This window comes from Veillonella sp. S13053-19 (assembly GCF_002959835.1).
In the GTDB taxonomy this organism is placed as follows: Bacteria; Bacillota; Negativicutes; order Veillonellales; family Veillonellaceae; genus Veillonella; species Veillonella rogosae.
In genome coordinates this window covers 173015-230685 of sequence record NZ_PPDA01000008.1, presented here as the reverse complement: position 1 = coordinate 230685, position 57671 = coordinate 173015, and the positions used below count along the sequence as shown (strand labels likewise).

At 34.8% G+C, this 57671-nt stretch carries 50 protein-coding genes and 2 pseudogenes (2 of these 52 running past the window's edge); 3 read left to right on the top strand and 49 right to left on the bottom strand.

Features of this window, described 5'->3' with window-relative positions:
- The 6 genes from secA to VEHSUH06_RS04480 form a co-directional block, all read right to left on the bottom strand.
- Nucleotides 1-2038, bottom strand: partial view of a preprotein translocase subunit SecA gene (secA, locus tag VEHSUH06_RS04505; protein ID WP_009351801.1) — the 5' portion only. The gene continues 398 nt to the left of window position 1, outside the view; the window shows 2038 of its 2436 coding nt (coding positions 1-2038); the start codon lies at nucleotides 2036-2038; the stop codon falls past the left edge of the window.
- 218 nt (nucleotides 2039-2256) lie between these two features.
- Nucleotides 2257-2784 (bottom strand): ribosome hibernation-promoting factor, HPF/YfiA family, encoded by a 528-nt coding sequence (gene hpf / locus VEHSUH06_RS04500; protein WP_105097928.1) that lies wholly within the window; start codon nucleotides 2782-2784, stop codon nucleotides 2257-2259.
- A gap of 243 nt (nucleotides 2785-3027) precedes the next feature.
- Entirely contained in the window at nucleotides 3028-3225 is a 198-nt protein-coding gene (locus tag VEHSUH06_RS04495; RefSeq protein WP_005386847.1) for a cold shock domain-containing protein, read from the bottom strand.
- 519 nt (nucleotides 3226-3744) lie between these two features.
- On the bottom strand, nucleotides 3745-4470 hold the full coding sequence (locus VEHSUH06_RS04490) for an amino acid ABC transporter ATP-binding protein (RefSeq protein ID WP_009351795.1): 726 nt from the start codon (nucleotides 4468-4470) through the stop codon (nucleotides 3745-3747).
- Nucleotides 4467-5123 carry an amino acid ABC transporter permease gene (locus VEHSUH06_RS04485; protein ID WP_009351786.1) on the bottom strand — a complete coding sequence of 219 codons (657 nt, stop codon included), beginning with the start codon at nucleotides 5121-5123 and terminating at the stop codon, nucleotides 4467-4469. Before VEHSUH06_RS04485 ends, VEHSUH06_RS04490 begins: the two co-directional genes overlap by 4 nt.
- An 11-nt stretch (nucleotides 5124-5134) precedes the next feature.
- The gene (locus VEHSUH06_RS04480; RefSeq protein ID WP_105097927.1) at nucleotides 5135-5941 is read right to left on the bottom strand and encodes a basic amino acid ABC transporter substrate-binding protein; all 807 of its coding nucleotides are present in this window, start codon (nucleotides 5939-5941) and stop codon (nucleotides 5135-5137) included.
- A 940-nt stretch (nucleotides 5942-6881) separates the two neighbouring features.
- On the opposite strand from VEHSUH06_RS04480, the gene VEHSUH06_RS04475 reads away from it, so the two are divergent.
- Nucleotides 6882-7484: an HD-GYP domain-containing protein gene (locus VEHSUH06_RS04475; RefSeq protein WP_004693025.1), complete on the top strand. Its 603-nt coding sequence runs from the start codon at nucleotides 6882-6884 to the stop codon at nucleotides 7482-7484.
- Nucleotides 7485-7533: 49 nt separating this feature from the next.
- On the opposite strand, the gene VEHSUH06_RS04470 is transcribed toward VEHSUH06_RS04475, so the two are convergent.
- From VEHSUH06_RS04470 to polA, 16 genes are all read right to left on the bottom strand, one after another.
- Nucleotides 7534-8229, bottom strand: coding sequence for a ComF family protein (locus tag VEHSUH06_RS04470; RefSeq protein ID WP_105097926.1), 696 nt, complete (start codon nucleotides 8227-8229; stop codon nucleotides 7534-7536).
- Nucleotides 8230-10383 carry an ATP-dependent RecD-like DNA helicase gene (locus VEHSUH06_RS04465; RefSeq protein ID WP_105097925.1) on the bottom strand — a complete coding sequence of 718 codons (2154 nt, stop codon included), beginning with the start codon at nucleotides 10381-10383 and terminating at the stop codon, nucleotides 8230-8232. It lies immediately after the preceding gene.
- Nucleotides 10383-11147 (bottom strand): shikimate kinase, encoded by a 765-nt coding sequence (locus VEHSUH06_RS04460; protein ID WP_105097924.1) that lies wholly within the window; start codon nucleotides 11145-11147, stop codon nucleotides 10383-10385. Before VEHSUH06_RS04460 ends, VEHSUH06_RS04465 begins: the two co-directional genes overlap by 1 nt.
- A gap of 10 nt (nucleotides 11148-11157) precedes the next feature.
- On the bottom strand, nucleotides 11158-12093 hold the full coding sequence (gene ribF, locus VEHSUH06_RS04455) for a riboflavin biosynthesis protein RibF (protein ID WP_105097923.1): 936 nt from the start codon (nucleotides 12091-12093) through the stop codon (nucleotides 11158-11160).
- 2 nt (nucleotides 12094-12095) lie between these two features.
- Nucleotides 12096-13037 carry a tRNA pseudouridine(55) synthase TruB gene (gene truB, locus VEHSUH06_RS04450; protein ID WP_105097922.1) on the bottom strand — a complete coding sequence of 314 codons (942 nt, stop codon included), beginning with the start codon at nucleotides 13035-13037 and terminating at the stop codon, nucleotides 12096-12098.
- Complete coding sequence (locus VEHSUH06_RS04445; protein ID WP_105097921.1) at nucleotides 13037-13981, bottom strand: bifunctional oligoribonuclease/PAP phosphatase NrnA; 945 nt, start codon at nucleotides 13979-13981, stop codon at nucleotides 13037-13039. Before VEHSUH06_RS04445 ends, truB begins: the two co-directional genes overlap by 1 nt.
- A 17-nt stretch (nucleotides 13982-13998) precedes the next feature.
- Entirely contained in the window at nucleotides 13999-14355 is a 357-nt protein-coding gene (gene rbfA / locus VEHSUH06_RS04440; protein WP_012864260.1) for a 30S ribosome-binding factor RbfA, read from the bottom strand.
- A 9-nt stretch (nucleotides 14356-14364) separates the two neighbouring features.
- Complete coding sequence (gene infB, locus VEHSUH06_RS04435; protein ID WP_105097920.1) at nucleotides 14365-16860, bottom strand: translation initiation factor IF-2; 2496 nt, start codon at nucleotides 16858-16860, stop codon at nucleotides 14365-14367.
- A 15-nt stretch (nucleotides 16861-16875) separates the two neighbouring features.
- Nucleotides 16876-17181, bottom strand: coding sequence for a ribosomal L7Ae/L30e/S12e/Gadd45 family protein (locus tag VEHSUH06_RS04430; RefSeq protein WP_009351819.1), 306 nt, complete (start codon nucleotides 17179-17181; stop codon nucleotides 16876-16878).
- Between the two features lie 12 nt (nucleotides 17182-17193).
- Nucleotides 17194-17463, bottom strand: a complete 270-nt coding sequence (rnpM, locus tag VEHSUH06_RS04425; RefSeq protein WP_009351781.1) for an RNase P modulator RnpM — start codon at nucleotides 17461-17463, stop codon at nucleotides 17194-17196.
- A gap of 2 nt (nucleotides 17464-17465) precedes the next feature.
- On the bottom strand, nucleotides 17466-18542 hold the full coding sequence (gene nusA, locus VEHSUH06_RS04420; RefSeq protein WP_009351820.1) for a transcription termination factor NusA: 1077 nt from the start codon (nucleotides 18540-18542) through the stop codon (nucleotides 17466-17468).
- Between the two features lie 17 nt (nucleotides 18543-18559).
- Complete coding sequence (rimP, locus tag VEHSUH06_RS04415) at nucleotides 18560-19018, bottom strand: ribosome maturation factor RimP (RefSeq protein ID WP_009351782.1); 459 nt, start codon at nucleotides 19016-19018, stop codon at nucleotides 18560-18562.
- Between the two features lie 262 nt (nucleotides 19019-19280).
- A complete protein-coding gene (locus tag VEHSUH06_RS04410) occupies nucleotides 19281-19976 on the bottom strand; it encodes a hypothetical protein (RefSeq protein WP_105097919.1) in 696 nt (231 codons plus the stop codon).
- Nucleotides 19960-20514: a lytic transglycosylase domain-containing protein gene (locus VEHSUH06_RS04405; RefSeq protein ID WP_105097918.1), complete on the bottom strand. Its 555-nt coding sequence runs from the start codon at nucleotides 20512-20514 to the stop codon at nucleotides 19960-19962. Before VEHSUH06_RS04405 ends, VEHSUH06_RS04410 begins: the two co-directional genes overlap by 17 nt.
- Before the next feature lie 148 nt (nucleotides 20515-20662).
- A complete protein-coding gene (gene coaE / locus VEHSUH06_RS04400) occupies nucleotides 20663-21277 on the bottom strand; it encodes a dephospho-CoA kinase (RefSeq protein WP_105097917.1) in 615 nt (204 codons plus the stop codon).
- 40 nt (nucleotides 21278-21317) lie between these two features.
- Nucleotides 21318-23939, bottom strand: a complete 2622-nt coding sequence (gene polA, locus VEHSUH06_RS04395; protein WP_105097916.1) for a DNA polymerase I — start codon at nucleotides 23937-23939, stop codon at nucleotides 21318-21320.
- A gap of 273 nt (nucleotides 23940-24212) precedes the next feature.
- Between polA and rpsT the strand changes: the two genes are divergently transcribed.
- Together rpsT and VEHSUH06_RS04385 are read left to right on the top strand one after the other, a co-directional pair.
- Complete coding sequence (gene rpsT, locus VEHSUH06_RS04390) at nucleotides 24213-24473, top strand: 30S ribosomal protein S20 (RefSeq protein WP_009351773.1); 261 nt, start codon at nucleotides 24213-24215, stop codon at nucleotides 24471-24473.
- A 144-nt stretch (nucleotides 24474-24617) separates the two neighbouring features.
- The gene (locus tag VEHSUH06_RS04385) at nucleotides 24618-26822 is read left to right on the top strand and encodes an RNA ligase (RefSeq protein WP_105097915.1); all 2205 of its coding nucleotides are present in this window, start codon (nucleotides 24618-24620) and stop codon (nucleotides 26820-26822) included.
- Nucleotides 26823-27071: 249 nt separating this feature from the next.
- Here the strand turns inward: VEHSUH06_RS04385 and VEHSUH06_RS04380 are convergent, their stop codons facing one another.
- From VEHSUH06_RS04380 to VEHSUH06_RS04250, 27 genes and pseudogenes are all read right to left on the bottom strand, one after another.
- Complete coding sequence (locus tag VEHSUH06_RS04380) at nucleotides 27072-28244, bottom strand: phosphopentomutase (RefSeq protein ID WP_105097914.1); 1173 nt, start codon at nucleotides 28242-28244, stop codon at nucleotides 27072-27074.
- 200 nt (nucleotides 28245-28444) lie between these two features.
- Entirely contained in the window at nucleotides 28445-28978 is a 534-nt protein-coding gene (locus tag VEHSUH06_RS04375) for an NUDIX hydrolase (RefSeq protein ID WP_105097913.1), read from the bottom strand.
- Nucleotides 28979-29118: 140 nt separating this feature from the next.
- Nucleotides 29119-30735: a DUF2828 family protein gene (locus VEHSUH06_RS04370; RefSeq protein ID WP_105097912.1), complete on the bottom strand. Its 1617-nt coding sequence runs from the start codon at nucleotides 30733-30735 to the stop codon at nucleotides 29119-29121.
- A 492-nt stretch (nucleotides 30736-31227) separates the two neighbouring features.
- The gene (locus VEHSUH06_RS04365; protein ID WP_105097911.1) at nucleotides 31228-31710 is read right to left on the bottom strand and encodes a lecithin retinol acyltransferase family protein; all 483 of its coding nucleotides are present in this window, start codon (nucleotides 31708-31710) and stop codon (nucleotides 31228-31230) included.
- Nucleotides 31711-31732: 22 nt separating this feature from the next.
- On the bottom strand, nucleotides 31733-32053 hold the full coding sequence (locus VEHSUH06_RS04360; protein WP_105097910.1) for a hypothetical protein: 321 nt from the start codon (nucleotides 32051-32053) through the stop codon (nucleotides 31733-31735).
- Nucleotides 32054-32151: 98 nt separating this feature from the next.
- Nucleotides 32152-33870, bottom strand: a complete 1719-nt coding sequence (locus VEHSUH06_RS04355; RefSeq protein ID WP_105097909.1) for a nuclease-related domain-containing DEAD/DEAH box helicase — start codon at nucleotides 33868-33870, stop codon at nucleotides 32152-32154.
- A gap of 9 nt (nucleotides 33871-33879) precedes the next feature.
- The gene (locus VEHSUH06_RS04350; protein WP_105097908.1) at nucleotides 33880-34059 is read right to left on the bottom strand and encodes a hypothetical protein; all 180 of its coding nucleotides are present in this window, start codon (nucleotides 34057-34059) and stop codon (nucleotides 33880-33882) included.
- Between the two features lie 688 nt (nucleotides 34060-34747).
- A pseudogene (locus tag VEHSUH06_RS10930) lies at nucleotides 34748-34840 on the bottom strand (hypothetical protein); the annotation flags it as partial.
- A gap of 29 nt (nucleotides 34841-34869) precedes the next feature.
- Nucleotides 34870-35259: pseudogene (locus VEHSUH06_RS10885) on the bottom strand (transposase).
- 52 nt (nucleotides 35260-35311) lie between these two features.
- Nucleotides 35312-35878, bottom strand: coding sequence for a 4Fe-4S single cluster domain-containing protein (locus VEHSUH06_RS04335; protein ID WP_105097905.1), 567 nt, complete (start codon nucleotides 35876-35878; stop codon nucleotides 35312-35314).
- Nucleotides 35879-35886: 8 nt separating this feature from the next.
- Nucleotides 35887-37737 (bottom strand): AAA family ATPase, encoded by a 1851-nt coding sequence (locus tag VEHSUH06_RS04330; RefSeq protein WP_105097904.1) that lies wholly within the window; start codon nucleotides 37735-37737, stop codon nucleotides 35887-35889.
- Nucleotides 37737-38867 (bottom strand): hypothetical protein, encoded by a 1131-nt coding sequence (locus VEHSUH06_RS04325; protein WP_105097903.1) that lies wholly within the window; start codon nucleotides 38865-38867, stop codon nucleotides 37737-37739. Before VEHSUH06_RS04325 ends, VEHSUH06_RS04330 begins: the two co-directional genes overlap by 1 nt.
- Nucleotides 38868-38875: 8 nt before the next feature.
- Nucleotides 38876-41332 (bottom strand): PIN domain-containing protein, encoded by a 2457-nt coding sequence (locus tag VEHSUH06_RS04320; protein ID WP_105097902.1) that lies wholly within the window; start codon nucleotides 41330-41332, stop codon nucleotides 38876-38878.
- Nucleotides 41332-45531 carry a DEAD/DEAH box helicase gene (locus VEHSUH06_RS04315; protein ID WP_199179725.1) on the bottom strand — a complete coding sequence of 1400 codons (4200 nt, stop codon included), beginning with the start codon at nucleotides 45529-45531 and terminating at the stop codon, nucleotides 41332-41334. Before VEHSUH06_RS04315 ends, VEHSUH06_RS04320 begins: the two co-directional genes overlap by 1 nt.
- A gap of 28 nt (nucleotides 45532-45559) precedes the next feature.
- On the bottom strand, nucleotides 45560-46465 hold the full coding sequence (locus VEHSUH06_RS10705) for an NADAR domain-containing protein (protein WP_158251714.1): 906 nt from the start codon (nucleotides 46463-46465) through the stop codon (nucleotides 45560-45562).
- Nucleotides 46466-46473: 8 nt separating this feature from the next.
- Nucleotides 46474-48120, bottom strand: a complete 1647-nt coding sequence (locus VEHSUH06_RS04305) for a hypothetical protein (protein WP_105097901.1) — start codon at nucleotides 48118-48120, stop codon at nucleotides 46474-46476.
- The gene (locus VEHSUH06_RS04300; protein ID WP_105097900.1) at nucleotides 48121-48693 is read right to left on the bottom strand and encodes an AAA family ATPase; all 573 of its coding nucleotides are present in this window, start codon (nucleotides 48691-48693) and stop codon (nucleotides 48121-48123) included.
- Nucleotides 48694-48927: 234 nt separating this feature from the next.
- The gene (locus tag VEHSUH06_RS04295) at nucleotides 48928-49749 is read right to left on the bottom strand and encodes a hypothetical protein (RefSeq protein ID WP_105097899.1); all 822 of its coding nucleotides are present in this window, start codon (nucleotides 49747-49749) and stop codon (nucleotides 48928-48930) included.
- Nucleotides 49750-49895: 146 nt separating this feature from the next.
- A complete protein-coding gene (gene dut / locus VEHSUH06_RS04290) occupies nucleotides 49896-50345 on the bottom strand; it encodes a dUTP diphosphatase (RefSeq protein WP_054747232.1) in 450 nt (149 codons plus the stop codon).
- A gap of 10 nt (nucleotides 50346-50355) precedes the next feature.
- Nucleotides 50356-52425, bottom strand: a complete 2070-nt coding sequence (locus tag VEHSUH06_RS04285) for a polyribonucleotide nucleotidyltransferase (protein WP_105097898.1) — start codon at nucleotides 52423-52425, stop codon at nucleotides 50356-50358.
- A 242-nt stretch (nucleotides 52426-52667) separates the two neighbouring features.
- Nucleotides 52668-52934: a 30S ribosomal protein S15 gene (gene rpsO / locus VEHSUH06_RS04280; RefSeq protein ID WP_009372127.1), complete on the bottom strand. Its 267-nt coding sequence runs from the start codon at nucleotides 52932-52934 to the stop codon at nucleotides 52668-52670.
- A gap of 170 nt (nucleotides 52935-53104) precedes the next feature.
- The gene (locus VEHSUH06_RS04275; protein WP_105097897.1) at nucleotides 53105-53902 is read right to left on the bottom strand and encodes an ABC transporter ATP-binding protein; all 798 of its coding nucleotides are present in this window, start codon (nucleotides 53900-53902) and stop codon (nucleotides 53105-53107) included.
- 10 nt (nucleotides 53903-53912) lie between these two features.
- Entirely contained in the window at nucleotides 53913-54785 is an 873-nt protein-coding gene (locus VEHSUH06_RS04270; protein WP_105097896.1) for an ABC transporter permease, read from the bottom strand.
- A gap of 11 nt (nucleotides 54786-54796) precedes the next feature.
- Complete coding sequence (locus VEHSUH06_RS04265) at nucleotides 54797-55777, bottom strand: ABC transporter substrate-binding protein (RefSeq protein ID WP_105097895.1); 981 nt, start codon at nucleotides 55775-55777, stop codon at nucleotides 54797-54799.
- A gap of 24 nt (nucleotides 55778-55801) precedes the next feature.
- The gene (locus VEHSUH06_RS04260; protein WP_054747238.1) at nucleotides 55802-56779 is read right to left on the bottom strand and encodes an ABC transporter substrate-binding protein; all 978 of its coding nucleotides are present in this window, start codon (nucleotides 56777-56779) and stop codon (nucleotides 55802-55804) included.
- Nucleotides 56780-56912: 133 nt separating this feature from the next.
- Nucleotides 56913-57290: a hypothetical protein gene (locus VEHSUH06_RS04255; protein WP_105097894.1), complete on the bottom strand. Its 378-nt coding sequence runs from the start codon at nucleotides 57288-57290 to the stop codon at nucleotides 56913-56915.
- A 50-nt stretch (nucleotides 57291-57340) separates the two neighbouring features.
- Nucleotides 57341-57671: the 3' end of an aminopeptidase gene (locus VEHSUH06_RS04250; RefSeq protein ID WP_105097893.1), read on the bottom strand. 1061 nt of this gene lie beyond the right edge of the window; 331 of the gene's 1392 nt are visible here — the last part of the coding sequence; the start codon falls outside the window, past its right edge — the gene reads right to left on this strand; its stop codon occupies nucleotides 57341-57343.

The following is a 57671-nucleotide window of genomic DNA, read 5'->3' as shown; positions in this document are numbered from 1 at the left end:
ATTCCTCCATATCTTGAGGAGTCATAATCTCTTCGGTTAAGAAATATTGACTCAAGTGCTTGTAGAGACCTTCGTAATCCCATTCTTCTGGATAAAGCTTTTCATCAGCATAAGCATCTACAGAATCAGTAACAAGCTTATCAATCATTTCATTAATCGTTTCACGCAAAGATTCGTTGCGCAAAATACGACGACGTTGTTCATATAACACTTCACGTTGTTGATTCATAACATCATCATATTCGAGGACATATTTACGAATATTGTAGTTATGATCTTCAACTTTCTTTTGAGCTCGTTCAATAGATTTTGTAATCAAAGAATGCTCAATAGGTTCATCCTCTTCCATACCAAGTTTATCCATGATGCCTGTAATATTATCAGCACCAAAGATACGCATTAAATCGTCTTCTAAGGATAAGAAGAATTGAGAAGAACCAGGGTCACCTTGACGCCCAGAACGACCGCGTAACTGATTATCAATACGACGACTTTCATGGCGTTCCGTACCCAAAATAGCTAAACCACCTAATTCAGGCACACCTTCACCAAGGGTAATGTCTGTACCACGACCAGCCATGTTTGTAGCAATAGTTACCATGCCCATTTGACCAGCATTAGCAACGATTTCAGCTTCTTTTTCATGGTGTTTAGCATTCAATACACTATGAGGAACTCCAGCACGTAACAACATGTCTGAAAGTTCTTCAGATTGTGTAATAGATGTAGTACCGATTAAAAGCGGCTGACCTACTTTATGACGTTCTACAGCATTACGAACTACAGCACGATATTTAGCAGCTTTAGTTTTGAAAATTTGATCCGGTAAATCTATACGAATCAATGGTTTATTTGGAGGAATTGGAATTACTTCTAAACCATAGATGTCGATAAACTCTTTTTCCTCTGTTTTAGCTGTACCAGTCATACCAGCTAATTTTTCATACATACGGAAGTAGTTCTGGAATGTAACAGATGCCAAAGTTTGGCTTTCACGTTCAACTTTCAAGCCTTCCTTAGCCTCAATAGCTTGATGTAAGCCATCAGAATAACGACGACCAAACATTAAACGACCTGTAAATTCATCGACGATAACAACTTCACCGTCTTTAACCACGTAATCAGTATCGCGGTGCATCATTGCATAGGCACGTAAAGAAGCACCAAGCAAATGATTCAACTCGATATTTTCGGCATCATATAAGTTTTCAACGCCAAGCATTTTCTCTACCTTTTCGATACCAGAATCTGTAGGCGCAATAGTTTTTTGTTTCTCATCGATGATATAGTCTTCATCTCTTACAAGGTGAGGAACAATTTTAGCAAGTTTATAATAATTATCTGTGGAACGTTGACCTGGACCAGAAATGATTAACGGAGTTCTTGCTTCATCGATCAAGATGGAGTCAACTTCATCGACAATAGCATAATTTAATGGACGTTGTACCATTTGAAGTACATCAGATACCATATTATCGCGCAAATAGTCAAAACCAAATTCGTTATTTGTACCATACGTAATATCACATGCATATGCTTCTCTACGTTGGTTAAAATCTAGATTAGCTACAATAAGACCTGTGGAAAGGCCTAAGAAATTATATAAACGACCCATTTGCTCGCTGTCACGAGTAGCCAAATAATCATTTACTGTAACTACGTGCACGCCTTTACCTGTCAACGCATTAAGATATACTGGCAATGTAGCAACTAATGTTTTACCTTCACCAGTACGCATTTCAGCGATATTACCATTATGCAGGCAAATACCACCCATTAACTGTACGTCAAAATGACGCATACCCAATACGCGTTTAGATGCTTCACGAACGACAGCAAATGCTTCTGGCAATAGGTCGTCTAACGTTTCCCCTTTTTGCAAACGACGTTTAAACTCATCGGTTTTAGCCACTAAATTAGCATCACTTAATTTAACATAATTTGGTTCGATTTCATTAATATGATCAGCAATAGCACGCATTTTTTTGATTTCTTTAGCGTTGTTATTGCCTAATAGCCTTTGTAAAAAGCCTAACAAACAAATCACTCCTCTACAGGACATCTTACATTATTTTATCTAATTTATTATAACGAAAATGCCTTGAATAGTCAAAGAATTCAAGGCATTTCACGATTATTTATAGTATTTTTTTTACAAAAAAGATGGATGACTCAAAACGGTCATCCACCTTAGTATAATAATCGGCTGATTAAAAGTAGAAAGGAGTTAGGATTAAGTTCAGCCGACATTATAGGTTATTGAAGTTCTGGCTCAATTAAACCATAGAAACCATCATGTCTACGATATACAACGTTCATTGCTTCAGTTTCAGCATTGAAGAACATAAAGAAGTCGTGACCAATAAGGTTCATTTGCAAGATTGCTTCTTCTACATCCATTGGGCGCACTGCAAAGTGTTTGCGTTTTACAACTTCGATAGTTTCTTCTTCCACAGGAGCTGCCAATACTTCTGGATGGAAAGCTTCTTGTTTTTTGAAACGTTTAGCTAAACGAGTTTTATGTTTATGAATTTGGCGAACGATTTTATCTACTACTAAATCAATAGCAGCATACATATCATCGTTAGTTTCTACACCGCGAAGAACAATTTTATCAACGAAGCATGTAAGCTCAATTGTGGACTTATCTTTAACAACGGATAGAACCGCTTGTGCATCTAACTCATCATCGAAGTAACGAGTTAATTTGCTCAATCTTTTCTCGATGTATGCTCTTAAAGCATCTGTCACTTCAATGTTTTTTCCTCTGATTGCTACTTTCATAAGTCAACACCCTTTCTAAAAATCATCCACGAGATACGAGTGTGTGGTATCATGTAACCTTATCTCTCGTGTTATATTTAGTATTTCTACATCTACCTATAAAACTCCTCTTTTTTTCTATAAAAATTTTATATTTTTTTGTAGAAATATGTATATTTTTTACCACAAAAAATCAAAAACCCCGACATAATACTATGTCGAGGTTTTATTATATGTTGTTTTTATGAATAATTTTGTATGTGATTACGCTTTAACAACGTTAGCAGCTTGAGGTCCACGGTTACCATCAACGATATCGAATTCAACATTTTGACCTTCTGTCAAAGATTTGAAGCCTTCGTCTTGGATCGCAGAGTAGTGTACGAATACATCGCTACCGTCTTCACGTTCAATAAAACCATAACCTTTTTCTGCGCTGAACCATTTTACTTTACCTAACATGGTAATTTCCTCCTAAAAATATATTTATTGTCTTACTGTCTTGCTCTATATCTGTATCATAACACAGCATGTATAAAATATCAAACAATAATATCAACATTTTTAATGAATATACAAATATTAATACTTGAGAATACGTCTTTCCTAACCATCGAAAAACCCTTTATTTATCAGTATTATAAATAATTACGAACAACCTATAAATTTATTACATAATTTTATAATCATAAAAATATATGAATTAAAAATTATCACTTCACAAAAAGGCTGTATAAATTATTGTTATATCACAAATATTTATAGCCATAATCGCATTTTTTAGATTAATATTTGTGCGAAAACCTTATACATATTCTTAATAGTCAATTCATTTCACACCGTGCTATAAAATATATTAATAGATATATAGCAATACATATATTATGAAATTTAATATGAACAAAAAAAGTTCACTTTAAAAATATAAAAAAATAGGAAGCAAGCTCTATTTCTAGAGTTTACTTCCTATAATTTTATAAATTAATCTAATAGAATTTTATCCAAGAAAGATTTTGTTCTTTCATTTGTTGGTGAGTCAAATACACGTTCTGGTGTATCATCTTCTAAGATCAAACCACCATCAACAAATAATACTCTATCCGCTACTTTTTTGGCAAAGCCCATTTCATGAGTAACAATAACCATCGTCATGCCATCTTCTGCAAGAGACTTCATTACATCCAGAACTTCACTTACCATTTCAGGATCAAGAGCAGATGTTGGTTCATCAAATAGCATTACTTTAGGTTTCATAGCCAAAGCACGAGCAATAGCAACACGCTGCTTTTGACCTCCAGATAAAGAATCAGGATATGCATTAGCTTTATCACCTAAGCCAACTCGATCAAGTAAAGCTTGACCAATTTTTTTAGCCTCATCAGTAGATGTTTTACGAACCTTAGTTTGTGCCAAGGTTAAGTTGTCCATCACGGTCATATGTGGAAATAAATTAAAGTTTTGGAAAACCATACCCACTTCAGCACGTACTTCATTTAATTTTTTCTTATCAGATAGATCCATGCCATCAACGATAACTTTACCAGATGTAGGTTCTTCTAAATAATTCATAGTACGTAGTACAGTACTTTTACCAGAACCAGATGGCCCTATAATTACCACCACTTGACCTTGTTTAATATGTAGGTTGATACCTTTTAGTACTTCATTTTTACCAAAGGATTTATGTACATTTTCTAATTTAATCATTTAATGCTATATTTCCTTTCAAGATATCCAACTAATTGTGAGATTGTCACCGTCATAATAAGATAAATAACGGCAACCGTACCCCAGATTTCAAAGGATGCATAGGTTTTAGCAATAATTAATTGACCACGACGTGTCAACTCTTCGAAGCCGATAACAGAAACCAAAGAGGAATCTTTCAACATGGCAATAAATTCATTACCCAATGGTGGAATAATTGCCTTGAAAGCTTGAGGCATAATGATATAACGCATTGTTTGACCCCAAGTTAAACCAAGAGATCTACCAGCCTCCATTTGACCTTTATCAATAGACTGAATACCAGCACGGAAAATTTCAGACACATATGCACCAGAGTTAATACTACATGCCGTAACAGCTGCAATAAACGGATCGATACGTTGACCTGTAATCATTGGTAAAGCAAAATAAATCAAGAAAATTTGTACCAAAAGTGGTGTACCACGAATGATATCTACATAACATTTGGCTAGTAATCTAACTAAACTAAATTTAGACAAATTAGCTAAAGATACTAACAAACCGATAAAGAAACCACAGCCTACAGACATAGCTGTAATTTCTACGGTCACAAGTGCACCTTGTAATAAGAGCGGCAAATTATCCGCAATTAACCCCCAATTAAAACTCATAATCTCTCCTATTATTTAAATTCTAAAACTACTGGCATATCAGCAGGTGCATCTACATTAAACCATTTTTTATATAATGTATTAAATTCACCGTCTGCCTTCATATCGGCAATTGCTTTATTAATTTGTTCTTGCAACGCTTTATTATCTTTATTCATTGCTAAGCCCAAATATTCTTTTGTATTTGGATATGCCATAAATTTGATGTGTTGGTCAGGATGCTTAGTGCTGTAATATTGTGCAACAGGTAAATCAATTACAGTTGCATCAACACCACCATTTTGTAATTCTAACAAAGCTTCATTACTATGGTCAAATTCTTTTACTGCAGAACCTTCAATTTTATGTGCAAGATCTGCTCCAGTAGTCCCCAATTGAGCGGCAATTTTTTTACCTTTCAAATCATCTAGAGAGTTCACAGTTGTACCATCTTTATAAACTACTGCTAATGCATTTTCATAATAAGGAGAAGAGAATAATACCTTTTCACTTCTAGCTTTTGTAATAGTCATACCAGATGCAGCAACATCGATATCACGAGTATTCAAAGCTGGAATCAAAGCATCAAAAGCTATATTTTTAAGCTCTACATCTTTATTAATACGTTTACCAATAGCGCGGATTAATTCAATGTCAAAACCTGTATAGTCTTGAGATTTTTCATCCTTAAATTCAAACGGAACAAATGTTGCATTAGTACCTACAACAAGTTTATTGGATGTTGTTTGACTAGAAGAACCACAACCACCAACTAAAGAACCTGCCATAACTAACATACAACTGCCAACAATTAATTTTTTTAACTTGCTATTTAACATATTATCAACCTCATCATTCTAACTTACTACTACTTTATAACAGTATATATAGTTAGTATAATTATGTCAATAATTTTGTATAAAAAATTCCGAAATATCGCAAAATTCCTATATCTATATTTTTACTTTATACATGTGATGTATAAATATTACAACTATGTATGGAAACTTTCCCATAGGTAGTGGATTTCTATAGATTCTTGAATATACAAATGTATAAAAAGAAAAAGCACATGAGAAAAGCCTCATGTGCCCGTATACGGCTGACCTGGTCTTTGCCCCCACACTCGCCTGCTGGAGGGTTCGCTCATAAGTCTGAGACTCCCCACTACTACCTCTCTCGGTTTAACCGGCAGGACTTACACCTAAGCCGCACCATGCTCACAGTCTCTTAGACTGCTTATGTGGATCGTTTTGCCTGCGACTGGCATCGACTTTCAACCACAGACCCGTATAGACGTATTATAAAGAATAAGAGTATTCATGTCTAGGTTAAAGATAATTATATAGGTAGTATATAATATATAAACCTACAATAGTATAATAGCAACTCTAGTAATGAAAATAGATGGTATAAATCAAAAGCCAAACATAATAACGATGAGTTCTCAGACCAATGAGAATATTTTTTGCAACCCCTATTTCTTGATGTATAGAAAATTGGAATAGAAAACCTAAAAAATTCTTCATATTATTTTAATAATTCTAAAATTATTTTTTCAAGGTACTATATCTAGTGTATTCTCAAAAAGTCAATTCATTTTAGTATGCCAAATATGAATACAACATGTATGCAAGAACATACGTGTCATACACAAAACATAATTTATGGTGTATAATTTGTATACTGTTAAATTAGAACGGCCTAAAGTTGTACGATATGAACATAAGTACGAGGGGTTGTACCAAATGTTCTGTACGTTAGTTAGAGGGGTTTATTATGTTTATGTTATCATTGATGCAACCATCTGGGTTGTATGAACTGGAAAAGGACAGTTTAGAAGCAATAAGCGCTCAGCTTTTGCAGATGATACAAATGAAAAGCTATCATCTCTATACTCATTCTATCCAAGTTTCAAACTATGCAGTTAGTATTGCTGCTAAAATGGGCTTACCATTAAATGAAATTGAACAAATACGTCACGCAGCTTTACTTCATGATGTAGGGCTATTAATGGTACCTAATGCATTAATTCAAAAATCTCCATATCTAAATAAGCAAGAAATGTCCAAGTATAAGCAACATGCTGCAAGTGGTGCCAATATGATCGAAAACTACCCTTGCTGCCAACAAATCTTGCCTTATATTCGTTACCACCACGAAAAATGGGATGGCTCTGGTTATCCAAAACATCTACGAGGTGCTAACATTCCATTAGGAGCTCGAATCATTGCTGTTGCCGATTACTATGATACAACAGTTAATCCTTCTACCGAGTTTTGGGCAAAAACTAAAGCTAAAGCAAAAGAAGAACTCTTCAGTGCATCAGGTTCCCTTTTCGATCCAGATGTAGTAAAAGCTTTTATTGATGTTCTTGGCTAATAGACTTACTAAGCGTTCACCATAAGGTGGACGCTTTTTTGGTGGAAATTTAAAAACTACCACTAGCTAATGTTAAAGCATCAATTTTTAGAGGTTTATATGACCTCAACACCTTTGTTACAGCTTCAATTGTTGCGCCTGTCGTATAAATATCGTCAACAATTAAAATTTTTTTATCAGCTAATTCCATATGCTTATACTCAGCTTTTACGACAAAGGCATCATCAATATTTCGATGGCGCTCCTTATTTGTTAAGGCCCACATATCATTTGAAGTATCAAATTTATATATACAATCTAACCAAATAAAATGATTATGATCGATGTTTTGTAAGGACTTGGCCCAATGACTGAAAAATAAATCAACTTGATTATATCCCCTCTTATTTATTTTTTTTGGACTAGACGGTACAGGTACAATATAGTCATATACGGTTTTACAATTATGACTAACTATATTAAATATATCGTATTTCATGTAAAAGTTGTACGATGCTAAAAAAGGAGCAGCCCCTTTGGACTGCTCCTTTTTTTCATTAAATTTTACATCGTAAATCATAGACTTTAGACCACCACGATATTCAGCTAACACACATACATCATCTACATGATGTAAAAATTTATGTGGCACATGACGAATATGTAATAGATCTGTAAAACAAGTTTTACACCAATCACCTTGTGTTGCTACAGGAGCCCCACAGTGGGGACAAACAGGTGGAAATAGGAAATCCAAAAGACTCATTTAAGAATCACATCTCCCTTGTAGTCGTTCTTTAAACAATGTATATCGTTCATCACCATTAACGGTACGTACGGCACGTTCAACAGCACTAGTAGTACCAATTATAATAACTTTTCGTTTTGCTCGGGTAACAGCAGTATACAACAAGTTGCGTTGTAACATACCACCATATCTAGGGACAAATGGAATAATAACTACGCCATACTCACTACCTTGGCTTTTATGAACCGTAATAGCATAGGCTGGCATAATCATATGTGCTTCATCGATAGGTAGACGAACCTCTTTATGGATAAATCGGATACAAATGTCCGTTCGTGTAATGGCGTAAATTACACCAATTTCACCATTGAAAACCTCTAACTCATAGTCATTTAGGATTTGAATAACCTTATCACCAACGCGATAAGTAATACCATTTACACGTGCTTCCCCTTTATAGCTATCCGGTGGATTAACAGCTTGTTGTACATATTGAGATATCAAGGTACTACCGGCTTCACCACGACGCATAGGAGAAATGATCTGAATATCTAATTCATCCTCTACATATTCCTGTTCTCGTTTATATACATCGATGATGGCTTTCATCATCATGTCATAGGATTTAACGGGAATAAAAGAAAACTCTTCACTCACACCATCTAGGTTCGGCATTTCCCCACGATTGATAGCATAAGCGCTTTCAACGATAGTATTACCCGAACTTTGACGATAAATCTGATTGAGTCGTGTATAAGGTACACAATCACTATCAAGCAAATCTTTTAATACAAAACCAGCCCCAATAGGTGGCAATTGATCCACGTCGCCTACAATAATAACATGGGCCTCTTTAGGAATCGCGGCCATTAATGAATAGAATAGACGAACATTGAGCATAGATGCTTCATCAATGATAATAACATCTATATCTAATGGATCATCCTCGTTCTTAGTAAAATCATAGGAATCACTACCTTGAACAGGTACCAATAATCTATGTATCGTAGTAGCTTCAAACTCCGTTGCCTCTGTAAGGCGTTTCGCAGCACGCCCCGTAGGAGCACATAAGATAATACGACCTAATCCACCAAGTTGGAACCCTTTTACTAAAGCCTTAATAATCGTTGTTTTGCCCGTACCAGGACCACCAGTTATGAGGGAAAACTTCTCAAAGAAAGAAAGCTGAATAGCCTCTTTTTGAGCATCGCCAAAGGTAATATGGTTATCTTGTTCAAACCTTTCTATAAAGCTAGGAATATCTAAAGCAATTGGATCTGCTTCTAATAAAAATTCCCGAGTATAGTGCACACCTTCCACTTCAGAAACATACATTTCTGGCGGATAGATATATAAAATATCTTCGTAATACGTGCTATACAGTGCACCTTGCTCTAAAAGACTTTCAATAAAATTAGCAATATCATCTACATCAGTTTGTAAAAGATCATCTAACCGACCTATTAGTTGATCTACAGGCAGGCATGTATGACCTTGATTATCTAAACTGCGTAAAATCCATTCTAAACCAGCCTCTAAACGGCGAGAATCACTGCCAGTAATACCTAAATGTTCCGCCAGTGTATCAGCCGTACCAAAGAGCATGTCTGGTGCAACACGCAACAAAGTATAAGGGTTATCCTCTATAACAGCTACCGACTGAACACCGTAATAAGTATATACAGTTCGACTCCATTTAGAAGAAATATGGTGACTTTCAAAAAAGTGATTTAAATCGGATAAAATCCCTTCACCAAGTAAAGTATTAAATAGTTCATCCTTAACACTTTTTCGAAGACCAGGAACATCCTTAATTTCTTCAGGACGTTCCTGTCGTAAAATCTCTAAAATACGAATGCCAAAATAGTCGAGAACCTTCTCTACAGACTTCTCACCAAATCCCTTTATACCTAGGTTTAGTAAATACGTTTTAGCAGCACCCATATTATCGGGCTTTAATTTTTCCACACTGTTCGCATCGAATTGGCGACCATACTTTTCATGCTCTACATAGCGGCCTCGTACTTCAATATCTTCCCCTTCTTTAGGAGACTCGAATTTGCCGGTACAAGTAATGTATTCCTCATTATAATCTTTGAGGATAAACACGCAATATGTACGCTGTGTATTCTCATATATAGTTCGGTATACAAATCCTCGTATGGCGTCCATTATTTCTCCGTATTAGGCAAGGCTTCTATAATTTCTTGCACTGCATCGGTAATGCTACCTTCGTTACCAATTTTGATATGCGCCACTTCTTCGTATAATGGGTATCGTTCTTCGTATACATTAAATATATACTCAATACTTTCTTTTACAAGTGGGCGAATTTCAAGATCCAAATCATCTAGAATATGATTTACATCGCGATTAACGAATACAACAAGACCGTTATTGCGCATTAAGTTTACAGTTTTATCATAAGTAACTGTACCACCACCTGTAGCAATAACAGATGGTTTATTGTGAATCAATTCTTTGATTGTAGTATATTCGTATTCAGTGAAAGCATCTTTACCATCGTGAATATAAATATTTTGTACTGATTTACCAACCTTATTTTGGATTGTTTGATCTAAATCGAAGAAGTCTCTACCTAATTCTTTAGCAAGAACCTTACCTACCGTAGTCTTACCTGCACCAGGCATCCCAATGAGGAAAATATGTTTATGCATATTTTCTTTTAAGAAATCGTTACTCATGGAAACAATTGTTTTCATATAGTTTTCCACATAGTTCGCTAAAGACTCATCTTTGCAGTTAGAACGATGCATAGCAATGATACTTGCATCCCGTTCTTCATCGACGAGTGGCAAATGATGTTCATCTTTATATTTGCCAATTTCTTTAATTAAGGATAGTCTTTTTTCAAATTCACCGACTAAAACAGTATCAATACTGTCAATTTGTTTGCGAGCTTCTTTAATATCCATGAGAACCCCCTTATTGTGCATTAGCTAAAATAGCTAACGCCTGTTCTTCATCTACCTTCATTTGATCGATAAGATCTTGTAAGTTATTAAATTTAACTTCTCCTCTAAGATAGGAAATAAATTGTACGATTACTTCTTTTCCATATATATCTTGGTCAAAGTCAAACACGTGTACTTCACATCTATGGTACTGGTTTTTAAATGTAGGATTGTCTCCAACATTACCTACCCCATCATACCAAATGCCATCAATGCATACACGATTAGCATATACTCCATCAGGAGGTGTAGCCATTTCATTAGGAAGCAATAAATTTAATGTAGGGAATCCTAATGTACGTCCCCGTTGATCACCTTTTATTACAGTACCTTTAAACTGGAATGGTCGACCAAGCCAATGAGTGGCATCTTCTAGACGGCCTTCTCGAATAGCTTTTCTAATTTCAGTACTCGAAATAGGAGTACTAAGTCCATCACAAGGCAATAAAGGCTGAACTAAAACTTGTATCGCCTTATCTGCCAATACTTGTTTCATATATTCAGGATTACCTAGCCCTTTAGCACCGAATGTGAAATTTTCACCAACGACGATAGCTTCCACATTAGTATCTTTGCAAAGAGCATCTAAAAACTCATCAGCACGCATGTTAAGTAATGCTTCAGTCATCGGTAATCGCAAAATATAATCCACCTGGAGGCTTTCAATGACTGTATTCAAAAGGTCTTCTTGAATCAACCGTTTAGGAACTCGTTCTGGATGTAGTATCGTCAACGGATGATGTTCAAAGGTTATGATGATACTAACACCATTAACTGATGCAGCCTCCTCAACAGCCTTACGTATAACTCGTTGATGACCTCGATGAATGCCATCAAAGGTACCAAGGGCATATACTTTTGTATCTTTGATTTGACGTAGTTCATCAAACGAATGAATTTGTTTCATACTTATCCTTCAATAAAAATATTTTTTTCCACCTTTAAGGAGTGGTTTGTTCGTTTCATAATACCAATAAAACCATGCGGTCCATAGGCTCTATACAAATTATCTGGCTCAGTGAAAGAAAATTCACTGTTAATAGGCAACTCCTTGCCTTGCACCATCATCTTTAATTGTACACTATTTACAGTCACTTGTGAAAGATGAGATACCGCCGCTTCTGTTGGTAGTAAAAGGCTTTCACCATGTAACATTAACTCTTCCGCTATTTTTGCGGAATCGATAGCAAAAGGTCCCACTTGAGTACGTGCTAAAGATGTCATAGTTCCTGGTATGCCTAGAGAAATACAAATATCGCGTAATAACGAACGAATATAAGTCCCGCCTGAGCAAGTAACGCGAACCGTAAAGTATGGGAATCCATAGGCTATTAATTCAATGTGTTTAATATGAATTTGACGTAATGGCAACTCTACAGGGATCCCTTTTCGTGCATATTCATAAGCTCGAATACCATTTACTTTAATCGCAGAATACTTAGATGGCCTCTGATTTTGAATGCCTACAAAGGTATTCAAGGTATTAACCAATTCATCAAATGTTGGCTTAAGCATAGACCCGGAGAGCTCAGAAGACTGAGTAGATTCATTCACTACGACACCGTCACGCAACACCATATCTGTATCAGGTAATACAGGTTTTCCAGAGCTATCTTCAGTATCTGTAAAAGTTCCAAATTTACATTCAGCTACATAGGTTTTATCAAAACCTTCAGTATACTCTATGAGGCGCGTAGCCTTACCTAGAAATATTGGTAATACACCATAAGCCATCGGATCAAGTGTACCACTATGACCTATGCGCTTTTCTTTTAAAATACGGCGACAAATGGCTACAGCATCATGACTCGTAATACCAGGCGGTTTTAAAAATGGTAAAATGCCATCCATTACTTAATTACCTCAATAAGAGCTTGTTTTGCCTCTTCTAACGGTAGATTAATAGTGCAACCAGAAGCGCGAATATGACCGCCTCCACCAAAGTGACTGGCTACTGCGTTTACATCAATACCTTTAGAACGTAAACTAACACGAGTTCTATCATCGGCTTCTGCTTTTAATAAAATGGCTACATCAACAGTATCGACGTTTCTAATAATATCTACAAAACCATCTGTATCATCTCCAAGAATATTCATAGCTTCTCGATTCAAATCAATGGTCGCTACCGTATTATTCTTGTGGAACTCAATAGTTTGCATAACTTGTTTAGTTAATTCAAGACGACTAGCAGATACGGCCTCAATCGTTTCAGAAATAACATTTGGTCTAGCCCCTGCAGCTACACATTTAGCAGCCATTTCAAGGGTATTCGCTGTGGTGTTACTAAATTTAAAAAAACCACAATCTGTAGCAATCGCCATATATAATGCGGTGCCCATCGACTCGGTGATAGGCCAATTCCATTTCGTACATAAGTCCGTAACAATTTCACCTGTAGCAGCAAATTCTGGCTTCAAATATAGATGATCAGCAAATTCCGTATTGGAAATATGATGGTCCATATTAAAAATAGGTGCACTCCAGAGTGCACCTACTTTGCCAATTCGCTCATACGTGCTAGCATCCAAAACCATAAGCATATCAATGTCAACTGGATTAGTTTCAAAGTACGCTACATCATGGATGTGGTCCGTATATCGTAAGAATGAGTATTTCTCAGGAACTACATCATCCACTACCATATATACAGTTTTACCTTGTCCTATAAGGGCTTCGTAAAAGGCCACCATGGACCCAATAGCATCGCCATCAGGTCTAACATGGACGGTTAGCATAATAGAATTAGCTTCACACAGAGCCATATGTAATTGATTAATAGTAATCTTACTCATGTTCTGTATCCTTTGTGTTAATTTGTTTCTTCGTCCTTTTTGATTTCATTCAAAAGGGATTCGATATGCATGCTATAGTCTAAAGACGTATCCTTATCAAAAGTGATAGAAGGAATATGGCGCAATTTAAGTACTTTGCCAAGCTCAGTACGAATATGGCCAGCTGCATGCTTTAATGCGATAAGGGTATCTTGTTTTTCCTTATCAGAACCAAACAAGGAAACATAAATCGTAGCTTCCCGTAAATCACCTGTTACATGAACATCAGTGATCGTAGTAAAGCCGATGCGAGGATCCTTCAACCCGCGCATCAACATTTGACTTACCTCTTGTTTGATAAATTCTTGTAATTTTCTGACACGAACGTCACTCATATAAACCTCCTAGAATTGAGGTGCAATTTCTTCCATTAAGTATGCTTCGATAACGTCGCCTTCCTTCACATCGCGGTAACCTTCCAAGGAAATACCACATTCGAAGGATGTTTTAACCTCTTTCACTTCGTCTTTGAAGCGGCGTAAGGAGTCAACCTTACCTTCAAATACGACGATGCCATCACGGATCAAACGTACTTCAGAGTCGTTAGTAATACGACCTTCAGTTACATAAGAACCACCAACAATTGCTTTAGGTGTAGAGATTACTTGACGTACTTCAGCACGACCAACGATAACCTCTTTGAATTGAGGTGCTAACATACCACGCATAGCAGACTCAACATCGTTGATAGCATCATAGATTACGCGATATGTACGAAGGTCAACTTTTTCATTTTCCGCAGCGCGGCGAACATTAGCATCAGGACGTACGTTGAAACCCATTACGATTGCATTAGATGCAGAAGCCAACATGATATCGGATTCGTTGATAGCACCTACTGCAGCATGGACGATAACAATACGAACTTCAGGGTTTTTAATACCTTCTAAAGATTGACGCAATGCTTCTACAGAACCTTGAACGTCAGCTTTGATGATGATGTTAAGGTCTTTTAACTCACCTTGTTGAATTTGGTTGAAAATATCATCCAATGTAACTTTGTGAGTTGCTTGTAATTCTTGAACGCGTTGTTTTGCAATACGCTTTTCAGCGATTGCACGTGCTTCGTTATCATCCATACCATTGATGATTTCACCAGCTTGTGGAACTTCGGAGAAGCCCAAAATTTCTACTGGCATAGATGGACGAGCTACTTTTACTTTTTCGCCACGTTCATTTGTCATAGCACGAACTTTACCATATGCAGTACCAGCAAGTACTGTGTCACCTACACGAAGGGAGCCCTTTTGTACTAATACGGTACATACAGCACCACGGCCTTTATCAAGTTGCGCCTCAATAACTACACCGAATGCTTTACGGTTAGGGTTAGCTTTCAATTCCATAACTTCTGCTACGAGCAAGATATTTTCGAGCAAGTCGTCGATACCTTGTTTTTGTTTAGCAGATACAGGAACCATGATTACATCGCCGCCCCATTCCTCTGGTAAAAGGCCATGTTCAGACAATTGTTGTTTAACATGGTCTGGATTAGCACCTGGTTTATCCATTTTATTAATAGCTACGATAATAGGTACGTCTGCAGATTTTGCATGGTTAATAGCCTCGATAGTTTGCGGCATTACACCGTCGTCAGCAGCTACAACGAGAACTGCGATATCTGTAGATTTAGCACCGCGAAGACGCATAGCTGTAAACGCTTCATGGCCAGGAGTATCAAGGAATGTGATTTTATTGTCGTTATAACGAACTTGGTAAGCACCGATATGTTGAGTAATACCGCCAGCTTCGCCAGCTGTTACGTTAGTTTGACGAATTACGTCCAATAAGGATGTTTTACCATGGTCAACGTGACCCATGATAGTAACTACTGGTGGACGAGGTTTTAATGTTTCTGGTGCATCTTCAATTTCGATAATATCAGTAGGATCCTCTTCAGGTTCTACTTCAGTTACAGTTACACCAAATTCTTCTGCTACGATTGTAGCTGTATCAACATCAACCTCTTGGTTAATACTTGCCATTACACCTAAAAGCATCAATTTTTTGATAATTTCAGATACTTCTCGGCCCATTTTTTCAGCTAGTTCTTTAACAGTTAAAGAACCAGACAATTCAATTTCTGTGGCAATCGCTGCTTCAGCCTTACGTTCAGCTTCAGCTTTTTGTTGTAAGTACTGTTCATTACGATGTTTTACGCGATTCTTTTTCTTTTGCATAGATGTAGATAACAAGGATTGAGGGCGATTGTTGCCACCTTTTTTATTTTTCTTGTTACGGCGATCATTGTTATTAGAATTGCGATTATCGTTGTTGCGATTATCGTTGTTGCGGTTGTCGCTATTACGGTTATCGTTATTGCGACTGTCATTATTACGCGCATCATTAGGACGACCGTTATTATTACGGTTGTCATTATTGCGGTTATTATTGTTATTAGGGCGGTTATTAGCGCGGTCACCACCATGTTGGTTACCATCGGATTTACGTGTAGGCTCAGAAATTTGTACGTGACGTACATTGCCTTTTTTGTGGTCGTTTTGTTTAGATTGATCGTCTTGTTTTTGACCACCTTGTTTACGATTATCCTTTTTCTGTTCATTAGAACGATTTGGATGTTGTTGTTTATGTGGCGCAGCTTCTTGTTTATGAGCTGCAGTTGGAGCAGATTTTTGTTCTACTTTTTGTTCTGTTTTTTGTGCTACTTTAGGTGCTTCAGATTTCTTACTCAATTGTTTTTTTACAATTTCATAACCGGAATCATCTACAGAATTAACTGCTTTCGTAACATTTACATTATGTTGTTGCAAAATAGAAATAACCTGCTTACTTTCTACGCCGAACTCTTTGGCGATTTCATGGACGCGCTTTTTGGACATCTACATACCCCCTTATTATCGATCAATCTCTTTTAATATTGCCTTTGCAAATCCATCATCTAGTACGGCAACTACTACCCTAACTTCTTTACCAATAGCCGTTCCTAACGCCTCTTTATTGGCAATACTATGAAGTGGAATCTGATGTGTCTCTGCTAATTGAGTATATTTCTTTTCATTGTTGGCTGCACAGTCACCAGCGAGAAGTACCAATTTCGGTTCCTTTCTCTTTATAGCCTTTTCTACGATGAAATCACCAGAAATAACTTTACCTGCTCGTTGTGCTAGACCTAAGAGATTCAAAATTTTATCTTCATTCATGTATATCAGTGATTACTCATTCTCTTGTAAATCACGTTGTAACGCTTCGTATATCTCTTTCGATACACCATGCTTTAATGACCGTTCTAATCGTTTTGCCTTATAGGCTTGCTCAAAGCACGACATGGATTCACATAGATAGGCTCCACGTCCTGGTGCTTTACCAGTGCGATCAATACTGATGTTACCATCTGGGCTCAAAGCTACGCGAATCAATTCACGTTTAGCCTTAGGCTCACCACATCCTACACACGTGCGCATAGGTTGGGATTTCGGTTTCATGATTATTCACCATCCTCAGCATTGCCAAAACCTGTGAAAGGTTCTTCAGCAGCTTGAGTTTCGCTTTTAATATCGATTTTCCAGTTTGTTAACTTTGCAGCTAAGCGAGCATTTTGACCAGCTTTACCAATTGCTAAAGATAATTGGTAGTCAGGTACTACTACGTAAGAAGATTTTTCTTCTTCGCTTACATCTACAGATATAACCTTCGCAGGGCTTAAGGAGTTAGCAATGTAAATTGCTGGATCTTCATCCCATTTAACAATGTCAATTTTTTCATCGTGTAATTCATCAACGATATGTTGTACACGTTGACCTTTAGGACCTACGCAAGCACCTACAGGATCAACATTTTCATCACGGCTATATACGGCGATTTTAGAGCGCATACCTGGCTCACGAGCTACAGATTTAAGCTCTACTACGCCTTCAAAGATTTCTGGCACTTCTAATTCAAAGAGACGTTTTAATAAGCCTGGATGTGTACGGGAAATCATGATTTGTGGGCCTTTCGTAGTTTTCTTAACTTCTACGATATAGCACTTAATGCGATCCCCTTCACGATATGTTTCAGTAGCAATTTGCTCTGTTGGCGGTAAGATTGCTTCTGTTTTACCAAGATCAATAAATACGTTTTTACCTTCTACGCGAGTAATGACGCCAGTGATGATATCACCTTCGCGGCTATAGTATTCTTCGTATACTACGCTGCGCTCAGCCTCTTTCAAACGTTGAATGAGCATTTGTTTTGCAGTATGGGCAGCGCTACGACCAAAGTTGGCAGGAGTTACATCTACTTCTACTACGTCACCAATCTCAAAACGTTTATCTTTTTTGCGGGCATCAAGCAAGCTGATTTCTGTTTCAGGTAATTCCACAGTTTCTACTACTTGTTTTTTTGCCATTACTTTATAAACGCCTGTTTCGCGGTCAATCACAACGTACGCATCTGGGTTAGATGTTGGTTCTTTGCGATATGCTTGCAATAATGCAGCCTCTAAGGATTCAAAGATAACCTCAGGAGCAAAACCTTTTTGCTTTGTAAGTACCATTACCGCTTGAATTAATTCTTGACTCACTCGTATGCCTCCATATATTAAAAATCAAGATGTAATCGAATTTGTGCAATAGCAGAACGTTCAAATGTCATGCTTTCACCATTAATAGTAAAGTCGATAGTTGTATCCGTAAAACCTTGTAAGGCACCAGTAAATTGCTTACTGCCATTAACAGGTTTAAATAACTGAATATCTACGTCTCGGCCATTATAGCGAATCAAATCCTTATCCTTCTTAAGAACTCGATCTAAGCCTGGAGAAGATACTTCCAATAAATAGTTTTCCGTAATTGGATCCTTTTCGTCGAGGACAGCACTTAATTTTTCGCTCACCAACTGACAATCATCCAAATCTACACCACCTGGTTTGTCGAGATAGACGCGCAAATACCAATCGCGTTCGCGCACATAGTCTACATCAACGAGTTCCATATCGGTGCCGGCTATTATACCTTCAACTACAGAGGATACAAATTCCTCCACTGCTTCTCTCTTCATAGCCATCGCCTCCTTCATTACAACATCTTGTATATATCTCTTGATTCATTAACCTTAAAATTAGGCTAATCATAAATGAAAGAGTGGACATAAGCCCACTCTTTTAAAAGATTTATATAAAAGTCATATATAGTATATCACATTTACGGTGTATATACAAATTCTACGCTTTCTAATGGGCATTTAAGAAATCAATACCACATAAGTCATTTTATAAAACTCGAAAATGACTACGATAACAGCATAGTCAAATCTATCCTAATTAATCAACACGGTCATTTAAGCCTTTTAATATAGGGCCTAAGTGTTCACGCAACACGTCAGCTAAATCATCTAGATTTTTAGCGTCTAAATGATGATCGATTTCTGGATAGCTTTTATAGCGGAGTTCTGCAAAATATTCGTCGCGCAACTCATTATAATACAATAATAAACCTGTACATTCATCCATTTTACGGTATTCACCAATGATAAAAGAACCATTAATCATGCGAATCCCGTGCGCAGGATCAATATCTCGAACAAAGCCTTCTAACTCTTCAGGCATTATCTCGGAGAAGTCCCACGTAGGAATCCCTCTGCGACGATAAGTAAAGGTAAAATTATTAGATGGTTCGATTAACATATTCGTTAAGCCCTTCACACATCGTTCCTTAAGACCGTTCCAAAAGGATTCTAAATCAGCTCTTACAAAGGAAATATCCACAAAGGAAAACAAAGGCATCTCAATATGTACTGTATAATCCTCTACCTCTTTATCATATAATGCACACCAACGCCAGCCTAAGTCATTTTGATAATGGAAAATAGGTACTCTTAAAACCTCTTCTCCACTTTTAATACGATTAGATAACTCTGTATAGTCACTATCACTAGATGTAACTAAAGTAAAACCTTCAACACTTTGAGGCAACCATGAATAGTCTAAGCCTTTACAAGCTTCAATGATCGTTTCCATACAATGCCTCATATCTTTCTTGATACTGTAAAACAGCCTTTACATAGCTACGCGTCTCAGGAAACGGAATTGTATCAACCATACCATTCCACTTATTCTCCTGAAGCCAAGATTCCACATGGCCACGACCTGCATTATAAGCAGCTAATGCTTGTACTTCGTCACCATTAAATTCCTTTAATAAGTGACCTAAGTACCAAGTGCCTAACTCAATATTAGTGGTAGGTTCTTTTAATTGGCGATCTGTATAATTGCCATGGCCAACTTGTTGCGCTACCCAACGAGCCGTATCAGGCATGAGTTGCATCAACCCAAGAGCACCCGTTTCAGACTCGGCAGTGTTCTTGTATTTACTTTCAGCCAAGATTACACTAGCCACCAAGGATGGAGGCACTTGCTCTTTCTCAGCGGCAGCCATGACTACATCTCTATAGTTAAAGGGATACGCGGTTTGACGCGCCAAAGGATCATCTAGATGTGTAAAATAAAACCATCCAAGTACGACGCAAGACAGCGCCGTTGCCGTTGCACGTTTCATATATCCCCCTTTCTACATATAATTACTATAACATTTACTATTATCTAGCATATAAGAAAATGATAGACAATATGATATTAAATTACATGGGCTTATTATACCATTTAATACTATTTTTTATATACCAATTTTGACACATGTACTGTTATTATTGAGATTTTTGTAAAAGCAGCTCTAAACGCTCACTCCAAATAGTATCTAGTTGTGCGGTCAAAGCCTGCGGCGTATCACTATTATTAATGATTACATCTGCAAAAGATCGTTTATCGTCGAGTCGCATTTGACTGTTAATACGAGCTAGAGCATCCTTTTTAGAAAAGCCATTACGACTCATCAAACGTTCTATTTGAGTTGATTCGTTTACATAAACGAGCCACACCTCATCCATCATGGTATACCATTCACCTTCTATGAGTAAGGGAATGTCATAGATTAAAACAGCTGTACGATTCGACTCATAATAAGCTGTAAGTTCCATAATCCGATTTCTAATGTGTTCTTTCAAACAGTCATTTAGTTGTCGGCGCTTTTCTTCATTATGAAAGACAATAGCTCCCAGTGCTTCACGATTTAATGTACCATCATCATGCAATACATTAGAACCAAAGGCATCTACAATTGCTTCTAAACCTTCAGTACCAGGCTCTACTACCTCACGAGCGACGATATCTGCATCGATATAAGGTATTCCTTTGTCCTTAAAATAGGTAAGGACTGTACTCTTGCCCGATGCAATACCACCAGTTAATCCTATTTTAAACATATATACCTTCTATTTTTAATAAACTAATATTAAAAAACTATTATTTAACTAACGCCCAATTTTCCGCATGATGTACATCTACAATAAGAGGTACTTGTAACTCCACAACAGATTGCATAGTAGTACGTAATAATTCTTCTACTGCTTCTAATTCAGAATTCACCACTTCTAATACAAGTTCGTCATGTACCTGTAATAAAAGACGAGATCTGAAGTTTCCTTCTTCTAGCTTTTTCTCGACTTGGTTCATAGCCAACTTAATAATATCTGCCGCAGTACCTTGAATTGGTGTGTTCATTGCCGTACGTTCTGCAAAGGAGCGACGGTTAAAGTTACGGCTGTTAATATCAGGTAATTCACGTTGACGGCCGAACATAGTGCGAACCTTACCAGTTTCATGAGCCTCTTGCACCATGCGATCCATATATTCTTTAACCTTAGGATAACGACTAAAGTATAGATCAATATAGTTTTTAGCTTCACCCCGTGTAATACCGAGGTCGCGAGACAAGCCAAAGTCAGAAATACCGTAAATGATACCGAAGTTAATCGCCTTCGCATGGGAACGCTCTTCACTCGTAACGTCCTCTTGAGATTTTCCTAGTACCTCCGCCGCAGTAAAACGGTGAATATCCTTGCCTTCTACGAAGGCTTTAATCAATGCTTCATCGCCAGACAAGTGAGCTAAGATGCGCAACTCAATTTGAGAGTAATCGGCACTCACCAAGGTATCGTAACCTGCACCTGGGTAGAATAAAGCACGAATTTCTCTACCCTTTTCAGTACGGACAGGAATATTTTGTAAGTTTGGATCAGAGGAGCTGAGACGTCCTGTAGCCGTAACCATTTGATTAAAGGTAGTGTGAATGCGCTTAGTCTTATCATTAATAAGAACGGCCAATCCTTCACAATACGTAGATACTAGCTTAGCTACAGAACGGTAAGCCAAGATTTTCTCTACAATCGGACTTTCATGACGAAGCATATCAAGTACTTCTGCATCTGTAGAATAGCCAGTCTTAGTTTTCTTAATGATTGGCAAGTTCATCTTTTCAAACAAGATAACACCCAATTGTTTAGGCGAGTTAATGTTGAAAGTTTCCCCTGCGATATCGTAAATCTCTTGCTGTACTTGCGCAAGTTCCTCTTTAAAACGAGCCGTAGTTTCAGCTAATTTTTCTGTATCAATGTAAATACCATTTTTCTCCATTACTACTAAAGTATGAATCAATGGCAACTCAATTGTTTCATATAGAGACCAAAGCTCTTCACGGCGTGCAGATTCACAAGCTACTTCGTTCATAGAGAGTAAAGCTTTCACCATGGACACGCATTCTACATCTACACTACCACTAGCAATGCTTGGCACGGAGAAACGTTCCGTTAAATATAGATAACCATAGTTAGTACGCGTAGGATCTAATAAGTACGCAAGAAGAGACATATCATGGACACGAGCGGATTTATCATCGTTAAATAGAGAAATCTCAGCTGGTGCATCTTCACCAAAGGCTTCAATAATATCTTTAGTTTGAGTAGTAACGATAGCATTTGCACCTTGTAAAACAGCTAATACAGCTTTAGTATCATCTGTTTTTACAATAGTATCACCATTAGATAAATACGCATTCGTAACTGTTCTAAATGGAGTTTTACCATCTAATACAACATGTACTGCCACCGTTTTATCTGTATAGAACTCAGAAGTTAAAGCCTTAGCATCTGCTAAATCATCTAGAGAAATTTCCTCTTGTGGAGCAAATAAAGAACCAGGATCACCAAAATCGGCTTCCTCTCCGCCCATCACTTGAACAATACGAGGCGTTAATTTTGTAAAACCTAATGTTTCAAATAAAGGCTGTACCTCAGAGGCATGGAAATTTTGTACAAAATCTTCAACCTTGTAAGATAAATCCATATCTGTCTTAATGGTTGCTAATTCACGAGATAAAAACGCTAAGTCTTTATTTTCTACGAGTCGCTCTTTTAATTTCTTACCGGAAATATCTTCAATATGGTCATATACGGACTCAAGATCACCGTATTCTGTAATTAATTTAAGAGCCGTTTTTTCACCTACACCTGGTACGCCCGGAATATTATCAGAGGAGTCACCCATAAGGGCTTTCATTTCGATAACCTTATCAGGACCATAGCCATAAAGTTCTTCCATGTTATCAAGAGTAACCTCTAACATGTCAGAAATACCTTTTTTAGTTAAGAACACGTGACTATGCTCTGTAACGAGCTGCAGATTATCGCGGTCACCAGTAATGATTTGAACAGCCATCTCTGGTGTACCAAATTTCTTACTTAAAGAGCCTAGAATATCGTCCCCTTCAAAGCCTTCTTCTTCAATAACACAAATACCTAAAGCTTTTAATACATCTTGAATAAGACTAAATTGAGGGCGTAAATCCTCTGGTGCATCTGGACGATTACCTTTATATTCGCTGTACATTTCAGTACGGAACGTCTGACGACCTTTATCAAAAGCTACTGCAATATAATCAGGGTTAATTTCTTCATACAATTTGATGAGCATTGTTAAGAAACCATACACCGCATTCGTTGGAGTGCCCAAAGCGGACTTCAACGGTGGTAACGCAAAAAATGCACGGAATAACAAACTACTGCCATCTATAATCATTAATTTTTTCATAATACACCTCGCTTAATTCTATCCTTTATTATAACATAATGGAGGTAACTAACTTTTAAAATCAAAATAAATAACTAATTAAAATGCTAGCAAATATATTAATAATCTTGATTTCATAAAACAGACTTATATGCTATAGTTAAAGAACAGTAGAAAATGTTTTATACTTCATACTAACAAGGAAAATATTGGGCTGAAAAGTCCTTGCGTATCAATATGTGGTATGATATAATCATTCAGGTATAAGAAACGATTTTTAAGGAGGTGACTCAATTGCCAAACATTAAATCCAGTATTAGAAGCGTAAAAACGGATGCTGAACGTCGTGCGAAAAACGCCGCTGTAAAATCTCAAATCCGTACAGCAAGTCGTAAAACCGTAGAAGCTGTTCAAGCAGGCGCAGTAGAAGAAGCAAAACAAGCACTTGTTCATGCTACTAGCGTAATTGATAAAGCAGCCTCCAAAGGTGTACTTCATAAAAACACTGCAGCTCGCAAAAAATCCAACCTTGCAGCTAAAGTAAACGCTTTATAATTTTAAAAGCAAGTAAGACAGTCTCTCGGATTTCCGTTGAGGCTGTTTTTTTATGCCCTTTTTCATTTTTTATATAATGATTGTTTCGTTTTTTATACAGTTATATTTTATTACGCCCTATGGGCAGATTAGAGGACTATTACTATGAGAACACTATTATTAATGCGTGGTGCTCCTGCTAGTGGTAAGTCTCAGTGGATTCGTGACAACAATCTTGAGGCTTACACCTTAGAAGCCGATCATTTCCGTATGCTATTACGCAGCCCTTCCCTTGGTGAAAGCGGCTGGTATATTTCACAAGAGGATAATGGTCCGGCCTGGGAACTCCTACTAGATTGCTTAGAGAAACGAATGAGCAACGGCGACTTTGTCGTTTTAGATGCTACCCACACTACATCTAAAGCTGTTAATGCATATAAAGAATTGCTTAACAAATATAAATATACTGTATATTACTACGAACCAGATACATCATTAGAAGAATGTTTAGCTCGTAATGCTACACGAACGGATTACAAACGAGTACCGGAGCAAGTTATACACCGCATGCACAAGATGATTAAAACAACTACATTACCAAAGTTTTGTAGGAAAATAAATTCTATCGATGAAATCAACAATTACTTTACTGTAAATTTAACGAATCGATATGAACGAGTGCGTATCATCGGTGATATTCACGGCTGTTACACCGCATTACAACAAGCTATCACTCCATGGGATGAAAAAACACTTTATATCTTTTGCGGAGACTATTTGGAACGCGGCATCGAAAATAAGGAAATGATGTACGAAATGATGCGCCTCAGCACATTACCTAATACGATTATGTTAGAAGGCAATCACGAACGACATATTGCAAACTTTGCATTCAATTCAAACTTAGATTATTCCAAACGATTTATGAAAGAAGTAGTGGCACCTATCGTAAAAGATATGACGAAAAAAGATGTAGAATCACTTCAACGAGAATTACGCCTCTTTTATAAATCACTTCGTCAATGCTATCCTTTCAGCTTTCATGGCAAAAAATATTTAGTATCCCATGCTGGTCTTTCCTATGTACCTAACATGACCTTTATAGCTACCTCTACTTTTATAAATGGTTTTGGAGCTTACGAAACAGATATTGCTAAAATATATGATAATAATTACGAAAAAGGTATGTGTCAGAACTTTATTCAAATTCATGGTCATCGCGGTGTTCCAGATGGTAAATATTCCTTCTGTTTAGAAGGAGAAGTAGAGTTTGGTGGAGAACTCAAATACATTGATATTACTGCAGATGCTTTTACTAAAAATGGTATTAAAAATGATGTGTACGATAAAGATTACATGCGCCATGAATACCAAAACATGACACAACATGTCATCTTCACGCAAAATGAAGATATTAATATTTTGGGTAATTCTAAATTAGTAAAAGTGAAAAAATGCTCTCCTAACCTATATTCTTTGAACTTTACCTCACGTGTATTCCACAAACGATTATGGAATGAAAATACAGTACAAGCTCGGGGATTATTTGTTGATCGTATGACAGGAGATGTAAAATTACGTAGTTATAATAAATTCTTTAATCTCAATGAACGACCAGAAACTGAGTTAAATAATTTAGCTAACACTCTCTCCTTCCCTGTAGAAATTCGAACTAAAGAAAATGGATACCTTTCTATTCTTGGTGTCATTAATGATGAGTTAGTCTTTGCTTCTAAATCTACTACAGAAGGTATACACGTAGATTTGTTTAAAAATTTATTCCAAAAATTACCTACAAGCCTACAAGAAGAAATCAAAGAATTATTAAAACGTAATTGCTGTTCTATGATGTTTGAAGTCATCAGCCAAGAAGATACTCATATTATAAAATATGATCAAGATCATCTTTATGTACTTGATATGATTCAAAATACCTTAGATGTAAATGGTAAACATATTGATGTATCTTTCTCTAGGGAGAGGCTAGCAGAACTAGACTCCATCCTTAAGAAATATAATACACAATTGATATCTATTGTAAAAACAATTCAACAAGTTAATACTATGGACGAACTGACAAACATTATAAATAAAGAACTCAACTCACATCATGAATCTGAAGGCTTTGTATTAGTCGATAGCAATGGCTTTATGACAAAATTTAAAGGGCCTTATTATAATACTTGGAAGCACCGGCGAAATCGGATTCTAGAACCATATCAACAAAATGGTAAAATTCCTTATGAAAACTGTAAAAACGAAGATGATAGAAAATTTGCAGATTTCTTGAGTACACTAGAATATGATGTAGTTTGTAAATCCACCTTACTAAATATAAAAGAAATGATGGAAAATAAGGGCTTACTATAATTAAATAAGCATATCATTTTAAAATATGCAGCACCAATATAAGAAGACCAACCTATGATATACATAAGTTGGTCTTTCATTATGCTTTAACTGTCTATTTTAAAGATACTACCAGTTAAAACTATTTATTTTTAACTGGTAGTATCTCATTTATAGCATATTATCTTTATTATTTTGAAATAATATCATTGTCGCACATAGGTAATAATATAGATTCTGAACCTAATATACGAAAAACATAGTAGAAAATTATTTACTAAGTTTCTCTAAGAATGATGTTCCAATGCCCCATTGTTTTAGGCCAAAGTTTTCTAATATAGTTTCCCCAATATCAGCAAAGCTTTTTCTATCACCAAGGTCTATAGGTCCAACCATACGTGGACTATATCCAAGAATTGGTACTAGTTCACGAGTATGATCTGTGCCTTTCCAAGTTGGGTCATTGCCATGGTCAGCGGTGATGAGTAGTAAGTCGTCATCATTTAGTAATTGTAATAAGCCGCCTAGCTGGTAATCAAAGTCCTCAATAGCCCGTTTGTAGCCCTCTACATTTCTGCGATGACCATAAAGGCTATCAAATTCAACAAGGTTCACCATCATTAGACCATGATCAAAGGAGGAACCAAGTAAGTATGGAACCATATTCATGCCATGAGAATTAGTCTTTGTTGGATAGCTTTCATCCCAACCTACATGAGCATAAATATCACCAATTTTACCAACAGCTACAGTTGGAATGTTTGCATCTTGTAGCTCTTGAGGTACCATCTTTTTCTCAGGCATGCGGCTATAATCGTGGCGATTCGAGGTGCGAACAAAATTACCTAGTTCACCGATGAATGGCCGAGCAATAATACGGCCTACATAGTAATCACCGATGCATACCTTATCGCGGGTAATTTGACAAATACGATATAGCTCATCAATAGGAATCACATCTTCATGAGCAGCAATTTGGAATACAGAATCTGCTGAGGTATATACAATAGGCTTACCTGTTTTGATGTGTTCAGCCCCAAGACGTTCAATTATCTCGGTTCCAGATGCAACTTCATTGCCTAAATAACCATAGCCTGTTTCTTTTGTGAAAGTATCCATCAACTCTTTTGGAAAACCTTCGTAAAAGGTTGGGAATGGAACTGTAACGGGATGCCCCATCATCTCCCAGTGACCACTAGTCGTATCCTTACCAGTACTAAGCTCAGCCATGCGGCCAAAAGCACCTTTAATGCTTTCACCAGTATCAGAAATATCAGCAATGCGACCTATGCCAATAGATTTTAAGTTTGGACAATGAATCTGGCCTGCTGTCGATTCAATATGGCCTAATGTATTAGAACCTTCATCACCAAATTTCGCAGCATCAGCGGCGTGACCGATACCAACAGAGTCCATAACTAATACAATAATTCTTTTATACATAAGTACTCCTATTGTAATACTCAAGCAGAATAATCCATGGTATATAATAATGAAAACACCTAACGTATGAGGTATCCTACTACCTCAACACGTTAGGCATCATCAAATTTCCCTATTTTAGATGAGCCTAACGCTAGCAGCACGTTATTTGGCTCTCTTTATATGTTAATTATACTATACGTAATTATGAAATTAAAGTACTACTTAAGATAAGGCATAGCTAACATTAGAGCTGCCAAAGATTTACTATCCTTAATTTGTTCAGCCTTAATTGCCTCTAATAATTTAGGTAAAGTAAAATACTCAAGCTCAACATATTCATCGGGATCCCAATTAGTTTCACCCATAGTCAGGTCTTTTGCTAAATATAAATGTAGCACTTCATTACAGAAGCCAGGACTTGTGGCAATAGTACCTAATGGAATCCACTCATTTGCACGATACCCTGTTTCCTCTGCTAACTCACGTTTAGCACAAGTTAGAGGCTCTTCATTAGGATCTAGTTTACCTGCTGGAATTTCAAGCAAAGGCTGTTGCAGAGCATAACGGAACTGACGTTCCATTACAATTTTATTATCTTCCGTAACAACTACAATTGCTGTAGCACCTGGATGATGAACTACCTCTCGCCACGCTTCATTACCATTTACATCTGCTATATCATACGTTACTTTGATCAACTTACCGTCGAATTTCATTTCACTAGACTTTTGAATTTCTTTGCTAATTGCCATATATAATTCCTCGTATATAAAATGATTGTTATCATATAAAACCTTCTCTTCATTATAGCACAAATTATGTACACAAAAATAAGGTCCTACTAGTCATAATCAGACTAATAAGAACCTTATGTCATAAGATTATATAAATATTACGCTACCTTCACATAGTCCTGTAGTACTTCATCTACAATACTACACTTTGCATCTAGCTCAGCTTTGAGTGCCGTTTCAGGATTGAGTTCTCTAGATACCACCATATCAACGATAGACTTAGAGAATCCAGATACGAGAATGACACCACTTGGATGCATTTGTACAGGAATTGTATTATGTGCGTACACAGATACGTTCCAGAAAATAAGCCGTGGCATAGTATACCCAAGAGCTTCAAATTTCTGACGACATGATTCAATAACGGTTGTATTATCCTCATGCTTTGTAGCCTGATCAAACTGCATATCAGAAATGATAAGGCATGCTGAAGGTAACTCATCTTGACGCAAATGATTTCTCACAACTGTATCGAGAATTAAGTCAAAGGTTGCCTCTATATCCGTATTGCTATAATCGTCAAAACGATGTAAGCGTCTTAGCTTATCTCGCAATGTTTGACACATCGAAATATCTACCATTTGTGGACGATTGCTAAAGGTGATAAATCGATTTCTAAAAGATTCATTCTTATTATGTTGTGAACAATACAGTGCAATAGAATCTGCCACGCTTAAGGCTGTAACAGAACTATTACCTGTCAGGTGTTGACACATAGAAGCAGACCCATCTCGTATGATTAAAATATCCTCATAATCCTTAGGTACCTCCTGCGCATTCCATAATTGCTCTAGCGTTTCGTCATAAGGTTTTAGAATCTCACCCCAATAACCACGTTTTTCTACATAGGCTTGCACAATATCGTACAAGTACATAGAGTTGGCATTAATCTTAACAGCATCGTCGCCCTTTTGTAATGATGTAAGATACACCTTACGACGTTCTTCATCATGTTTTAAAAAGGCATTACGATATTTAAGATTCGCTTTAGATGGCACATGATTATAGTTAATATCATTCCATTGATTTAGCGATGCCTTTCGATCTACCACCGCTAAATGTTCGCGCAATTTAGACAATATTTTACGATACTCTCGTGCATTTAGATGTAACAGGGATTGTAAAATAGCCGCCTCAGAACGTTTTTGCTTAGAGGAAGTATTATTGGATGGCATCCATTTAGCTAATAAACTAATAGAGTCGCCAAGTCCACACCCCATTACATCACGTCTGAATTGATTGGCAATTAGCTCTCCAATTCCATCGTGTAAGATAGTACTCGTCGTATCAAAGAAGATGCGCAACACATCATCCCAACGACCATAGTTCCATAACTCAGTGCCGATGATGAATTGCAATGCCATCTCTGGATACAAATCACCAATTTTAGTGAGCATCATACGAAATACATCGCGTTCACCAAGTCCAATCTTAATATGGCGTGCATACATAAGCCATTTCATAGTATAAAGAGGATCTTCCTCATAAGATGTAATAAATAAACGCAATGCTTCTACTGCATCCATAGTACCATCAGCACTATATAAGTATCGGTTATATTTACTTTTACCATAGAAATCAACAGCAGCCTGCCGCAATGAAGGTACTGAGAAATTAAGATCTACCAACGCACTACCACTCGTGCGATATGCAGTTGCCTCATTTAAAGTATAAGATTTTTCATTTTTTGTTAATGCGTCCATAAATGTATTCATAGCTCATATCTCCTTAGCATAAAAAAACCGCTGCTGATTATCACAACGTAAATTTTGAAAGCAAAATAAACAAGACAACCGTGAGCGGTTACAATACAAAGTTCAAGACAATTACTAACCTCACTGAGGCTAAGGTAAACTAGACACGGAACTCTAGACCAAGGGGTCTCCCAATCTACTTTTTTGGTTATTTAATCAAAGGATTGCTGATAGTGTCTAACCTTATGAATCGTTTATGAACGATAACTATGAAATTATACTAGATTCTATACTCATCTTAATCAAGCTATTTATGTTATAGGATTGCTGTTAGAATCTAAGTCTTTCTGTTCAACATGTCGGTGATATCTTTCACCTGATGATGTAATTATAATACACGCATCCGTGTGTGTCAATAATTAAATTTTAAAATGTTTTATATTATTGCTGAATTGTAAAAGTTAAGACTAGCAACACAACATATATTGTATTGCTAGTCTCATACACTTACTATTAATACTCTGCCTCTACACGCCAAATGTCATCAACTAACCATTTGAATGGTCCCAATTTTGGTCTTAGAAATTGTGCTGCTATTCCTTCTAGTCCTGTTTGAGTTGATTTCAAGTATCCTGTTTTACACCAAATAGCAAAATGTTCACAATTATGATCAAATAGATCATAGTCACCTTTTCCAATCATCGCTCTAGCACGTTGTACAGTTTTACGTGGACCATAAAAACTTGCAGCTACATCAGAATCTTGAAAAATAGATAATAATGTATCATCTTCAGCAATATACAAGGTATCACCATCACAAAACTCGTCTATACTAGTTTCTGCAATTTTTCCATCAAATAGAGAATCTCCCTTTATATAATGGATAATTTTCTTATAACCAGCATATACACCATAATGTTGATATGTATCACCAAACAAAATATTGCTACGTTGACAAAATACAATATCACCTAATTTTAACTTTTTAGAACCCATTACTACTCTCCCATATAACAAATTATTTCTGATTATTCATATACTTGATAATATCATCTAAGGATATATCTTGATGTTTGCCACGTAATAACCTCCAAATTCGTCTTACAAGCTTATAGAGCAAATATAAACCTGACAATGGATAAAATGGATTCCGGAGATGTGGAAAAGGTCCAGGAGTAGGGCCTATAATATTTGGCCAGCTGTGTTCTTTATACACTCCATCAGGATGAACACCGGTTTTATTTCGATTAGAAGAAACATACTCTACTACATCTTCGTATAACTTAGGATCTTCCTTTTTTACACTTTCAAGAGCCTCTTTAATAATATCTGTTTTCATACTATACACCTCTATACAACGAAATAATTTTAAAATAACTAACTTACTACATGTATATTGTACAAAAGTATATGCGTGTAAAATAACGCATCAAAATATTATTTTAATAAATCAAGACCAAAAGTATTTAATAGGGCTTCTTTACAAGGTTCATTGATTTCATTAACTCCTAAATGATTTAAAATAGACTTGTAGTCTTCATTAGGTACATTATCATGGAACGCTAATTGTAAATATGTATTTGCACGTGATGAACCTACATAAACTAAACGTTTATGTAATTCATTAGTGAGGCGATTAACTAAAATATCAATTAGTAATACTGCTTTAGCTTCTAAACCTTTAAATTTACGTACTGATGTGAATAGAATACTATTTTTCTTGGGCGTAGTAGATATAGATACTCCATTTACAGCAGAAATATTTGTCAACATACTGTTAGGAACACTACTTGTAGTTAAAATTACAATGTCTTCGGGCATTACCTTATCTTGAATCATTTTTGTAACAAATTTAGTTACAATATTGCGTAATTCACTTTCATTCTTATAAAATGATCCAAGAGGTTTTATTCCAGACAATTCATTTATATAAGCGTCTTTCTTTATATCACTTAATGTTGTACCTACAGTCTTTGCTATTTCAGCAGTATTGCGACAATTTTTATATAAGACAAGACGACAATCTCCATAGGTATCTAACCAATGCGTCGACTTATGCATCATTATATACTGATTTTTATCATAGAATACGTAATAATGACCGCCCAACATATCTACTAACATAGAGATATGTTCTAGTATATGTTCATCAATATCTTGACCTTCATCAATAACTACATTTTCATATGACCATTTAAGATCATCATATTCATTTTGAAAGTACTCTATAAACTGAAGGATAATTTCAGAAATAGCATAATCAGTATTAGGCATTAACTCTTCAGCTAATGATCTAACATTATGGAATACTATATTCTCACAAGAATAATGCTCTTTCACATAAGATAATAAGAACTCATTAAAGCATAAATATAATACTTTTTTACCTTCAGCAGCTAACATTTTAGCCTTTTCAATAGCAAGCATAGTTTTACCTGTTCCTGCTGGTCCATGTATAACAGCCGTTGGCTGCTCCCGTAAAAAATGCAATATAGATGCTTGCTGTTTCGTCATCTGAATATAACTTTTTGTTGATGCAAGAGCTGTACTTGCAACAGATTCTACAATATTAAATGTAGGCATGAGAATCTTAATCATATTCTGAAAGTCATTTACAGATTGTTCTGACTCTCTAAATCCTAAATTAGATTTCCAATAGCTAAATGCCTTATCTAAAGACTCTTGTAGATTAATTAAACAATCCACGTCCAAAACTATATCCCTATTAGCTTCTAAGGGTAAAGAAACCTTATTGTGAATAGCTACTGATGGAAACCACGCAGCACGTCCTATAACAGGCATTTGCCCATTAAAATTTTTCCGTAAATAGTTTTGAATCCTAAATTGACTTTCTGCAGCTTGCCCCAAAGGATCTATAATTTTTTCTTCTTTTGTATTTCGATTCATTTGAATCCAGTTCCCATCACGGTAAGAAATCCCTCCAGCCTTTACCTCTATGGATAAAATACCTTTTTTAGGATGTAAAATAACGAAGTCTGCCTCACCTTCACTCCTGCGTTGGTTTAATTCACCTAACCATCTATATGAATGAAAAATTACATATTCATTATTTAATTTAGAGAGCGCCTCATATACGAGACGCTCTCCTTCACTACCATGGAAACTATTTATTATTGTTGGATAAAATTTTGGCATAATATCTTCTTATTTTTCAACAACAGAAATAACTTCTATTCCATATAAACTATTTGCATAACGTGATTTTACTTGATTACGTGCATCACACATATTAGAGGCAGTAACCATAGTTGCATTTACCCCATTTCGAGATGTTGATTTAGGGTCAGATTTAATTCTAAATTTTACTTGAAAACGTTTTGACATGATATACTCTCTATTAGTTGATCTTTAAGAAATAAGCTTTAATCAGTACAAGTAATAATATTCAATTTATAAACTTTCACAAAAATATATTGAATTATAACTAACATAACAATCTTCACCCGACAGTCGTGAAATAAAAATCAAGTTCTTAAGGTATACTTATATTTATAATACTAACAACTACACCATAATCACATATTCTGACTCAGATTATATATTACACTAAGTTTTCGATTTTATATCTATCAACCGATATTATTTTTCGTAGTAAAATAATTTTGTGTAAACGTCTTTTTATTCTAAAATACTAAACATATTTTGTAACTGACTAAATGTTGCACAAAATTCACGATACATTTTACTCACTTGCAAATGCGCATGCAAAATTATCTAATAATTCCATTGATGAAAACTGTTCTTTATGGCTTATTCGTCTTTTTAACTGTTTATTCCGACCTTCAATCAGATTATTGAAATATATTGAGGGCCTAATGGATTCAGGAAACTAAAAAAAAGTGAATAAATCAGTAATATCGGATAATGTATTCGTAAGCATAGGGTATTTAGACGATTACGTTTCTAAAAATTTATACAAAGCTACTTCAGCTAATTGTGTTGTATTAGCAGTTTGTGCCAATACAGAAGCTATATCATGTTTTCTAGTTAGCATACGTACCATACGAGTTATATGTTCCCAACAACGTTGAAAACGTGCTCTAAGATATATTTCCTGACAAGCTTGTTGAAATCCTTGAAAACCATCACCGACAAAAAGGAGAATGTCCTCTAGACCTCTCTGTTTTGCATGATCTAATAGTTTTTGTATGCTAAAGTACCTTCATTAGGATATATGCCATAATCGATGACATGTTTCTCACCTGCTGGTGTAATTACAATTAAATCATGAAGAGCCGCTTTTTGAGCTGTTCCACGTTTAACAGTGATGAAAGGAGTATCTAGATAGACCACAGCAAACTGTGAAGGTAATGGTCGATTATGAAACGCATATACTTCTTCTGCAATGACTTAAGTCATATTAAAAATACTTTGTGGCGAATAATAGCAACCATACATATTTTCAATAATATCAGCTATTTCACATGTAGTGATACCTTTTTGATATAACTGAATAATCATTTCTTCAAGATTACCAAAATTTCGATTGTAGGGTGTAAGTAATTTATTCTGAAATTGCCCCAATCACTCTCGAGGTATTTTGATAGTAATATTCGTATTAGTCCCCCCCACGTTACTAATATGGCCAACCATTAATTAGAATATCACTTTCTGATATAAGAAGCTCCATTTTATGTTCTTGATTTTTATATTCTACTCCAGGTTTATAAGCGCTACTTAAGAAATGAACTTTTTGATTCTTAGACCCTATCCAGTCTCGATCAGTATCATATTTCTCTTTTATAAAAATTCCATCTATAAGCAAATCTGTATATTTAAGCAACTTATTTATACTAGAATTATTCATACCTGTTAATTCTTCTAATTTATATCCCGTAAATACTAGTACTGTAAGGCCTACAGAATTAGCCCACATAGCAATTTCACTTAATCCTTCAGCTTGAAGCATGGGTTCCCCACCAATAAAAGATACTCCCTCTATATCATTTTCAAACATAGACTGTTGAATAAGGCCAATTAAATCTTTTATATCAACGATAAAAATTTTTTTTAGCTCTTGCATATCAGGATTACAACATCCAGGGCACTTTTTTTCACATCCCTGAACCCATAAAGCAAACCTTTTTCCTGGACCTTCAGCCTCCGTACAAAGTCGTATAGAGGCCAAGTTTAAATAGGACATTAGCACACCTACTTCAATATAAAATCAAATAAACATAATTCTGGTTTTTCTGGATAAAATGGTTTAATTAGAATTTCGTGATTCCTTAATATATCAGAACGTTCAAATATGAACTTTGACAACCGATCAATAATATCTGCCTCCATAACATTTAAGAGCCCTCTACCACCATTTTGCTTCCCAGCTTTCAAAGCAATAGAATGAAAGATTTTATCTTCATTATCCAATATAATCGTTGCTCCATAGCGCTCTTTCACAAAATCTTCTATTGTTTTAAACTTAATTTTTGCGATTTCAATAAAAACTTTAGGATCATCAATAAAATTAAAAGGAACAATATTATCACCTATACGATTTAATAGCTCTGGCCTCCCTAGAACTTCAATAAAATGATTTTTAACTTTCTCAACAAATTGCTTTTTTACTTCGATATTATTCATATCAGAACTAACTTCTGCAGCCCCAATATTAGAAGTAAAAATAATAATTGTTTCAGAAAAATATACTGTTTCTCCCTTTCCATCAGTAAGTCGTCCATCTTCTAATATTTGGAGAAACTTATCTAGAATCCTTCCATGTGCTTTTTCAATCTCATCAAAAAGAAGAACACTAAATGGTTTTTCTTTTATAGCATTAGTAAGTTGACCTCCAGCTTCATATCCTACATATCCAGGAGGTGCACCAACTAGCCTTTGGTCACTATGTTCATGGTTATATTCAGACATATCAAATCGTATGCATGCATTCTCATCACCAAATACAAAACTCGCTAGAGATTTTGCTAGTTCAGTTTTTCCTACACCTGTAGGGCCCACAAAAAATAGAGTTCCTTTTGGTTTTTTTTGTTTTGAAGAATGTTGTAAACCTGAAAATCCAGTGTATGCACGTATTATAACATCCTTCACCTTAGAAATAGCAAAAGCCTGACCTTTAACTCTATTCCCTAATTCCTCCTCTATTCGCTCTATCTTATCTTTTGATAATTCCTCCCAAGGACTGACTTTCTCACCATATTTAAATAAATTTATAAGTTTTTCAAATGACATTTTTTCTGAAATTTGTCGTGATAACTTCATCAGCTGAGCAATTTCTTTCAAAGAAAACCCATCTAGTGCATCAATAAGATCATCTTTAGCGGTTTTATCCGAAATAATATCTTGTGTAATATTTAAACAAGAACTATTTATGTTTATAAAATGTTCTCTTTCCTTATGCCCTGGTAATGGTATATTTACAGAACCAACCATGGAATTATTTAAATAAAATGCTGGAGGAATCATTGCATTATTATGCGCAACAATAATGACAATATTTCTAATGTCAGCAAAGTTACTGTCTAGCATATTATATGACTGCCCTGTTTCAAGAACCTTTCCCAATGTAGCCAAATAGTCTCGTTCTTTTTCCGATAAAGAATTTGCATTTCCAAATATATAATCTGAGTAATCTAATACAAAAGCAGTTTTATTAGAACTATTTTTCATAATATTTAGCATATAAGGAAAAAATTCATCTGGAGCTTTATAATGATTTCCATTTTGATTGCTATTATCAGCTAAATCATAATCACCTAAATCATAATCATTAGGACTTTCTGATTGTACAAATTGATTAGATACATCGATAAGGTCATCCGATATGCTGTAATCAATTCCATCTACTCGATCCCACTTAATTATTTGCTTATATCCCCTATCTCTTATATACGAAATAATTGTATTTATCACAGAATCAAATTTACCTGAATTCTTAGGATTGAGCATTATATCAGAAGTATTTCCAAACACTATAACTGATGACTTATACCCAATATCTCTACTGAATCGTTCTAACCATAGATTTAATTCTATATCTATCATTATGCATTTCTCCCTTCATTATTAGGTAAAGAGTTAGCATCCATTGAAAGTCTATCAGGATTCTGCCATAATACTCTTTCATCAGAAAGCTTTATAGAATATACTCTGTCAAGATCTACATTAAATTTCTCAATATCTTTTAAACATGTCATACCAACATAATTATCAAATTTATAGGCAATTTTTCCTTTTAAATCAATGTTGCAAACTGCTCTTTTACCAGATGGTTGCTTAGCAACTATTTTTACAAAATTCTTGCCATCTACTTTTACTAATTGTGGTTTTTCAACTATGAATTCTTGCCTTTTAAACTGATTTACAACTGCTAATACCATTTCTCGCCTAGTTTCTTCCGTTATAAGGGTATCATCCAAAGCATTTTCAATTTCCACAACGCTCGCCTCAATAGTATTTGTATCTAAAGCACCAGACTCTAAATCAACTCTTAATTTTCTAATTCTAGACATAAATTCTTTTGTCTTTTCTTGATCTTCAATATTTTCTTTATTAACCCTTTCTTCTACTTCACCAATAGATTGGGCCACATCTTTCTTCCGATTTTTATTAATAGTATAATTTTTCCATTCAGTAGCTTTAATTTTAGCCTCAGAAATAACATGCTCAGATTTTTCTTTTAAATCTGCAACACTTGTAAGATTTCCACTTTCAATTTCCTCTTTAAGTTCTTGCAATCCTTCTTTAGAATAATTTATTACAATTGGATTCTTAATATTTTTCAAAATTTGAAAATACTCATCCATTAATATACTGTGTTGATACTCTCTTTCAGCTCTAAGATTCTCTACTCGCATTCTTTCCAATCGTTCAAATTGCTCACGTGCACTCATCGCTAATGATGACATACTTCTAATATAAGAACCCACTTCAAAGCTAAGTTCTCTTGCCTCTTCAGGATCTACAATAAGTAAGTTTCTTAACTGAGAAAGATCTGATTCCAACCTTTTCATTTCAGAAGGAATATATGCAGATAATCCATTATTCTTCATATCTAGAAATGTCTTATAATAACGATGATAATATTCTTCCGTTGTTGCAGAAATTCTATTCAAATATATTTGTCTTTTACGTTCTAATTCTAGCTCATAAGAATATTCATTTGATCTACTCATATAACCTCCTATTTTTTCTTTTTCTTAGATTTTTTTTTGTGCCCTAAATTAGATAATTTTTCATGTTCCTTCATTAATTGAAATGAATGAAGATTTATATTTTTAATTTTGTTCGCAGTAGCAATATTTCCTAGATTAATATCATCAGTTAATAATATAGGTTCTTTTGCACAATATTTAATTGCAATGGAAAGAATCTTGTTATCATTTCGTTCCTTATCTAAATCATTTAATAATAATTCAGGATAACTCATCTCACCACTCAACAACCAATCAAAAGCATTGTAATTACTTATATTTCTAATAGCATCTCTTGCCTTATATACGATTTCCTCATCTTCAGAATTTTTCAAGCCATCCAATTCATCTAATACAACCATTGGAATAACCAATAATGCCTTACCATCATCAAACCAAGAAATCAGATTTGGCTCATTTATTAAAGAGCAAGTATCAACAATATAAACCTTATTAAATTTTATGAATGAATCATTAAAAAATATGGCTAAAGAATTTTTTAGTCCATCAATATTATTCCTCACATTAGTAAACGAATTTTTAAGATTAAGGACTTCAGTAATATCAATAATTGCATTACTAAATCTTTCTTCCTCATCTTGCCACTGTCTAACTTTGTCATACAAATTTTCTATAATATCTTTATGAGAAAGAATAAGCTCATTATATTTTTCATAGCTTACTATCTGGTATAAATCCAACTCAGGTAACATATCTTCTATTTGTAAAGATATTCTTCTCATATTAAGAATAATCCGTTCTACTATAGTGTATTCTTCAATTTCAAATAGATTTTCATCTGTAAAACGATCTATAAAAGCGACTATACTTTTCTTTGAATACAAATTCTTATGAAGTCCGCTACTAATAGCAAAATCTATAAGCGATTTCTTTATAGATTTAATAGATTTCCAAACTTCCCAAATATTTTCTAATGAATCTTGCTCTCCAATATGTCCTAAAACAATACTAATTATTTTTTTTAGTAGAGACTCATCCTGTTTAAAAATATTAATTTCAGCATACTCTGTTATTAAATCTATTGCATTCTCTATATTAGAACATTTTTCAATTATATAAAATTCATTAATAAGTAATTTTTCACTATCATCTGAAGAAATAATATTTCTACCATAATAGCTTCTACTTTTTTCATTAAATTGTTCAATTACTTTTGCCTTATCAACTATTCTTTCCTCATCAGAAATAATTTGACCAATATAATGCAAAAATAAATCTTTTAATCCATGATTATATAAAGCAAATAAAATAATATTCTCTTGATTATAATAGCTATTAACTAAATCAACTACTATCTCTTGAGTATTAAATTCTTTTTTGATGGGTATATATGCAATTGCTATTTCTCTAGATACATCTCCAGCAATTACAGTAGTGACTCCTGCTTTTATAGATTGTTTCGAACTAAAATAAACTCCATTCCCCTGTAACTCAGTATTAGGCACATAGATAACCATGTATGTGTTATTACTTTCTACCTCAAACTTACTAGAACCATAGACAAATACAATTCTAAGTTTATTCTTATTCTTCTGATAAAAATTTATATCCTTATAATATTTTGAGTGTACAAAGAATATGTCATTATTATTCTTGATAAATTCATCTATTAGAGAGTTAATGTCCGAAAGTAAAACTATTTTTTCTAATTCTTTATCAGGATTTTCAATATTTAAATGACATAAATCGTCTATCTTATCTAGGATATCGAAATCTGACTGTTCTAAAGAAATTTTATCTATACTTTCATCTTCTATGCCAGAAATTTTCCATCTCATACCCTCAAGTAATTCAACTTTTCTAGACACATTCTTCCAATATAATTTAGATTCTAATCTAGTTATAGATTTAATCTTTGTAGTAGATGTAAGCCAATGAAATTTCTTCTTTTTATTATTCTGAATTGCAAACAGCCATTCGCGAATAACCCCTTCCGGAATTTCGGCATCTTTTGATTGATCTAAATCAACTACATGTATTCCTGTAGATTCTTCTTTGTAAAAACTTGCATTTTCTTTTAATGACTTTGATATAACATCATAATAGATAGAAATGACATCTTCTGCAGCAACTCCAGGTAAAAGTCCTTTTAATTGCATTTCTTGACCTACTTCAGTCAACTTCAAATTACTCATTTCAACGGTATCAAGTTTAGTTTCATCATCAATTCCATTAATTATTATTGCACCCATATCATGAAGTGATAACAAAACGGGACGAACAAGAGAATCTGCATCGGAAATAGTAAATATCCATTCAAAAAATTTTCCTATAGATAAGCTTTCATAATCAGTAAGCTTTTGGCACTTACTAATTGCTTCTAAAATTATCCACTCAATTGCTGTAGACTTTCTTGCGGTAAAATGTGAGACTTCAATTTTATTCTGCACACAGGGATATGATAGCGTTACTTCTGTAAAATTCATCATTTACCTCCCATCTCTTTATATTCAACTACTATTTTTTCTTCAATTTCTGGAGTGATTATCTTATTACAAGTCTTAAAACAACCTTTTCTATTTAGACCCTCCATAATATTTTTGTATACTGGTGCAGTCTTAAATCCTGGCATATCCATATTAGGTAACTTAACAGACTGATTTTCATACATATGCTTTGCGCCAACAATAATCAAAAGTTCTTGAGCACGAGAAAAAGCCACATTAATACGTTCAAATGCTACTACATGTTTACTTGCATGACCTTTTCTATTATTTCGTACTAAACTAGTAATAATAATATTCTTCTCTTTTCCTTGGAATCTATCTACAGTATTAATATCTACATCAATAGACGAAAAATCAAAATAATTCTTTGCTTCTCTAAATATTTCTCTTATCTCATTAACCTGCATTTGATAGAAACTAATAACACCAACAGTTTTCTTATTCTCTTTACTATACCCTTTCTCTTTATATGAATGAGCTATTTTTTTTAGCAATTCAATAATAATATATTTCTCTAAAACATTATAATTAGAAGTACTATAATTAGGTCTCACTTCATAAATTGGACGACCACTAGGTAAGGCTGAAGAATCGACCCAATACGCATGGTTCTCAGGTTTAATAAATGTACTTCCATCTACACCTTTTATAGTTAAATCATGATTTTTTTCTAAACGTTCAACTTCTTCTGAGTTTCCGCAAGATAAACGTTGTTCATAGAATCTATTAATAATTTCCATAATGTTAGAATGCATACGATATTGAACTAATAGAGAATGCTTTATAGTCTCATTTGCTTGTTCAAAATAGTCTTTAAACAACGAAGACGTCACCATATTTTCAAATTTTTTAAAATTCTCCTTAGTTAATAATTCTTTAATTTCCTCTGGTGTATCTTCTTGACTTTCTACGAGTTCCTTATATGAACCTTCATGTTCTTTAAACATAGGCGGCAATTGTCTATGATCACCAACTAATACAGCCTTTCTAGCTTTCATCAATGGAATCAATAATTCTGGAGGAGTGGCTTTACTAACTTCATCTATAATTACAACATCAAAATCATTATATCCATTATCAGAAAGATTTTTCATATTATCAGTACAAGAAATTCCTACAACATTACATGCATTCACATATATTTGCTGATAATATTCTTGATCATACTTAAAAGAGTCTTTATCTTCCAAACGTAATTTAAACTCTCTTAAAGTCTTCTCCCAATCATCTCTTAAACTTCTATGCTCATTCAGCTTATTGAGATTTCTTTCTTTTAATTGTTTAATATATGAAATAATCTCCTCTGCATTTGTTGTATTAATTCCATACTTCTCACGTAATTTAAGGAGTGTCTGTGATTTTGATAGTTGCTGTGACTTAATTTCATTAATTTTTTCTTTAATTTCAACAATTTTACTTTCGGTAGCTTTTTTATGATTAAAAATATCGGTAGTATCAATACTTTTTCGAGAATTTATTATATTTTTTATTTTATTTAATGATAAATCAATAGACTGATCCCATTGTTTAATAATCTCAGCAAAAGTATTCGACCATTTTTCTGGATCATCATTATTAATACCTTCTATTATATTTTTATGAAGTATTATCTTTTCAGTCTCAGAAATACTTACTACCGAAGAAGAATGTTGGAGTTTATCGATTTGCAATTGGATAGTGCTAATTTTATTTATGCAGTCTCGCTTTCCTTCTTCGTCTTCATTTTTTATGCAGACCAATAAATTTTCATTTATCTCAGCTAACTGACTATTAAGAATTAAAATATCACTATCATGTCTTCTATCATCTCCTTTTGAATTTTGAATTTTTTTGTATAATCCTTTAAGAGTCTTTAGCCTCTTAGAAATAAGATACACATCATTTTGTACTTTATACAAGCCCATTTCATCAACATTTAAGCGTTCTTCAACTAAAATTATTCCTGTTTTAATTGTCCTTTCAATCAGATTATTTAACTCTTTTTCAAATATCCGTATTAAATCTTCAGACAAATAAAATTGTAAATCATTTTCACCATTAAAACATTCAACTGCTAAGCGATATTGTTCTTTATCTGCTTCTAATTTAATACTATCATCATTAATTATTTTAAGTTGTTTATTTAAACTATCTAAGTATTCTTTTGATTCAATATACTTTTTATTTACAACAGTCAACTCTTGATTTATACTTGCAAGATCCTGCTGAAATAGACTTGCATCACGAATATCTATATCATACTGAATACCATCACTTTCCATTGAGTCCCATAAATCTATCCAAGTTTTTGAAAGTTGATTTGAAAGAGCATTATAATAATACTTAAGTGCCTCATCCTCACCAAATTTATTTGTAATTTTATCGTCTACTCTTCTTTTTCTTTTACCTTTTTGTCCCAATCTAATAGCTCTAATATCCGGAGACTCTACTAACCGTTCTAAGGCATTATCAACCGCATCATTAGATTGTGAAGCGACTAAAACCCTATCCCCTCGACGTACAAATTGATAGATTGCCTCTGCAATAACAGTTGTCTTACCTGTTCCTGGAGGACCCTGTATTAAACATAAATCTGGTGCTGAAATCATTTTGCGAACAGCTTCTTTTTGGTTTTCATTATTTTCAATTCTCGGATTTAGCCACTTATCAATCTTTATATCAACTTCTTCTGGAATTCTTGCTCGTTTAACATTAAATAACCACATTGCTAAATTGGGTGAATAGGATTCATCTTTTTTCAGTTGTTCAATCGCTATTTGAAATCTTTTTATTAGGACAAAATCTCCAATCGCAGATAAAGCTAAAAATCCATCTTTATAGTAATTCCCTAAAATATTATCATATATATACTGAATGACATCTTCATCAGTCAAATTTAATTGTTTAATCTCATCCCTATCTTTATAATTAAGTTCATATGCAACTTGTACTATATAAGGATTACTATATGCATTATAAATATTTTCTATTGATACATCATTTTCATTTTCTTCATCATCATTTACACTTATAACATCATCAAAAAAATAATTCTCTGTAATATCACTATTAATGGTTTCATCTCTATTATTTTTAAGATAATACTCACTTACAATACCTCTATAGCGCCCAAGTTCAATACTCCTAAATCGCTGTCTTGTATTATTCATATCTCCCGCAAAATCAAAATGCCACGGATCTTTAGAATAACTATTATCAAAAACTTGAATATCTCTACTTAAATATTTTTTAAAAGCTTTAAATATATCCTGATTCTCAAAAACTAACCAAAAATTTAATCGCATCTGTTTTTCATCAAAACCTATTTTAAAAAATTTGCAACCATAAATTTGGCGATTAGCTAATTCTTTTTTCCAGTCCAAATACTGATTCCACTCTTCAAGTTTCTCTTCTGTATATTGAGTAAGTGAACCCGCATTTGCCAAAATATCATAAAGAAAATTCATACGAATTTTATCTGGTGTTCGATATGGTGTAGCATTAACATCAACTTCAAAGTCAAGTTGTTCTGTATCCATGACTTCAAATACTGAGTCAACTCTAAATACCTTTCCTGATATATGTCCTTTAAATAAAAGTGAAACGTTATTCGGTAAATAGTCTTCTAAAAAATCTCCAGGTGTTCTTTCTGGTCTAATGCCAAGGACCTTAATATCATATCCATTCTTATGAGTAAAAGTAAGATTTCTAATATACATTTGCTTTTGAAATCCTTCTGTAAACACTCCGTCTAAGATATTTTGCATTAAAGTTTCTGAAGGTAACTCATATAGTTTTGGAAATTTTTTAAGTAAATTTACCTGACTTGTTTTTAAACGATTTCTTCGCTCATTCTCATCATTTAAACGTATACATATATTGTAACCATGCATAGAGATATCAGAATTATCAACTTCTTCATCTTTTATATTATTTTCAACATAATCATTTACTGTATATGTTTCAGATGTATCATTTATATCATAAGTATTTTCACTATTCATATAATTATCTCTTTCATTATCTATTTCCAAAATTTTATCAGACGACTTTGGGGTACTTAAATCATTTTTTTCTTTAATAATATTTGATTTATCATCTTTTATCATATTACTTTCTGTAGCTTTAGTAATGCCAATCTCACCATTAAAAAAACTAGCTATTAATTTTACTATCCCCATAGATTTATCATTTCCCATATAATTTCTTACCAAAAAAATATATAAATTACGAAATTGTTATTTCTTTTATAACAATTTTGCATCCATTAAATTCAACTTCTTCACCACTTTGTTTACCTAAAATAGCTTGTGCAATAGGTGCTTCACAAGATAATATTCCATTATCTATATCGCCTTCTTCTGATCCTAAAATAGTATATTCACAAATATCACCTTCAAAATCAAGTTTAACAGTACTACCAATAATAACCTTAGTACCATCAAAATTTTTAAATTCATCCATATCTTCTATAATAATTGCATTTTCACAACATAGCCTTAATCGTTCTTTTTTTTGTGGCAATTCATACATAGCTTTGACACGTAATTGCATAAACTCTTGATTCTCTCTTAAATCATTGTCTCTTTTTGCACTTTCACCCATTTCTCTATTGGTTTCAATGATTTCATTATCAACATTTAAAAATTCATTATATTTAGTTTCATATCCTTTTTTACTAATAAAGTACATTTTTTCAATCCTTCTCATTAAACATCTAACACTCATTAAAATTTTACCGAACATATTTTTACCATCATATAATGATCCGCAACCCCAGTAATTTTCTTTTGTTGTTTCTTCTATTATCTCAGCATTATTAGTAAGTAATAATAAGATTCGAATATCACTATGGGACATAAATTTTCTATATACGGCTTCAAACATAATATCTAACTTTAAGTATTCCCAATGTTTTCTCAATGGATTATCTTTATCCCTACCAATTTTACTGGCTTCTTTCGGTGTTGATACATGCCGTATATTTTCGCGTAGATCTGTATTTAAAAATTTATGCGCCTGATAAAAATGCTCAACAGTTGCCCAATATTTTCCATTTTTATAAAACCCATGATTAGAATAGCTCGCTAAATAACCAAGTGGACCAAATTCTTTATAGAAATAAATAGTCATATATATCATTACCTCTGTCCAGGAACAAGATAATTGTAATTCAAATCTTGAAAAGTAAATTGATTGTCTTGTTCTAAAGAGAGACTAATTTTTGATACACGTGATATTTGTCCCTCTTTTGTAGCTGTATTCATTAATTCTAACTCTTCTATAATAATTTGATTATTATGTTCACAACTCAATCTCCATGCAACACCTTCTGTTGTCATAGTACTATTAGTTTTCCCATAATTCCGTTCATGTGTTGGTGTTAAGGGTTCATTCTCTAAACTTGTAATCCCTTTAAACTCATTAAGTGATTTACCTAAATTACAGATTATACCTGTATCAATGGTAAATTGAGGATTAAAGAAATCCGCTGGTGAATATCCCGCTAATTTTAATGCCTGTGCATATCCAGATATCATTGGAATCACTTCATCCTTAATGTATTCTGATTTTATCGAGTCTTTAATCCTATATATTTCTACTTGTTCTTCTAGATTTAAAAGTACCTGATTTACATCATCCCATGTAGCATTATTAAATTCTGAATTACGCATTAAGCCATGCTGATGCTTTACCCTAATTAATGCATTAAGAAAAAAACGCTCTGTTATAATACAACCAGATTTTTTTCTTTTATCTGTTCTAGGATAAATATTCACACCTTTATTACCATTTTCACTAATTGTAGGCGAAATCGAATAATATATACCTTCTCTATTCTTTAACATATAAGCATCTACTAAGTTCTTACTTGATAAATTAATCGCTAGTAATTGTTCTACCAACGAGTTCAGATTCATATCATTAGTGTATTCAAAACACCAAAATTTAATTGGTTTTTTATCTAGATCTATTGAATGCACAAATTGGTTTCTAATATTAGCTGCTTCAAATTGAATATTTTTATTTTGGGAAATATATATAACGTTATCAGCTAATATAATCATATGTTGATGTATATCATAAATCTTTATATCACAAATTTTTACTAATGGTTTAAATCTTAGTTCTACACACATATTTCTACGACCAGAACCTGTATAGTCATAATATGGTTTATAAATATTCAAAAAATTAGATATATCATTTATATAGTCTTCTCGACTATATTGATTAGAATTTTTATGTGCCCAACCAATAGCATAAGGGGTAAAGGATAATCTAACTCCACCAATAGCTGGTAATAGATTTCTTGAGTTAACCAAATTATGAGCTCGATTAAGTACATTATTATATCGACTAAAGCCAACAGTTGATAATCTTATTTGTACTCCTAACTCCCTATATACTATTTCAATAAAATCAGCTAAATATTCATAACTACCAATATCATTATCTAAATATGAAAAAACTACACCAATACGATGATTCGTACGTCCCCACGCTAATAAAGGTTTTTCTGTTCTATATGCTTTAACACTATATTTGATTGCAGAAACTACATTTCTAATTCTCTTAACATCCCAATACTCCATAACTGTACTAGCTTTTTTAGAGCATATTGCACAACAATTAAGGCAACCCACTTGTGGTTGAAAATGTCTCATTTGAGAGAAAAATTCTTCTGGTTGCTTAGAAAACTCTTGTACTAATAACTGACGTTCAAGATAATCACCTTCAGTAATATACAATTCATCAGATAATAGAAAATTTATTTTTTCATCCATTTATAAAATATCCTTATTTAAAATATACTTTTTATACAAATATTCAACTTGATTATCTATATCGTCTTTACCATTATCTAATACATAAGAATTTCTTAATTGGCTATCAAATTCTTTTAGGAATTTTTCTCTTTTAATTGAATCATCAAGTATTTTATCAAGTGTTGACTTTCCTCTTTTAGTTATTCTTTTTTTTCGTTCATCCTCATCTAAGTTTATAAAGATAGTCATATCAGGTTCCAATAAATTGTATGTAGAGTAGTCTAATGTAACATCTAGACCTGCTACACGATGAGACACTATAGTATCAATTAAATAACGTACACAGTATACATTTATTTTACTTATATCAATATTTTTCTTTATGTAATCAGATATATATGCAACAGATGATAAATAATATAAGTAATGTGCCATTGTCGAGGTCTTATATACACTAGTATCTATCATTTCACGACTTTCATATTCAGTTGATGGAGTATGTAAAAGAATAGATCCTTTATCTAAATTATGTAATTTTGTTGCTATCGTACTAGTCCCTGAACCATCTAACCCGGTAATAACAATAAACATAAGTCACCTCTAATTTACAAATATACTATAAATCCATAATCCTTATACAAAAACTATTTCTTGTAATATTTTACCAATAAAGTTTTATTATATACTTAAAACTTCATAAAATATTCATAAATATTTTCATTATACATTCATCTATTAAAAAGAGTGGATTTTGTTTATATATCCACCCTTTTTAATCAATAATATAATCTTGTCTACTTTATTTATATGTGTATTCTTTTATTTTCATATAATGAAATGATTAATATATTGTTCATATCTATCTTTCAATATATAGATCCGTTTTAAATTGATTTCTCTATTAATTGAATGAGCGTAATACATAACATCACATTCATAAGGACTACCAGGTAATATAGCTAACAGTTCTTCTACAGGATTTAAATCATCTACATACAAATACTCCCATTCATCTTCTAAATACACATAATACTCGAAGGAATGAGCATCACTGTAGTCAACTTTTTCTGGCAGATTTCGATCTAATAATGTAAATACATTTGTGTATATTAGTTTTAAATCGTCTGTAAAGGATCCTTTCATATAGAAGTTATTATTTAAAAAGGCTTTCATTACAAGTAATTCTTCACACCATTTTAAAAGTGGTACTACTTCTACATCATAGATATTAAGAATTCTTTGGTCATGTTCTTCTAAAGCTTCTTCTAGGTTACGTTTTACCTTTTCTTCAGCTTCATCTCTAGAACCACTTTCAGAGGAAATAAAAATTTTCATCAATGCAGCGCATTCGGATGCTTTTCGAGTTATTTCGATCTCACGCAGTTTTAGCTCCTCATTAATAACAGTAATATAGGTATCTATATCTCCCCAGATATCAATTACCCAATTTTTGAAAGTTTCCTTATTAGTAAAAGCATCATTAATTTCTTTGTGATATTTTTTTAATCCTTTTACCTCCCACTCGGCATGTAAACGATCATAGCGATCATCAAAATCTTCATCTTCTCTTGGTACTTCTAGTTTTGCTTTTTCAATTTCTTCTTTGATGTCTTCAACAGTAATAATGTTTTCTTTTAAAGTTTCCATAGTTAATCTCCTATACAACATAATACAAACAAAAGCTTTGGGATTGACTATAGTATATCTAAGATAATACGTATTTTTTTACACATAAAAAGCCGCCCAACGTCAGTTGAGCGGCTTTCACCATTCTATTTAGAATCGTATTTAGTTTACATAGTCCCAGTGCTACCAATACCACCTGTACGAATGCCTGTAGCATCGTCATCGTTAGTGATAAGGTATTTAGAGAAAATGCCTTGGGCTACGCGTTCGCCTTTTTCAAGGGAAACTGTTTCTTTACCATAATTGAGTAGAGCGATCATAATATGACCTTCGTTTTCCTCATTATTATAGTAATCGCTATCGATGATACCTGTGCTATTTACGAGTGCTAGATGGCGCTTAATAGCCATGCTAGAACGAATGTGAATGGCAAGGTATTCATCGTATGCCATAAAAGCTTTAATACCTGTTGGCACTAATACTACTTGACCTGGTTCTAAAGTAACAGCTTCAGCGCATTCAATATCATAACCTGCGCTTTCTGTTGTTTTACGTGTCGGTAAATTGATATCTTGTTCTTCAAAAGCAGAAACTACTTCAAAGCCACGAATATCCATGTAACACCTCTTATTTTAAACAATCTTTACGGGACAAGTTGACACGGCCTTGTTTATCGATTTCGATAACTTTTACCATGATCTCATCACCTACATTTACTACGTCTTCTACATTTTCAACGCGTTCTTTTGCAAGTTTAGAAATGTGTACAAGACCTTCTTTACCTGGTAATACCTCTACGAAAGCACCGAATGCCATCAAACGAGTTACTTTACCAAGGTATACTTCACCTACTTCAACTTCTTTAGTAAGGTTTTCAATAATTTGTTGAGCTTTTGCAGCACCTTCTTGTTCTACAGAAGCAATGAATACTGTACCATCATCTTCGATGTCGATTTTAGCGCCAGTTTCTTCGATGATACCACGAATCACTTTACCGCCAGAACCGATTACGTCACGAATCTTATCTGGATCGATTTTCATAGTAATGATGCGTGGAGCATATTCAGACATGTGTTGACGTGGTTCAGCAATTGTATCAAGCATAATGCCCATGATGTGCATACGGCCTTTGTGAGCTTGTTCTAATGCTTCTTGAAGGATTTCACGGGATAAACCAGAGATTTTAATATCCATTTGAATTGCTGTTACACCTTTTGCTGTACCAGCCACTTTAAAGTCCATGTCACCAAGAGCATCTTCCATGCCTTGGATATCAGTTAAGATTGTGTAGTGTTCACCTTGCGTTACAAGACCCATAGCGATACCTGCTACAGGGGCTTTAATTGGTACGCCAGCGTCCATCAAGGACAATGTGGAACCACATACGGAAGCCATAGAGCTAGAACCATTGGATTCTAATACTTCAGATACTAAACGCAATGCATATGGGAAGTCTGCTTCGCTAGGAATTACAGGAACCAAAGCGCGTTCAGCCAAAGCACCATGACCAATTTCACGACGACCAGGACCGCGGGAAGAACGAGTTTCGCCTACGGAGAAGGATGGGAAATTATAGTGGTGAATATAGCGTTTTTCTGTTTCAATACCAATGCCATCAATTGTTTGTGTTTCGGACAATGGTGCTACAGTAGCTACGTTCAATACTTGAGTTTGACCACGTGTAAATAAACCAGAGCCATGTGTACGAGGCAATACACCAGTACGGCAAGAGATTGGACGAACTTCATCAAGTTTACGACCATCTGGACGAATTTTTTCGACAGTAATCATATGACGAACGATTTCTTTAATCATAGCGTCAAATGCTTTATTTACGTCACCTATATTGTCAGGGTAGATTTCTTCAAAGTGAGCTAATACATCTGCGCGTACTTCACTTTCTTGAGCATCACGTTGTTGTTTATCTGCACAACGAACTGCTGCGTCAAGTTTATCATGACCATAAGCGCGAACTGCATCAGCGATTTCAGCAGGAACGTCTTTACTTTCAAATACGCGTTTTTCCTTGCCCACTTTTGCTTTCATATCTTCTTGGAAAGCTACGATTTTTTTGATTTCTTCGTGAGCTGTCATAATAACTTCAAGAATGATATCTTCTGGAACTTCTTCAGCGCCACCTTCAACCATGAGGATAGCATCTTTAGTACCAGCTACAACAATGTTAAGGTCTGTTTCTTCTAATTGAGCTTTAGTTGGGTTTACAACGAACTCACCATTGATACGACCCATACGAACGCCTGCAATAGGACCATTCCAAGGCACATCAGAAATAGATAATGCTGCAGAAGCACCAATCATGCCACATACTGCTGGATCGCAGTCTTGATCTACGGACATAACTGTTGCTACTACGTGTACTTCATTACGTACACCTTTATCAAATAATGGACGAATAGGACGGTCGATCAAACGGCTATTCAAAATCGCAGTTTCAGGTGGACGTGCTTCACGTTTAATAAAGCCACCTGGTAAACGACCAACAGCGTACATTTTTTCTTCATAGTCTACTGTAAGTGGGAAGAAGTCGATATCCTTCGCCTCTTTAGAACCTGTAGCGGTAACGAGTACACGAGTATCGCCATAGCCAACCATTACGGCACCGCCAGCTTGTTTTGCAAGTTCCCCAGTCTCGATCGTAAGCGTACGACCAGCTAGGTCCATTTGGAATTGTTCCATTCCTATTCCTCCTAAAAATCTTCTTATATGTATACCTTCTTATTATATATCATCAGTAAAAAATAAGCTATTTTTTCACTTCATTAAAAGCAACTAGCACAATAAAAAAGGACAGAGTAGCCGCTCTGTCCTTTTTTTCCTGTTTCCACAATAGGTTATCGGCATTCGTTTCCCTTTGCCTAATGTTATTATAACATAGAGAAATGAAATAAAAAAGCCGTCCAAAAGGACGGCTAATTTTATTATTTACGAAGACCAAGACGTTCGATAAGGGAACGGTAACGTTCGATATCTTTACGACGAAGGTAGTCAAGCATGTTACGGCGTTGACCAACCAATTTCAACAAACCACGACGGGAATGATGGTCTTTTTTGTGCTCTTTCAAGTGCTCAGTTAAGTAAACGATGCGGCTTGTCAAAATCGCAACTTGTACTTCTGGAGAACCAGTGTCACCTTCATGAGTAGCGTATTCTTTAATTACTGCTAATTTAGCTTCTGTAGTTAACATTAATGTTACCTCCTAAAAAATAAATAATCCCGATAAGCTTAAGTAACCGTTGGAGATTCGAATACTTCGCTTACGATATGTCTTACGACCTTATTTAGTATACAGTATCTACCTTATCTTGTAAAGGAAAAAACAGTAAATAAACAAAAGAGGGCTTATGCCCTCTTCTATTATTTCGCACCAAGCACCATGCGGTCGCTCAATGCATTTTCCCCAGCTACTTCGAACTTTTGAAGTAAGTCAGCAACTGTTAATTTTTTCTTTTCTTCCCCTTTTACATCATAGATGATGCGACCGGAGTCCATCATGATGAGACGATTACCAAAGCGCAATGCATCGCGCATATTGTGAGTAATCATAAGAGTTGTTAAGTTATGCTCTGCTACAAGTTTATCTGTTAATTGCAAAACATTTTCTGCAGTCTTAGGATCAAGAGCCGCCGTATGTTCGTCCAACAATAAAAGTTCAGGACGAAGCATAGTAGCCATCAATAATGTGATGGATTGGCGTTGACCACCAGATAATAGACCCATACGAGCAGATAAACGATCTTCAAGACCTAAACCTAATAGTGCAAGACGTTCTTTGAAGAATGCTTGTTCGCTATCTTTGAAAGCCCATTTAAGCCCTAAGCTTTTACCACGGCGCATAGCAAGGATTAAGTTTTCCTCGATTTGCATGTTACCTGCAGTACCTACCATAGGATCTTGGAATACGCGGCCAATGTATTTAGCACGTTTGTATTCAGGCATTTTTGTGACATCAATACCATTGATTGTAATGGATCCTTCATCTACTGGGAATACACCAGCGATGGAGTTTAGTAATGTACTTTTACCAGCACCATTACCACCTATAACAGTACAGAAATCTCCTTCTTCTAAACGAAGATCGATACCTTGTAATGCAGTTTTTTCATTGATTGTGCCCTTAAAGAAGGTTTTTACCATATTTTTTACTTCTAACATAGTGTCCTCCTTAGCGAGCCAACCATTTCGCTTTCAATGTAGGCAAGGAAAGCGCGATGGCAACGAGAATTGCAGTGAATAATTTCAAATCGTTTGGCGGCATACCCATATAGAGTACAGCAGCGATAACGATACGATATACGATGGAACCAAGTACTACGGCGATAAGACTACGTACGAAGGATTTCGTACCGAATACTACTTCACCGATGATTACAGACGCCAAGCCGATAACGATGGTACCGATACCCATACCTACGTCGGCAAAGCCTTGGAATTGACCAATAAGGGCGCCAGACATACCAACAAAACCATTAGAAATCAAAAGACCTAGAACAATCATGTTATCAGTATTTACGCCTTGAGCGCGAATCATTTGAGGGTTAACACCTGTTGCACGTAAAGCTGTACCAATTTCAGTCCCGAAAAACCAGAACAAGAACAAGCATACAGCTACAGCGACCAATACGCCTACAATAGCAGCAGACCACATATTAGGAGTGTGGAATACACCGCCGAGGATAGAATAAATTGTATCCATACGAAGCAAGGATACGTTAGCTTTTCCCATAATGTGAAGGTTCACAGAGTACAAAGCAATCATTGTCAAAATACCAGCCAATAATGCAGGAATTTTTAGTTTTGTGTGAATCCAGCCTGTTACAGCACCTGCTATCATACCGCCCACACCGGCAAGTAAAATGGAAAGGATTGGATTCATGCCACTTGTAATTAAAACAGCGGAAATAGCCGCCCCCATTGGGAACGTACCTTCCACAGTTAAGTCAGCCACATCTAGTACACGGAATGTAATGAATACACCGACCGCTAACAATGACCATAAAAGGCCTGTGGTTATGGTGCCTACCATTAAATCTAACATCAAAATCTCCTCTATTGTTTCATATCTTTACGAAGTGCGTCAGGAATTGTAATACCTAATTTTTTAGCACGTTCTTCGTTAACAGTTAACTTAATATTTTTTTGCGTTTCAATAGCTAAATCTGCAATTTTTGCTTCACCAGCAAGCACTTTAGCAGCCATCAAGCCAGTTTGGTAACCTAATTGATAATAGTCAACAGAATATGTTGCTACACCACCAGTCATTGTCATACCTTCATCAGCAGCAAATACTGGAATTTTCGCAGCATCTGTGATTTGTGCTAAGTTAGCCATAGCAGATGCCAATACATTATCTGTTGGTGTATAGATTGCTTGTACATCTTGGTTTACAAGATTAGTAGCTGCTTGTTGGATATCATTTACGTTGGAAACAGTTGCTTCTACAACAGTAATACCTTTAGTAGCTGCATAAGCTTTCATTTTTTCAACTTGTAATTGGGAGTTGATTTCAGAGGATGTATAAATAGCACCAATGCGTTTTACATTTGGTACTAATGCGATAATGAGATCAACCTCTTTTTCAACAGGTGTCATATCAGACGTACCAGATACGTTACCACCTGGGCGTTCATTAGATTGAACGAGTTTTGCTGTTACGTAATCTGTAATAGCTGTACCCATGATTGGCATATCATGAGATGCATTTGCCATCGTTTGCGCTGCTGGCGTTGCAATCGCTAATACTAAATCTTTTTTATCAGATACGAAGCGTTGGGCAATACTGTTCAAGTTAGATTGGTCAGCTTGAGCATTTTGTTGATCCAACTTAATATTTTGACCATCTTTGTAGCCTTTAGAAGCAAGACCATCAACAAAGCCCTTATTAGCAGCATCAAGGGATGGATGTTCTACTAATTGAATAACGCCAATTTTCTTTTGGTCATTAGTTGCAGTATTAGAACCACAACCAGCTACCATTGCCATAATAGTGACGGCACTAAGTGCCACTGCAATACTTTTTTTCCAATTCATATGTAACTCCTTACCAGTTATGTATTAAATCATAGTCGCTTTGTTCATCAAATCCTCTGGTAAGGTGATGCCCAATTTTTCTAATTTTTCTTTACCCACAACTAATTTAAACTCTTTTTGCATTTCGATAGGCATATCTTCAACTTTAGCTTCGCCAGTTAAGATTTTTGCTGCCATCAAACCTGTTTGGTAGCCCAGTTTGTAGTAATCTACAGACAAGGACATGAGTGCACCACCTTTTACGTGGTTGTCTTCACCGCCAAATACAGGAATTTTTGCTGGGTCGGTAATAGCTACAAGATTACTCATTGCGGAAGCTACAACATTATCTGTCGGTACATATACGGCATCTACATGTTGAGATACGAGGTTTTGAGCCGCTTGTTGAATATCGTTTACGTTAGAAACTGTAACTTCTTCAACTTTAATGCCTTTTGTAGCTGCGTAAGCTTTCATTTTCTCTACTTGAATTTGAGAGTTTACTTCGCTAGAGCTATAAATAGTACCGATTGTTTTTGCATTCGGTATTACTTGTAAAATTAAGTCAACTTGTTGCTCTACTGGGTTCATGTCGGATGTACCAGACACATTACCACCAGGTTTTTGATTAGATTTAACAAGTTTAGCTGCTTCGTAATCTGTAATCGCAGTACCCAAGATTGGAATATCATGAGTTGCATTCGCCATAGATTGAGCTGCTGGAGTAGCAATTGCTAAAATCAAGTTTTTACGATCAGATACGAATCGCTGAGCAATACTATTCAAGTTAGACTGATCAGCTTGTGCGTTTTGTTGGTCAAAAGCAATTTTTTCAGCTAGCCCCTTTTCTTTAAGAGCATCAACAAAACCTTTATTTGCCGCATCTAGTGCAGGATGTTCAACGAGTTGTACTACGCCAACTTTGTATTCACCATTCGATGTTGTTCCATTTGAGCCACAGCCTGTAAAAGCTAATAAAGCTGCCGCCGTGAGTGCTAGGGCAATACCTTTTTTCAAGTTCATGGGGATTTCCTTCCTATCTGCAATGACTATAATACTTCTATTATAAACAAATTTATTCACTACATCAATGTAGCAGAGTAAAGTATTTTACATTTTTATTATGTGTAAAACACAATAAAGACAAGAAATCCAACTATTTTTCTAAAGATGATAGCATATCTTCTGTCAAATCATTTGCTGCAAGAATATATTCTTTAAGAGTACCTTTATCGAGTGCTACCTTCATAACAGGTACTTCAAATGGGTCGAGAATAACGCACATCAAGATTTCACCCGTTACATAATAACCTACTACAGCTTCCCCTTCGTCTTCATCTAGGGTTTCTCGTTTTACTGTTACGCAGTATGGTTTCATAACTGCAGCAGCCGCCTCAGCTACCTGTTCACGATTTGCAATATATTCTTCAGCTGTTGTTTCAGGAATATCAAAGATGTCGACTTTTACAGTCTTAACCTCGGTTGCCTCTCCCTTCGCAGCCTCAATAGCTGCGCCTAATTCCGTTTGATTCATATATACCTCACATAGAATGGACTTTCACCATTGGTGAAAGCCCTATTACACTAGATTGTTTCATCAGCTGCATTTAAGAATGCCACGTAGCATTGTTTAGCCTCGTAAATATCGGCTTTAGAAGTAACCTCCCACGGAGCATGCATGCTAAGAACTGCTACACCACAGTCGATAACATTCATACCGTAAAGTGCCATGATGTACGCAATTGTACCACCACCACCGAGGTCTACCTTACCAAGCTCTGCCGTTTGATACGTTACATTATTGGACTCCATAACTCGACGGATAAAGCCCATGTACTCAGCATTGGCATCATTAGAGCCAGCTTTACCACGAGAGCCTGTAAATTTATTAAATACTACGCCCATACCAAGGTAA

Coding starts and splice junctions, on each gene's coding strand:
- hpf (WP_105097928.1), bottom strand. CDS start 2,784: ATGAAAGTAGCAATCAGAGGAAAAAACATTGAAGTGACAGATGCTTTA.
- VEHSUH06_RS04495 (WP_005386847.1), bottom strand. CDS start 3,225: ATGTTAGGTAAAGTAAAATGGTTCAGCGCAGAAAAAGGTTATGGTTTT.
- VEHSUH06_RS04490 (WP_009351795.1), bottom strand. CDS start 4,470: ATGATTAAATTAGAAAATGTACATAAATCCTTTGGTAAAAATGAAGTA.
- VEHSUH06_RS04485 (WP_009351786.1), bottom strand. CDS start 5,123: ATGAGTTTTAATTGGGGGTTAATTGCGGATAATTTGCCGCTCTTATTA.
- VEHSUH06_RS04480 (WP_105097927.1), bottom strand. CDS start 5,941: ATGTTAAATAGCAAGTTAAAAAAATTAATTGTTGGCAGTTGTATGTTA.
- VEHSUH06_RS04475 (WP_004693025.1), top strand. CDS start 6,882: ATGTTTATGTTATCATTGATGCAACCATCTGGGTTGTATGAACTGGAA.
- VEHSUH06_RS04470 (WP_105097926.1), bottom strand. CDS start 8,229: ATGAGTCTTTTGGATTTCCTATTTCCACCTGTTTGTCCCCACTGTGGG.
- VEHSUH06_RS04465 (WP_105097925.1), bottom strand. CDS start 10,383: ATGGACGCCATACGAGGATTTGTATACCGAACTATATATGAGAATACA.
- VEHSUH06_RS04460 (WP_105097924.1), bottom strand. CDS start 11,147: ATGGATATTAAAGAAGCTCGCAAACAAATTGACAGTATTGATACTGTT.
- ribF (WP_105097923.1), bottom strand. CDS start 12,093: ATGAAACAAATTCATTCGTTTGATGAACTACGTCAAATCAAAGATACA.
- truB (WP_105097922.1), bottom strand. CDS start 13,037: ATGGATGGCATTTTACCATTTTTAAAACCGCCTGGTATTACGAGTCAT.
- VEHSUH06_RS04445 (WP_105097921.1), bottom strand. CDS start 13,981: ATGAGTAAGATTACTATTAATCAATTACATATGGCTCTGTGTGAAGCT.
- rbfA (WP_012864260.1), bottom strand. CDS start 14,355: ATGAGTGACGTTCGTGTCAGAAAATTACAAGAATTTATCAAACAAGAG.
- infB (WP_105097920.1), bottom strand. CDS start 16,860: ATGTCCAAAAAGCGCGTCCATGAAATCGCCAAAGAGTTCGGCGTAGAA.
- VEHSUH06_RS04430 (WP_009351819.1), bottom strand. CDS start 17,181: ATGAATGAAGATAAAATTTTGAATCTCTTAGGTCTAGCACAACGAGCA.
- rnpM (WP_009351781.1), bottom strand. CDS start 17,463: ATGAAACCGAAATCCCAACCTATGCGCACGTGTGTAGGATGTGGTGAG.
- rimP (WP_009351782.1), bottom strand. CDS start 19,018: ATGAAGAGAGAAGCAGTGGAGGAATTTGTATCCTCTGTAGTTGAAGGT.
- VEHSUH06_RS04410 (WP_105097919.1), bottom strand. CDS start 19,976: ATGGAAACGATCATTGAAGCTTGTAAAGGCTTAGACTATTCATGGTTG.
- VEHSUH06_RS04405 (WP_105097918.1), bottom strand. CDS start 20,514: ATGAAACGTGCAACGGCAACGGCGCTGTCTTGCGTCGTACTTGGATGG.
- coaE (WP_105097917.1), bottom strand. CDS start 21,277: ATGTTTAAAATAGGATTAACTGGTGGTATTGCATCGGGCAAGAGTACA.
- polA (WP_105097916.1), bottom strand. CDS start 23,939: ATGAAAAAATTAATGATTATAGATGGCAGTAGTTTGTTATTCCGTGCA.
- VEHSUH06_RS04385 (WP_105097915.1), top strand. CDS start 24,618: ATGAGAACACTATTATTAATGCGTGGTGCTCCTGCTAGTGGTAAGTCT.
- VEHSUH06_RS04380 (WP_105097914.1), bottom strand. CDS start 28,244: ATGTATAAAAGAATTATTGTATTAGTTATGGACTCTGTTGGTATCGGT.
- VEHSUH06_RS04375 (WP_105097913.1), bottom strand. CDS start 28,978: ATGGCAATTAGCAAAGAAATTCAAAAGTCTAGTGAAATGAAATTCGAC.
- VEHSUH06_RS04370 (WP_105097912.1), bottom strand. CDS start 30,735: ATGAATACATTTATGGACGCATTAACAAAAAATGAAAAATCTTATACT.
- VEHSUH06_RS04365 (WP_105097911.1), bottom strand. CDS start 31,710: ATGGGTTCTAAAAAGTTAAAATTAGGTGATATTGTATTTTGTCAACGT.
- VEHSUH06_RS04360 (WP_105097910.1), bottom strand. CDS start 32,053: ATGAAAACAGATATTATTAAAGAGGCTCTTGAAAGTGTAAAAAAGGAA.
- VEHSUH06_RS04355 (WP_105097909.1), bottom strand. CDS start 33,870: ATGCCAAAATTTTATCCAACAATAATAAATAGTTTCCATGGTAGTGAA.
- VEHSUH06_RS04350 (WP_105097908.1), bottom strand. CDS start 34,059: ATGTCAAAACGTTTTCAAGTAAAATTTAGAATTAAATCTGACCCTAAA.
- VEHSUH06_RS04335 (WP_105097905.1), bottom strand. CDS start 35,878: ATGTCCTATTTAAACTTGGCCTCTATACGACTTTGTACGGAGGCTGAA.
- VEHSUH06_RS04330 (WP_105097904.1), bottom strand. CDS start 37,737: ATGATAGATATAGAATTAAATCTATGGTTAGAACGATTCAGTAGAGAT.
- VEHSUH06_RS04325 (WP_105097903.1), bottom strand. CDS start 38,867: ATGAGTAGATCAAATGAATATTCTTATGAGCTAGAATTAGAACGTAAA.
- VEHSUH06_RS04320 (WP_105097902.1), bottom strand. CDS start 41,332: ATGAATTTTACAGAAGTAACGCTATCATATCCCTGTGTGCAGAATAAA.
- VEHSUH06_RS04315 (WP_199179725.1), bottom strand. CDS start 45,531: ATGGGAAATGATAAATCTATGGGGATAGTAAAATTAATAGCTAGTTTT.
- VEHSUH06_RS10705 (WP_158251714.1), bottom strand. CDS start 46,465: ATGACTATTTATTTCTATAAAGAATTTGGTCCACTTGGTTATTTAGCG.
- VEHSUH06_RS04305 (WP_105097901.1), bottom strand. CDS start 48,120: ATGGATGAAAAAATAAATTTTCTATTATCTGATGAATTGTATATTACT.
- VEHSUH06_RS04300 (WP_105097900.1), bottom strand. CDS start 48,693: ATGTTTATTGTTATTACCGGGTTAGATGGTTCAGGGACTAGTACGATA.
- VEHSUH06_RS04295 (WP_105097899.1), bottom strand. CDS start 49,749: ATGGAAACTTTAAAAGAAAACATTATTACTGTTGAAGACATCAAAGAA.
- dut (WP_054747232.1), bottom strand. CDS start 50,345: ATGGATATTCGTGGCTTTGAAGTAGTTTCTGCTTTTGAAGAACAAGAT.
- VEHSUH06_RS04285 (WP_105097898.1), bottom strand. CDS start 52,425: ATGGAACAATTCCAAATGGACCTAGCTGGTCGTACGCTTACGATCGAG.
- rpsO (WP_009372127.1), bottom strand. CDS start 52,934: ATGTTAACTACAGAAGCTAAATTAGCAGTAATTAAAGAATACGCTACT.
- VEHSUH06_RS04275 (WP_105097897.1), bottom strand. CDS start 53,902: ATGTTAGAAGTAAAAAATATGGTAAAAACCTTCTTTAAGGGCACAATC.
- VEHSUH06_RS04270 (WP_105097896.1), bottom strand. CDS start 54,785: ATGTTAGATTTAATGGTAGGCACCATAACCACAGGCCTTTTATGGTCA.
- VEHSUH06_RS04265 (WP_105097895.1), bottom strand. CDS start 55,777: ATGAATTGGAAAAAAAGTATTGCAGTGGCACTTAGTGCCGTCACTATT.
- VEHSUH06_RS04260 (WP_054747238.1), bottom strand. CDS start 56,779: ATGAACTTGAAAAAAGGTATTGCCCTAGCACTCACGGCGGCAGCTTTA.
- VEHSUH06_RS04255 (WP_105097894.1), bottom strand. CDS start 57,290: ATGAATCAAACGGAATTAGGCGCAGCTATTGAGGCTGCGAAGGGAGAG.